Below are 55,485 nucleotides of genomic sequence, written 5' to 3'. Positions count from 1 at the left end.
GCCGCCGGCCGGCACCGGGTCGGGCATCTTCGGGCGCAGCTCGACCTGGGCCCGCTCGTCCACCTCGCGGCGCGCCTCGGCGGCCGCCGCCTGCCGCTCCAGGTGCCGCACCGCGGCCTGCGCGCGGACGTAGGAGGCGGGCGTGACCGGGTGCTTGGGGCGGGCGGCCTCCAGGGCCCGGCGGGTCGCCTCGGCCTCCTTCATGGCCTGCTCGGCGACCATCACGGCGCGCTCGCGCAGCAGCCGGGCGATCTCCGTCTCGGCCTTCGCCAGCCGGGACTTCTCCGCGGTCAGCCGCCGCCCGAACCGGGTGGCGCGCTCCTCGGCCACCTCGGCGGCGTACTCGGCCTCGGCGATCTGCTCCTCGTAGCGCTCCTCGGCGCGCAGCCGGCGCACCACCGCGAGTTCGGCGGCGGTCCGGGCGGCCCGGTCGCGCTGGCGCAGCACCAGGGCCAGGCCGACCACGGCGACCACGGCGGCGACCCCGACCGAGCGGGCCACGACCTGGTCCGGACTGGCCACCAGGGCGGCCACCGCAGCGACCACGAGCACGCCGGAGGCGGCCGGGGGCAGCAGCCGGCCGAGGAGGGAGGAATGACGGTGGCGTCCGCGAGACATGGCTAGAAACTAGCGTGCGAATCGCGGCGCTGTCAGCCTCGCCCCCTTTTCGGGCCTTGACAGTCCGTGTCGGCCACCGGAGGCGACGGCCGGGTGACGGGGGGTCAGCGCGAGGGGGCGGCCGTCCCGCGCGGGTGCTCGGGGTCGTCGTGGTCCTCGGGGAGCTTGCAGATGTGCTGGAGCCAGAGCGCCACCGCGATCACCGCCGCGCCCGCGATCACCGCGAACAGCGCGGTGGCCGCCTGCGTGCGGCGGGCCGCGACCTCCAGCGAGCCGAGCAGGAACACCCCGACGCCCGCGTAGATCCCGGTCACCACCGCGGACACCAGCGCGCTGGCCTGCCCCAGCACCAGCGCCCGGGCCGCGTGCAGCGGGTCGACGCCCTTGGCGCCGGGCTGCCGCTCGCGCACCGCCTTCAGCCGGGAGCGCAGCGAGATCGCCGCGGCCAGCAGCACCACGGCGATCGCCGCCAGCACGTACGGCGCGTAGGCGGGCACCCCGGGCAGGGTGCCCAGCGAGTCCCACAGCCGGGCGCCGCCCCAGGACAGCAGCCCCGTGATCGCGGTGATGCCGAGCAGCAGGCGGAGACGGAGCGGCTTCACGCGGACGGGCTTCCTTCCAGTGGCTTCGACGGCGGGGCGTCGCGACCAGGCCACCGTACCGGCCCGGCCGCGCCCCCAGGGAGCTACGCCCGCGTGCGCCCGGAAGTTCCCGCTCCCGGTCCGGGCCTACTCGGGCAGCCGCAGCTGCAGGTCGGCCCGGAGCCGCACGCCCTGCGCCGCGGCGCCGCCGAGGCCCGCCAGCAGGTCGGCGACCGGCCCGTGGCCCGGCACCTCGGCCGCCGGGTCGGCATCCTGCCAGGGGGCCAGCACGAACGCCCGCTCGTGGGCGCGCGGGTGGGGCAGCGTCAGCTGCGGGTCGTCGCTGGTGACGCCCTCGTAGGCGAGCACGTCGACGTCCAGGGTGCGCGGCCCCCAGCGGACCTCGCGGACCCGGCCGAACGCGTCCTCCACCGCGTTGGCCCGCTCCAGCAGGTCCTGCGGGGGCAGCGAGGTGCGCAGCACCGCGACGGCGTTGAAGTAGCTCGGCTGGTTCTCGGGGCCGCCGACGGCGTCGGTCTCGTAGACGGCGGACAGCGCGGTCACCCGCACCCCCGGGGTGTCCTCCAGCGCGTCCACGGCGCCCTGGAGGGTCTCCAGGCGGTTGCCCAGGTTGCTGCCGAGGGCGACGGCGGCGGTGCGGGGGCTGTGCAGGGTGGACTCCACGCGGTCCACCTTGCCCTGCAGGTCGAACGTGGTCGGCGTGGCGGTCGGGTCGGTCGTGGCCAATGGAGTTCCCTCTGTTCGGGCTCCACCGGGGGCGGTCAGGCGCGGCCCCGGCGGATCGTGATGGTGACGTCGTCGAACGGGACGGTGATCGGGGCGTCCGGCTTGTGCACGGTGACCTCGACCTCCTCGACCACCTCGTGTCGCAGGCACTGGTCGGCGATCCGCTGGGCCAGCGTCTCGATCAGGTCGACCGGGTCGCCGGCGATCACCGCGGTGACCTCCTCCGCGATCACGCCGTAGTGCGCGGTGCGGGTCAGGTCGTCCCCCGCGGCGGCCGGCCGGGTGTCGAGGAACAGCACCAGGTCGACCACGAAGGTCTGCCCCTCGATGCGCTCGCGCTCGAAGACGCCGTGGTGGCCGCGGGCGCGGAGCCCACGCAGGGTGACGCGGTCCAGCAAAAGAATCACTGCTCCCAGCTGACGGCCCCGCGGTGGGGCGGGGAACGGCGGGCACCGTCGCCCGCCGCCCCTCGAATCTACCTTCGAGCACCGACGGCCCATGACCGCCTCCCCGGCCGCCCACCCGATCGGACCGGCCGCCGCGGCCCTTGACGCCACCGGCCGGGCGGCGCTACTCGTCCTCTTCGTCGTCGTCCTCGTCGTCCCCGCTGGTGAGCACCGGCGAGCCGTGGTGCGACCACAGCTTCCAGCCGCCCGCGGTGCGCCGGAACAGGTTCGTCGAGACCACCTTGCCGCCGACCAGCGGCCCGAGCTCGCCCTCCTCCTCCGGCTCGCCGCCGGACAGGATGTTCTCGGTGCAGGTGACCAGGGCCACGTCGCCCTGCACGTCGACCTCGACGTCGGTCAGGAAGAACTGGATGTACTCGGTGTTCGCCATGATCAGCATGTAGGAGCGGGTCACCTGGGCCCGGCCGATCAGCGCGGGCCAGCCCGGGTGCACGCAGAACACCCCGCCCTTGTCGTCCGCCTCGCCCGGCCCGAGCCAGATCGCCTCGACGGCCTCCAGGTCGCCGTTCTCCAGCGCCTCGTACAGGGCCTGGTTGACCGCCAGGACGGCTTCCTCGTCCGGCTCCAGCGCCGCCGCCCGGTCGTTGCCGCCGCTCACTGCCTCCGCCACGTCTACCCCCTCTGCGCCGCCTGCTCCCAGGCCGCGACGACTCGTACGGCGTCAGCCGTGCCGGACACGTCATGCACCCGTACCGCCCAGGCACCCGCCTTCGCCGACAGCACCGAGACCGCCGCCGTGGCGTCGTCCCGCTGCCGCGCCGGGCGCAGCTCCCCGGTTTCCGGGTTGGCCAGCAGCGTACCCAGGAAGCGCTTGCGCGAAGCCGCCACCAGCACCGGGCGTCCCAGTGCCGTCAGCGCGTCCAGTCGGCCCAGCAGCGCCCAGTTGTGGGCGCCGGTCTTGGCGAACCCCAGGCCGGGGTCGAGGATCAGCTGCTCCTCCTTCACCCCGGCGGCCAGCAGTTCCTCCACCCGGGTGGTCAGTTCCCGCACCACGTCGGCGACCACGTCGTCGTAGACCGCCAGGGCGTCCATGTCCGCGGACTGGCCGCGCCAGTGCATCACCACGAACGGCGCGCCGGTCTCCGCGACCACCCGCGCCATGTCCGGGTCGGCGAGGCCGCCGGAGACGTCGTTGACCACCCGGGCGCCCGCCGCGACGGCCGCCGCGGCGACGGCCGCCCGCATGGTGTCCACCGAGACCACCACGCCGGCCCGGGCCAGCTCGGTGACCACCGGGACCACCCGGCGCAGCTCCTCCGCCTCGGTGACCCGCACCGCCCCCGGCCGGGTCGACTCCCCGCCGACGTCCACCAGGTCCGCCCCGCGCGCCACCAGGTCCAGCCCGTGCGCCACCGCCTTCGCCGGGTCCAGCCACATCCCGCCGTCCGAGAACGAGTCCGGCGTGACGTTGACCACCCCCATCACCGCGCAGCGCTCAAGGACGGGCAGGCCGGGGACGTTCTCGCTCATGCGTCCCATTATCGGCGCACCGGTCGGCGGGGGCCGCACGCCGCGGCCCCGCCGTCCCGCGCTACGCCGCCTTGTCCAGGCGCGCCGCCGGCTCCTGCATCAGCCCCTGCCGCTGCCGCTTGCGGCCGAACCGCGGCATGCCCAGGGTGATGAACGCCTCCGCCTGCATCGCGGCGAAGCCGATCCGCGGGAGGTCGCGGGTGTGCTGGTAGACCAGGAAGCGCGGCTCCCAGACGGGCTGGAACTTCGCGTTGAACTTGTACAGCGACTCGATCTGGAACCAGCGCGACAGGAACACCAGCAGCCCGCGCCAGGCCCGCAGCACCGGCCCCGCGCCGATCCGCTCGCCGCGGGCCAGCGCCGAGCGGAACATCGCGAAGTTCAGCGAGACCCGGCGCACGCCCATCGCCCCGACCTCCTGGAGGGCGGCGACGATCAGCAGCTCGTTCAGGCCGGGGTCGGCCTCCCGGTCGCGGCGCATGAGCTCCAGCGAGATGCCGTCCTCGCCCCAGGGGACGAAGTGCAGCACCGCCTTCAGGTCGTCGCCGCCCTCCCCGTCCTCGGGGGCCTTGTGGGCGGTGACCACGATGCACTCGTCGTCGCCGGCGTCGCCGAAGCGGCCCAGCGCCATCGAGAAGCCGCGCTCGGTGTCGGTGCCGCGCCAGCGGGCCGCGGCGTCGCCGATCCGGCGCTTCTCCTCCAGGTCGAGGTCGCCGACCCGGCGGACCTTGCAGGAGTAGCCGTTGCGCTCGATCCGCTTGACCATCTGGCGGACGTTGCGCATCGCGCGGCCGGAGAGCGAGAAGGTCGCGGTGTCGACGATGGCCTCGTCGCCGAGTTCGAGCGCGTCCAGCTCGGCCTCCCGGGTCCACACCTCGCCGCCGACCTCGGAGCAGCCCATCACGGCGGGCGCCCAGGCGTGCTCGCGGGCGGTGGCCATGAAGACCTTGATCGCGCCGGGCCAGGCCTCGACGTCGCCGACCGGGTCGCCGGAGGCGAGCATCACGCCGGAGACCACCCGGTAGGAGATCGCGGCCTTGCCGGTGGGCGAGAACAGCACGCTCTTGTCGCGGCGCAGCGCGAAGTAGCCGAGCGAGTCGCGCCGGCCGTGCCGGGCGAGCAGCTCGCGGACCTTCAGCTCGTCCTCGGGGGTCAGCTCGGGCTCGGGCTTCTCCGGGCGCAGCGCCAGGTACGCGGTGGCGAGGGCGGTGACCAGGCCGAGCCCGCCGAGCGAGTAGCCGACCAGGTCGCCGATCCGGTCGGAGGTGTAGTGGACCGGCCCCTCGAAGCCGAACAGGCCGTAGCCGACCTGCTCCAACCGCTGGAACAGCGACGGGTCGCCGACCTCGGCCTTCCAGCGGACCGAGACCACGACCAGGCCGAGCAGCACCGAGACCGCGCCGAGCAGCACGAAGGCGGCCACCGCGCGCCAGCGGGTGCGCGGGTCGGCCTTGGCGTAGAACTCGCGCCGGTGCACCAGCATCACGGCGAGCAGCGCCAGCGAGATCGCGGCCTGCCCGAACTGGTGCCAGCGCATCAGGTGCAGCGTCGCGCCGACCGGCAGCAGCACGCACACCGCCCGCCAGGCGCGCGCCTTGCGGCGGCGCAGCGCGTGCGCGAGCAGCACCAGCAGCATGCCGACCATCAGGGTGCCGGCGGCGGCCAACGAGGTGGTGCCGCCGGGCAGTTGACCGACCACGGTGTGCACCCGGGTGAGCCGCAGCCGGGGCGAGACCGCGCAGGCGATGTCGATCAGCCCGATGGCCAGGCAGGCGTACCCGACCGCTCCCGGGAGCCAGGGCCGCGGCACCGCGGCGGCCTGGCTGCGGAGCGCCTGCAGGCCCCGCGGCCGGGGCGCGTCGGAGGTGGTCTCAGCGGACACGGGAGCGCTCATGAGAACTCAGCCTAGAGGCACCGGGACGCTGGGCGCGCGCTCCGGGACCAGGGGGGTGATGGACCTTCATGACAGTTCCTTTTTCTGGCAATCCGCACGTCAAGTGCGGTCCACGGGACGGTGTGGACCGCCCGGCCCGGGCCCGGGTCGAACGGTTGCGCTCGTCGGTTCGGGGGACGCGGCGGTGTGTCGCCGCGCCCGCACCCGGCTCCGCCCGGCAGGCGGTTCGGCGCGTCTCCCCCCGATGGACGCCGCGTTCCACCGCGACGGTTCCCCCGGACGGGGCACGCCGTTCGTACGTGCTTCCGACGCCCGGTCAGACTACCTCCACTCGCTGCCGACGGATCGTCAGATGACGATGGCGTGGCGGAAGTCGAGGAAGGACCGGGAGCCATGGAGCTGACCAGCCGGACACTGGTGTACGCGCTGAGCTCGGTGGCCGCCGCCACCCTGCTCGCCACCCTGTGGCTGTGGCCGCGGCTGTCCCGGCAGCGGCTGCTGCCGGTGCTCGGCCGGCTCGGGCTGCTGGCCGTCACCCAGGTGTCGGTGCTGGCCGTGCTGCTGCTGTCGGTGAACAACGCGTACGGCTTCTACAGCTCCTGGAACGACCTGCTGCGCCCCGGCGGCACCCCGCTCGTGCTGACCGCCGCGAAGGGCCCCGCCGCCGCCCCGGAGGGGGACGAGCTGGTGCGGCCCACCGACGAGGGCGGGCTGGAGACCGTCAAGGACGTGCTGCCCGAGGGCACTGCGGAGGAGGTCGGCCGGGTCGACTCGGTGCGGGTCACCGGCACCGCCTCCGGCCTGTCCGACCAGGTCTTCGTCTACCTGCCGCCCGAGTACTTCAACCCGCGCTACGCCCGCGAGCGCTTTCCGGTGCTGCTCGCCCTGGCCGGCTACCCCGGGTCCTCGCTGCACCTGGTCGAGGGGCTGCGGCTGCCGCAGACCGCCGCCGGGCTGCAGCACGACGGGCGGATGGCGCCGACCGTGATCGTGATGGCCCGCCCGACCGTCGCCCCGCCGCGCAACACCGAGTGCGTGAACGTCCCCGGCGGGCCGCAGGCGGAGACCTGGTTCGCCGAGGACGTCCCGGCGGCGCTGCGCTCCGCGTACCGGGTCAGCCGTTCGGCGGGCTCCTGGGGCGTGTTCGGCTACTCCACCGGCGGCTCCTGCGCGCTGCGGCTGGCGATGCGGCACCCCGACACGTACCGGAACGCGGCCGGGATGCACGCCGACTACACGGTGCCGAACGACCACTGGACGGACGGCGACCTGTTCCGCGGCGACCAGGACGCCGCCCGGCAGTTCGACCTGGACTGGCGGCTGAAGAACCTGCCCGCGCCGCGGGCCGACCTGCTGCTGGTCTCCACCCGGGCCGAGGACGACTTCCCGGCCACCCAGAAGTTCCTGGCCGAGGCCCAGCAGGTAGCGGCCGCCCACCCCGGGTTCCAGGTGGACTCGATCTTCCTGCCCGACGGCGGCCACTCCTTCGAGACCTGGCGGCGCGAACTGCCCGCCACCCTGGAGTGGCTCAGCGACCACCTCGACCCCCCGCCGGACCGCGAGCCGAGGTCCTGAACGCGGACCGGGGCGCCACCCCCGGCGAGGAGTGGCGCCCCGGCGTCCGCCGACGGGTCGTCAGCGGACGGTGCGTCAGCCACCGGCGCCGGCGCGGGGAGGCGCCCCGGCCGGAGGCGGCTCAGCGGCCGATGATGAGGCTCATCGCCTCGTTCCGGGTCGCCGGGTCGCGCAGCTGGCCGCGGACGGCGGAGGTGAGGGTCTTGGCGCCGGGCTTGCGGATGCCGCGCATCGACATGCACATGTGCTCGCACTCGATCACCACGATGGCGCCGCGCGGCTCCAGGATCCGCATCAGCGCGTCCGCGACCTGGCTGGTCAGGCGCTCCTGCACCTGCGGGCGGCGGGCGTACACGTCGACCAGCCGGGCCAGCTTGGACAGGCCGGTGATCTTGCCGCTCGCGGACGGGATGTACCCGACGTGCGCGACGCCGCGGAACGGCACCAGGTGGTGCTCGCAGGTGGAGAACACCTCGATGTCCTTGACCAGCACCATCTCGTCGTGGCCGAGGTCGAAGGTGGTGGTCAGCACGTCCTCCGGCTGCTGCCACAGGCCCGCGAATATCTCCCGGTAGGCGCGGGCGACCCGGGCCGGGGTCTCCAGCAGGCCCTCGCGGTCCGGGTCCTCACCGACGGCGAGCAGCAGTTCGCGGACGGCGTTCTCGGCCCGCTTCTGGTCGAACTCGCGGACGGGGGACTCACCGTCGAGCGTCACCGGATCGATCATGCGTGCCTCGCTGCTCGTCAGTCGGGAAAATCTCGGCAAAGAAGGTCGGTGCAGCACGAATGCCGCGCCTCCAGGGTACAAACCCCGGAAACGCGGCATCCATTCCGAACGGGTATTCGATCGGGTCAGCTCTCGACCTGGCCGCCGTCGACCGGCGGGAGCTTCACGACGTCCACCGGGTCGACCGGGGCGGCCGCGGCGCCGTTGGTCAGCGCCAGCTCCTTCGGCGACTGCACCGGCGGCCGGGTGGACGGGGTGCGGCGGGCCGACCCGGTCCACGCCGGACGCGGGGGACGCTTGATCACCGGAGTGAAGATCTCGGCGATCTGCTCCTTGTTCAGCGTCTCCTTCTCCAGCAGTTCGAGGACCAGGTTGTCGAGCACGTCCCGGTTCTCGACCAGGATCTCCCAGGCGTCGTTGTGCGCGGTCTCGATCAGCTTCTTGACCTCCTCGTCCACCAGCCCGGCGACCTCTTCCGAGTAGTCGCGCTGGTGGCCCATCTCGCGGCCGAGGAACGGCTCGGAGTCGGAGGAGCCGAACTTGATCGCGCCCAGGCGCTCGCTCATGCCGTACTGGGTGACCATGGCCCGCGCGGTGGCGGTGGCCTTCTCGATGTCGTTCGAGGCGCCGGTGGTCGGGTCGTGGAAGACCAGCTCCTCCGCCGCCCGGCCGCCCAGCATGTACGACAGCTGGTCGAGCATCTCGTTGCGGGTGGTCGAGTACTTGTCCTCGTCCGGCAGCACCATCGTGTAGCCCAGGGCGCGGCCCCGGGACAGGATGGTGATCTTGTGCACCGGGTCGGAGTAGTTGCAGGCCGCCGCGACCAGGGCGTGGCCGCCCTCGTGGTACGCGGTGATCTTCTTCTCCTTGTCGGACATGATCCGCGAGCGCTTCTGCGGACCGGCCACGACGCGGTCGATCGCCTCGTCCAGCGTCTGGTTGTCGATCAGCTTCTTCTCGGAGCGCGCGGTGAGCAGCGCCGCCTCGTTCAGCACGTTCGACAGGTCGGCGCCGGTGAAGCCGGGGGTGCGCTTGGCGACGGCCGACAGGTCGACGTCCGGCGCGATCGGCTTGCCCTTCTGGTGCACCTTGAGGATGTCCAGCCGGCCCTGGAGGTCCGGGCGGTCGACGGCGATCTGCCGGTCGAAGCGGCCGGGGCGAAGCAGCGCCGGGTCCAGGATGTCGGGGCGGTTGGTGGCGGCGATCAGGATGACGCCGCCCTTGACGTCGAAGCCGTCCATCTCGACCAGCAGCTGGTTGAGGGTCTGCTCGCGCTCGTCGTGGCCGCCGCCGAGGCCCGCGCCGCGGTGCCGGCCGACGGCGTCGATCTCGTCGACGAAGATGATCGCCGGGGCGTTCGCCTTGGCCTGCTCGAACAGGTCGCGGACGCGGCTGGCGCCGACGCCCACGAACATCTCGACGAAGTCGGAGCCGGAGATCGAGTAGAACGGCACCCCCGCCTCGCCCGCGACGGCGCGGGCCAGCAGGGTCTTGCCGGTGCCGGGCGGGCCGTACAGCAGCACGCCCTTGGGGATCTTGGCGCCGACCGCCTGGAACTTGGCCGGTTCCTGCAGGAACTCCTTGATCTCGTGGAGCTCCTCGACCGCCTCGTCGGCGCCCGCGACGTCCGCGAAGGTCGTCTTGGGGGTGTCCTTGGTGAGCAGCTTGGCCTTGGACTTGCCGAACTGCATGACCCGGGAGCCGCCGCCCTGCATCTGGTTCATCAGGAACAGGAAGACCAGCACGATGATCACGATCGGCAGCATCGAGAAGAGCAGGCTGACGAAGGTCGACTGCTTCTCGGGGCTGACCGTGTAGCCGTCGGCGATCTGGCCGTCGGCGTACTTGTCCTGGAGCTTCTTGGCCAGGTCGGCGGCCTGCTGGTCGCCGGTGTAGGACGCCTGGAAGCGGGTGCCGGACGGCGACTTGTTGTTCGAGCCCGCCTTCAGCTTCTGGCCGTCCTGCAGCTGGATCTTGATGAGGTTCGAGTCACCGGTGGTGAGCTGCGCCGACTTCACCTGGTTGTTGTCGATGGCACTGACGACCTGCCCGGTGTCCGCAGTCTTGTAGCCGCTCGAATCCGAGACGAGCTCCATCAACGCGAACACGGCGAGGGCGGCCAGCACGACCCACATGATCGGCGCACGGAAGTATCGCTTGACGTCCATCCATGCGGGGCGTCACCGCCCCGTCCCTCCTGCCAGTTCAACGGGCGCTGCTCGGCTGTGGGGCCTCGGCGCATCCGATATGTGCTCGTAAGACGAGCGTTTGATTGGACCGTACCGCAGCGACCCCCGGTCCCGGCGGGATCGCACCACGGTGCGGCCTATTTTCCTACCCCCGCTCAACGGGCGGGAACGGTGCCCTGTTCCCGCCCGTCGCCCGAACGGTTCAGCCGCCGTACACGTGCGGCGCGAGCGTGCCGATGAACGGCAGGTTGCGCAGCTTCTCCGCGTAGTCCAGGCCGTAGCCGACCACGAACTCGTTCGGGATGTCGAAGCCGACGTACTCGACGTCGATCTCCACCTTGGCGGCGTCCGGCTTGCGCAGCAGGGTGCACACCTTCAGCGAGGCCGGGCCGCGCGAGCCCAGGTTGCCCAGCAGCCAGGACAGCGTCAGGCCGGAGTCGATGATGTCCTCGACGATCAGCACGTCCTTGCCCGCGATGTCGGTGTCCAGGTCCTTGAGGATCCGGACCACGCCGGAGGACTTGGTGCCCATCCCGTACGAGGAGACCGCCATCCAGTCCATGGTCACCTGGCTGTGCAGGGCCCGGGCCAGGTCCGCCATCACCATGACGGCGCCCTTGAGGACGCCGACCAGCAGGAGGTCCTTCCCCGCGTAGTCCTGGTCGATCCGCGCGGCCAGCTCCACCAGCTTGGCGTCGATCTCGTCCTTGCTGATGAGCACCTTCGCGAGGTCTGCGCCCATGTCGTTCTGGTCCACCGGGGATACGTCCTCAAACGTTCGGGGTCTGGGTTCGGCGGCGCCGGTCCGACTGGTTCGTGCTCAGTCGCCCTGTCGCCGAAACACCAGCGTGCCACACCGCCGCACGGCTTCGACGCCCCCGGGTAGGTGCAGCGGGCCCTGGCCGCGCCAGCCGGTGACCAGCAGGTCCACGGTCTCCAGGTGCCGGGCGAACAGGTCACCGGCCGGGCAGCCCGCGCGCAGCGCCGCCCGGCGCAGCACCCGGCGGCGCACCGCGGGGGGCAGTTCGGCGAGCTTGCCGACGTCCAGGGCGCCGTCGGGGGTGCGCAGGTCGCGCTCGGCCAGGGCGGCCCACTGGTCGAGGGCGTCGGCGTCGTCGCGGAACAGGCGGGCGGTGCGGGCCAGCGCCTCGACCACGCCGCCGCCCAGGTGCTTCTCCAGCACCGGCAGCACCTCGTGCCGGACCCGGGAGCGGGTGTAGGCCGGGTCGGTGTTGTGCGGGTCGTCCCAGACCGGGATGGACTGCGCGCTGCACGCCTGCCGGGTGGCGGCCCGGTCCAGCTCCAGCAGCGGACGGCGGTAGCGGCCCTTCTGGGCGGGCATCCCGGCCAGCGAGCGGGCCCCGGAGCCGCGGGCCAGGCCCAGCAGCACCGTCTCCGCCTGGTCGTCGCGGGTGTGCCCGAGCAGCACCGCCAGCGCGCCGTGCCGCTCGGCGGCCAGGTCGAGGGCGGCGTAGCGGGCGTCCCGGGCGGCGTTCTCCGGACCGCCCCCGCGGCCCACCCGGACGGCGACCGCCTCCACCGGGTCGAGGCCGAGCTCGCGCAGCCGGACGGCGACCTGCTCGGCCCGCTCGCCCGAACCGTCCTGCAGGCCGTGGTCGACGGTCACCGCGCCGACCCGCAGGCCGAGCTTGGGTGCCTCGAAGGCGGTGGCGGTGGCCAGCGCCATCGAGTCGGCGCCGCCGGAGACCGCCACCAGCACCAGCGGGGAGCCGGGCGCGGCGGGCGTGCGGGGCAGGCCGGAGGGGTGCCGGCGGGCGTTGCCGATCAGCGTGCCGGGCACCGTCGCGGTGCCGGCCAGCACGGGCACCGGCACCGGCGCGGGCGTGCGCGGGCGGACCTGGCCGCCGGGGACGACGCCCGCCTCGGCGGCGAGCTCGGCGAGGGTACGGCGGACGGCGAGGCGTATCGCCGCGACAGCGGGGTGTGGGCCCATGGTTGGCACTCCTTGGCGGAGGGGGGTACGTCGGCCGCCTGTCAGCTCTCGGTCACCAGGCGCTCACAGATGGTCGCAGAATCCGGCCACCGCCCACGCCACCCGCGCCAACGGCGGATCCACCGTCCCACGTACGGGTGAATGGAGAAACGTTACGGCTGCCGCCAGGTGTACGACTCGCCAGGTTGACGGACCGGTCGCGACCGGACCCGGAGCGGTCCGGGAACGGCCCGGGAAACGCGCTCAACCGATCACCCGGGACACCCAGGACGCCGGGTCGTGGACCTCCTCCTTGGTCGGCAGCGTGTTCGGCGAGGTCCACACCCGGTTGAAGCCCTCCATCCCGACCCGCTCCACCACGCCCCGGACGAACACCGCGCCGTCCTGGTACTGCCGCAGCTTGGCGTCCATCCCGAGCAGCCGGCGCAGCGCCAGGTCGAGCCGGCCGCTGCCCCGGTCGCGGCGGCGCTGGAACTTCTCCCGGATCTCCGCCACCGAGGGCACCACCGCGGGCCCCACCCCGTCCATCACCACGTCCGCGTGGCCCTCCAGCAGCGACATCACCGCCGTCAACCGGGCCAGGATCTCCCGCTGCGCGGGCGTCTGCACCAGGTCCGTCACGCTGGCCGCACCCTCCCGGCCCTCCCCGCCCGCCCGGCGGCCGCCCAGGCCCGGCAGCGGCAGGCCGCCCAGCGCCTCGCGCAGCCGCTCCAGGAAGGCCGCCGGGTCGACGTCGGTCTGCGCCAGGAAGTCCTGCACCTCGGACTGGATGTGGTCGCGCAGCCACGGCACCGCGGTGAACTGGGTCCGGTGGGTCTCCTCGTGCAGGCACACCCAGAGCCGGAAGTCGTGCGGGTCGACGTCGAGTTCGCGCTCCACCTGGACGATGTTCGGCGCCACCAGCAGCAGCCGCCCGGGCGGCACCGCCAGCCCGCGCCGGGGCTGGTCGAACAGGCCCTCCGGACTGTCCGGGGCGCTCGGCAGCTCCGCCGGGGCGAAGGTCTCGTACTGGCCCAGCACCTTCGCCGACAGGAAGGCCAGCACCACGCCGACCTCCACCCCGGTCGCCTTCGCCCCCGCCGAACCGGCCGCCGCCGCGCCCCGGCCGCCGCCCTGCCGGCGGGCCGCCAGCTTCTCCGTCAACGGGCGCACCACCGTCCGGAAGCCCGCCACGTTCGCCCGCACCCAGCCCGGCCGGTCCACCACCAGCACCGGCGTCCCCGCCACCGCGGTCGACCCCATCCCGGTGTACTCGCGCACGTGCCGCTCGGCCTGCGCCGCGTGCCGCCGCAGCTCGGCGACGGCGGCCCGGGCCTCCTCCCGGCCGATCCGCGGCCCCGGCCGGGCGAGCCGCGTCGCGGTCGCCACCGCGAGATCCCAGTCGACCATCTCCGCACCGCCGCTCGCGCTCGTCATGCCCTCACCGTACGTGCTCGCCCCCTCCCGGGGGAGGGACCCGCGAACGGCGGGAGCCGCCGGACGGGCGGAGCGCGGGCCTGCGGCCGGCACGCGAGCGGGACGAGCGGGAGAAGCCGGACGGACGGAGAACGGGCACCCGACCGGCCCCCGACGGACTTCAGCAGCCGCAGGACGTCCCCCGCCCGCCCCCGCGCCACCCGCAGGGGCATCCCCTCGGGCAGCACCGAGCCGCCCGCAGGGCACCCCCGTCCTTCCCCGAGCCGCCGCAGGACTTCAGCAGCCGCAGGCGGCGATCCTGGCGACGATGCGGTCGACGGCGGCGCGGGCGGTGGCCGGGTCGGCGTCGGTGCGGGTCATCAGGGCGAAGGCCAGGACCCGGCCGTCGGCGTCCACCACGGTGCCGGCCAGGGTGTTGACGCCCTGGAGGGTGCCGGTCTTGGCGCGGACGATGCCCGCGGCCTCGCCCGCCCCGGACTTGGCGCTGAAACGGTTCACCAGGGTGCCGGAGAAGCCCGCGACCGGAAGACCGGTGATCACCGGGCGCAGCTCGGGGTGGGCCGGGGCGGCGGCCGCGGCGAGGAGCTTCACCAGGGTGACCGGCGGGATCAGGTTGGCCTTGGCCAGGCCGCTGCCGTCGGTGAGCAGCACGCCGTCCAACGGCACGCCGAGCGCGGCCAGTTCACCGGTCACGGCCTTCGCCGCGCCCTCGAAGCTGGCGGGCTGCTTCGCGGCGATCGCGGCCTGCCGGGCGACCGCCTCGGCCAGCGTGTTGTCGGAGGTGGTCAGCATCCGCTCCACCAGCCGTCCGATCGTCGGCGACTCGACCCGGGCCAGTTCGGTGGCGCCGGCGGCCGCGGTGGCCTGGGCGGGCTTGCCCCGGACGGTGATCCCCTCGGCCGCCAGGAGGGCCGCGAAGGAGTCGGCGGCCTGCCCGGCGGGGTCGAACACCCGGGCCGGGGCCTCGTCGGGCGAGCGCGGGTCGATCCGGCCCTCGTCGACCATCAGCGGGGTGACCGCGGCGATGTTCATCGCGTCGTGGTCGTGGTGCAGCAGCGGGCCGCTGTACAGCGAGGTGTCGTAGGAGAGCTTCACCTCGGTGCCGCCGGCGGCCTTCAGCGCGGCGGCGGTGCGGCGGGCCAGTTCGGCCATCGAGGCGGGGGCGCTGTCCCGGTCGACGGGGGCGCCGCCGATCCGGACCTGGTCGGCGGGCAGCGCGGTCAGGGTGGGGTCGCCGCCGCCGACCAGGGTGATCTCGCCGGGGGCGGCGCCCCGGACGACGGTGGTGGCGATCCGGTGCTCGGCGGGCAGCAGGGCGAGGGCGGCGACGGCGGTGGCGAGCTTGGTGGTGGAGGCGGGCGTGGCCGGGACGTTCTCCTGGGAGCCGAACAGGAACTCGCCGGTGGCGGCGTCGGCGACGGCGAAGTTCAGCGCGCCCAGCGCCCGGTCCTGAACGGTGTCGCCGAGCGCGGTGCGCAGCCCGCCGCCGGTCGGCGCCTTGCTGTCGGCGGCGTCCCCGGCGGCCAGCACCGGGCCCCTGACCGGCACCGACCGGTGCCGGTCGTCCCGGCGCTGCTGCCCGCCGTCGCCGCGGCCGCCGGCCTTCCCGCCGTTCCCGCCGTCGTCGCCGCCACCGTCCCGGCGGTCCCGGTCCCGGTCCTGGTCCTGATCCTGGTCCTGATCCGGGCCCTGGTGTCGGCCGTCGTCGGCGTGCCGGCTGTGCGCCGGGTCCGGCGAGGGCTGGGCCGCGGCCGGGTCCGCGAGCGTCGTGCCGGTCGCCAGCACCACTCCCAGCGCGGCCGCCAGCGCCGCCCTGCGACCCCGTCCCGCCCCTGTCCCTGATCTCACCGACCGGCCCCTTTCCTGAGCACACCCCGCCGTAGGAGACACTTGGATTCTGTCAGTCCCAACCCTTGGAGGAACCGTTGGAGTTCGACGTCCTGATCGAGATCCCGAAGGGCTCGCGCAACAAGTACGAGGTCGACCATGAAACGGGCCGGCTCCGTCTGGACCGCATGCTCTTCACCTCGACCCGTTACCCGGCCGACTACGGCTACGTCGAGGGCACCCTCGCGGACGACGGCGACCCGCTGGACGCACTGGTCATCCTGGAGGAGCCGACCTTCCCCGGCTGCCTGATCAAGTGCCGCGCCATCGGCATGTTCCACATGACGGACGAGGCCGGCGGCGACGACAAGCTGCTCTGCGTCCCGGCGACCGACCCGCGCTGGTCGCACCTGCAGGACCTGCAGGACGTGTCGGAGTTCGACCGCCTGGAGATCCAGCACTTCTTCGAGGTCTACAAGGACCTGGAGCCGGGCAAGTCGGTCCAGGGTGCCGACTGGGTCGGCCGGGCCGAGGCCGAGGCCGAGATCGAGGCTTCGATCAAGCGCCTGCAGGAGCAGGGCGGCCACTGAGCCGTACCGCCCCCAGGGGCACCCCGCAGCACCCGTGCGAGGGGCGGGAGTCCGGTCCGGACTCCCGCCCCTCGCGCGTCGCCGGGCTGCCCCGGCCGGTCGTCAGGCGTCGGCGCCGTCGTTGTCGTCGAGCCGGAAGCCGACCTTGAGGCCGACCTGGTAGTGCTCGATCGCGCCGTCCTCGATGTGGCCGCGGACCTGCACCACCTCGAACCAGTCCAGGTTGCGCAGCGTCCGGTTCGCCCGGGCGATGCCGTTGCGGATCGCGGCGTCCACCCCTTCGTGCGAGGTTCCGACGATCTCGGTGACCCGGTAGGTGTGGTCGGTCATGGCGTCTCTCCCTGTGCGGCGGCGGGTGGCTCCCCCGCCGTCCACCGTGCACCGAAGTGCCGCCCCGGGCATCCCGGCGTCCGCCGACGGTGGTCCGGGCTCAGAAGGCGGCGCGGACCTCGCCGACCACGTTGCCGCCGCCGTGCAGCGGGGCGGCGGCGATCCGCTCCAGCACCGGGTCCTGGACGCCCAGCCGGCGCAGCGCGGCGGCCAGCACCGGGCCGCGGGCCCGCTCCGCGCCGTCCTCGACCTTGAAGGCGAGGGCCCGGCCGTCGGGCAGCGCCACCACCTGGACGGCCTCGGCGCCCATCTTGGACAGCGCGCCGGGCACCGCCCGCATCAGCCAGGTGTCGGCCCGGCGGGTGCCGGCCACGTACTCGGGGTGGGCGCGCATCGCGTCGGCGACCCGGCGCTGCTCGGTGCCCGGGTCGGCGAGCAGCAGGGCCCGGTAGCCGCGGGCCAGGCCGGTGAGCGAGACGGCCAGCAGCGGGGCGCCGCAGCCGTCGGTGCCCAGGTGGGCGGCGCGCTCGCCGGCGGCCTCCTCCAGGGCGGTGCGGGCCAGCCGCTGGATCGGGTGGGCCGGGTCGAGGTAGGTCTCCAGGTCCCAGCCGTTGGCGGCGGAGGCGGCCAGCCAGGCGGCGTGCTTGCCGGAGCAGTCCATCAGGATCGGGGCCCGCTCCCCGCCGGAGCGCAGCAGTTCCTCGGCCTCGACGGCGTCCAGCGGCAGGTCGGCGGGCAGCCGCAGGGCGGCCTCGGTGAGCCCGGCGTCGGCGAGGAGCTTGCGCACGGCGGCGCGGTGGAAGGGCTCGGCGGAGTGGCTGGAGGCGGCCAGTGCGAGCTGTTCGCCGCGCAGGTCGAGGCCGGCCCGCAGGGTGGCCACGGCCTGGAAGGGCTTGGCGGTGGAGCGCGGGTAGACCGGAAGTTCGGGGGTGCCGAGCGAGAACTCGACGGCGCCGTCGGCGTCGAGCAGGACCAGCGAACCGCGGTGGCGGCCCTCGGTGAAGCCGGAGCGTATGACCTCGGCGAGGGCGGGCAGGGCGGACTGCGACACGGGTGGGTCTCCAGGGGCGGTGCGGGCGAGGGTGGGGTGGGCCCGGCCGCGTCCGCCCCGCTCAGCGCTCGCTGAGCAGGTCGTCGACCCGGGCCTCCCCTTCACGGTACCTGCGGGTGATCTCCGCCCCGCAGTCGTCCGCGGTGCGCTGGAGCGCCTGGCGGCGGCCGGAGACCTCGCGCTGGTGCTCGTCCAGCCGCTCGACGGCGGCCAGCAGGTCGGCGGTGGGGTGCGCGGCCAGGTCGGCCAGCTGGACGTCGCCCATCAGGGCGTCGGCCTCCAGCCGGTAGCGCTCGCCGCGCGGCGGGCCGAGGGTGACGTGCCGGGCCGGGCGGCGGGTCGCGGACGGGGCGTCGGCCAGGATGGCCGGGAGCCGGTCCAGCAGGGCGCAGGGGGCCTCGCCGGCGGCCTGCTGCGGGATGATCTCCCGGCGCTGGAGCTCGGCCCGCAGGATGTCCATCCGGCCGTGCAGCAGGCGGCGCAGGTAGGACAGGTCGGCCTCCTGCTCCAGGGCGTCCCTGCGGAGCACCCGCAGTTCCTCCAGGGCCAGGCCGGCCAGCCCGTCGACCGCGCTCACGTCCATCAATCCGACCACCTGCCGTAGTACCAGTGCCCGCCGGTAGCACGGGCCGCCCGCCTCCCAGGGTTCCCCCCGGCGGGCGGTGCCACTCGTGCGGGTGACGCGGTTCGCCGGGACGGCGGACGCCCCCGCGGGGCCCGGGTGGCCCCGGGCCGTCGGACAGCGTGCCACCCCGGGCCCCGGCGCCGCACGCCCGAGTACCCGAACGGCCCCCTGGCGAACACCCCTGGCTAGTACGAAGAATCCGCGCCACGGGTTCACCTGCACGAATCGGGGCGCACCACGTGCGACCCCGGCGCGCAACCGGGTGCCGTGCGCCCCCGGTGGACCCGTCCCGGCACAATGGGCGGCATGCGAGCAGTGGTGCAGCGGGTCGCCGGGGCGGCCGTGACGGTGGACGGCGAGACGGTCGGCGCGATCGAGGGGCCGGGCCTGTGCGTCCTGGTCGGCGCCACCCACGAGGACACCCCGGCGCAGGCCGCCCAGCTGGCCCGCAAGCTCTGGACGCTGCGGCTGTTCCCGGGCAGCCCCGAGCTCTCCTGCTCGGAGCTCGGCGCCCCGCTGCTGGTGATCAGCCAGTTCACCCTCTACGGCGACGCCCGCAAGGGCCGCCGCCCCACCTGGAACGCCGCCGCGCCCGGCCCGGTCGCCGAGCCGCTGGTGGACGCGGTGGTGGCCGAACTGCGGGCGCTGGGCGCGAAGGTGGAGACCGGGCGGTTCGGCGCCGACATGCGGGTCTCGCTGGTGAACGACGGGCCGTTCACCGTGCTGCTGGAGGTGTAGGTCCTACGCCCCGAGTGAGGACGATCAGACGATCGGATCCTGGGTGCCGGGGACGCCGTCGGCCAGCAGCACCGCGTCCACCGGGGTGTTGCGCTTGACCAGGGCCAGCGCGATCGGGCCCAGCTCGTGGTGCCGGGCCGAGGAGGTGACGAAGCCGACCGGGCGCTCCTGGCCCTCGACCCGGACCTCGGTGCCGTGCGCGGGCAGCTTCTCCTCGGTGCCGTCCAGGTGCAGGAAGACCAGGCGGCGCGGCGGGCGGCCCAGGTTGTGCACCCGGGCGACCGTCTCCTGGCCGCGGTAGCAGCCCTTCTGCAGGTGCACGGCGCTGCCCAGCCAGTCCACCTCGTGCGGGATGGTGCGGTGGTCGGTCTCGAAGCCGAGCCGCGGCCGGTGCCCCTCGACCCGCAGCGCCTCGTACGCCCAGACGCCCGCCGCCGGGCCGAACTCCTCGGCGGCCGCGGCGAGTTCGGCGCGCGGCAGGAACAGGTCGCGGCCCCAGGGGAGTTCGCGCACCGCGGCGGCCCGGTCGACCGGGGCGGTGGAGCCGGCGGGCAGGAACACCACGGCGTACTGCTCGGTGGCGTCGGCGACCTCGACCCGGTTCCAGAACTTCATCGACTCCAGGTACTTCAGCAGCGCGGGGACGCCGCCCGGCTCGACGTGGATCCAGGTGGTCTCCCCGTCGTCGACCAGGTAGAGCGCGTGCTCCACGTGCCCGTTCGGGGACAGCACCAGCGCCTCGGTGGCCTGCTGCGGCGGCAGTTCGCTGACGTGCTGGGTGAGCAGCAGGTGCAGCCAGCTCAGCCGGTCCGGGCCGGTCACGGTGATCACGCCGCGGTGCGACAGGTCGACGAAGCCGCGGCCGGCGGCCAGCGCGCGCTGCTCGCGGAACAGGTCGCCGTAGTGGGCGGCGACCCCCTCGTCGGGACCTTCGGCCGGGACGGCGCCGGGCAGGGCAAGCAGCGGGCTCTTCATACCCGCCAGCTTACGACTGCCCGTTCTCCAGTTTGGCCGTGCAGTCGGCGCAGCGGCCGAAGATGGCGAAGTGCTTGAGGTCGGTGTCGAAGCCGTGCTCGGCGCGCAGGCTGTCGATCAGCGGGGCGGCGATCTCGGTGTCGGTCTCGGTGACCTTGTCGCAGTCCCGGCAGACCAGGTGCAGGTGGGTGTGCCGGCCCGCCAGGTGGTAGGTGGGGGCGCCGTGGCCGAGGTGCGCGTGCGAGACCAGGCCGAGCTCCTCCAGCAGCTCCAGCGTCCGGTAGACGGTGGAGATGTTGACGCCGCTGGCGGTCCTGCGGACCTGGACCAGGATCTCGTCCGGGGTCGCGTGGTCGAGGACGTCGACGGCCTCCAGCACCAGCTGGCGCTGCGGGGTGAGCCGGTAGCCGCGCTCGCGCAGGTCGGCCTTCCAGTCGGTGGTCTCGCTGTTCGCCACGTGTGTCCCTGCCCGGTGAGAGGTCGTGCGACAAGTGTAGGGACCGGCCGACCGGCCGGCCCCTACCCGTGCGCGTGCGATCGGGTCAGCGGAAGAACGCGATCCCGTCGTCCGGCAGGTCGTTGATGTCGTGGATCAGCTGCGCCGGGTTGAGCACCTTCTTCAGCTGCGCCGACATGTACGGCCGCAGCGGCACCTCGGGGGCGGCCTTCTCGCCGACCCACAGCAGCTCGTCCTTGACCAGGCCGTACAGCCGCTTGCCGCCGCTGTAAGGGGCCGCGCCCTCGATCCGGGCGACCGCGTCGGTGGCCAGGTCGATCTGCGGCTTGCCGTCGTGCAGCTTGCCGTACCAGATCTCCACGGTGCCGTCGTCGCGGACCGAGGAGACCTCGATCTCGCGCTCGCCGCTGGTGCCGTGCTGGTTGCTGGTGACCCGCCAGAAGGAGTGCTCGGTCTCCAGCGGGCGGACCTTCTCCCCCTGCTCGTCCAGCACCCAGGTGCGGGAGCGGAACTCCAGGAAGGGGCGGCCGTCGTGCCGGAAGACGAGCTCCTGGCCGAAGTTGCACTTCTCGGAACCCGGGAAGTCGTGGACGCCCGCGCCCTCCCAGGTGCCGAGGAGGAAGGCGAGCGGGACGACGTCGCGGTGGAGGTCGGAAGGAATCTCGATCATGGTCCTGGCTGGTGTCGTCGGACGGTTACCGGGTCAACCGTACGGCAGTCGTCAGCGCTGGCCCTGGTAGAGCTTCATGACGGAGAAGATGGCGAACCAGGTGATCAGCACGGCCATCAGAGCCAGCAGGCTGTCGAAGAAGATCTCAAGACCGGACACGGTGCGCTCCAGGGGCGGGTCGACGGGCTGTGGTACGGCGCGAGTCTATCCGGCGGCCCCCGCGCCCGTAGTCTCTGGGGCATGTCGAAGAAGCTGGTCATCAAGGTCACCGCCGGTGCGGACGCGCCGGAACGCTGCTCGCAGGCCTTCACGGTCGCCTCGGTCGCCGTCGCCAGCGGCGTGCCGGTCTCGCTCTGGCTGACCGGGGAGTCCGCCTGGTTCGCCCTGCCGGGGAAGGCCGCCGAGTTCGAGCTGCCGCACTCCGCGCCGCTGCCGGACCTGCTGGAGGCGGTCCTGGCGGGCGGGAGCGTCACGCTGTGCACCCAGTGCGCGGCCCGCCGGGACATCGCGCAGGCCGACGTGATCGAGGGCGTGCGGATCGCCGGGGCGCAGGTGTTCCTGTCCGAGGTGATGGCGGACGGCGCCAAGGCGCTCGTCTACTGACGCCGGGGGCCGTCGTCCGGCGGCTCGCGGTCCGGCGCGTCCCGGTCGTGGCCGCGCCGCTCCCAGTGCGGGTCGTCCCAGCGCGGGTCGTTCCACCAGTCGTCGTCCCGGTCGCGCTTGTTCGCCAGGACGGCGGCCACCGGCGGGATCACCATCGCGACCACGCACATGCCGATGGCGGCGCCGACCGACCAGAAGCGCACCACGCCCCAGGCCAGGACGAACAGCGCCAGGCAGACGCCCATCATCACGAAGTAGCGCACGTGCCGTCGGTGTGCCTGCACCCCTCCAGGGTAGGCCGAGGGGCCCGGCCGTCAGAAGACGGCCGGGCCCCTCGTCACGCTGTCACGCCGTCGCGCGGTCCTCAGACCGCGATCGCGACCTCGGTGAACTCGCCCTGGGTGGCGACCACCTGGCGGTCCACGGTGGCGCCGGGCACCAGGGCCCGCAGCGTCCACTTGCCCGGGCGGGCGAAGAACCGGAACTGCCCGGTCGCCGAGGTCGGGACCTCGGCCGTGAACTCGCCGTTCTCGTCGAGGAGCCGCACGTAGCCGTTGACCGGCTCGTCGTTGCGGGTCACCGAACCCTGGATGATCGTCTCGTTGGCCACGTCAACTCCTGCCAGGTCCGGACCGCCGGCCTTCGCACCGCACATGATCTGTCTCCCTCTTCCTTGCTGTCGCGCGAGCCGGAGCTCAGTTGCCGAGCTCGATCGGCACGCCGACCAGGCTGCCGTACTCGGTCCACGAACCGTCGTAGTTCTTGACGTTCTCCTGGCCGAGCAGCTCGTGCAGCACGAACCAGGTGAGCGCGGAGCGCTCGCCGATCCGGCAGTACGCGATGGTGTCGGTCGCCAGGTCGACGCCCTCGGCCTCGTAGAGGGCCTTGAGCTCGTCGTCGCTCTTGAAGGTGCCGTCGTCGTTGGCGTTCTTCGCCCACGGGACGTTCTTGGCGGACGGGACGTGGCCCGGACGCTGCGACTGCTCCTGCGGGAGGTGGGCCGGGGCGAGCAACTTGCCGGAGAACTCGTCGGGCGAGCGGACGTCGACCAGGTTCAGGGTGCCGATCGCGTTGACCACGTCGTCGCGGAAGGCGCGGATCGAGGAGTCGGCCGGCTGCGCGGTGTACTGGGTGGCGGCCCGCTCGGGCTGCTCGACGACCAGCTCGCGGGAGTCGAGCTCCCACTTCTTGCGGCCGCCGTCCAGCAGGCGGACGTCGCCGTGGCCGTACAGCTTGAAGTACCAGTAGGCGTAGGACGCGAACCAGTTGTTGTTGCCGCCGTAGAGCACCACGGTGTCGTCGTTGGCGATGCCCTTGGCGGACAGCAGCGCCTCGAAGCCGGCCTGGTCGATGAAGTCGCGGCGGACCGGGTCCTGGAGGTCCTTCTTCCAGTCGATCCGGACCGCGTTGCGGATGTGGTTCTTGTCGTAGGCGGCGGTGTCTTCGTCGACCTCGACGATGACGACCTTCGGGTCGTCCAGGTGGGCCTGGACCCAGTCGGCGTCGACCAGGACGTCACTGCGGCTCATGCGGGTTCTCCATCCGGGGGCGGTTGGCGGAAGGGCTGCTGGGAGTGCTCCGGACCGCACGCGTCCGCACACTTGTCCGCATGCTGGGACGGTGCTGGGCGCGGCTTCGGCCGGGGTGGTTCAAGGGGCGTGCTCGTCGCTCCGGACGCACCGGTGCCCGTGGCTACCGGTCAAGCGGCGTCGGAACGAGGGCGGACGTGCCGGGACTGCGGGGCGCGACCGCCGGTCAGCGCATTCGACACAGGCAGCTCGACACGCGGCAGTGGTCTACCGCCCGCCGCTTCGTGAGGTCCGCCTGTCGCTTCATGACCACGATGCTAGGGAACCGGTGGGGGCGCTGTCATCATCGTGTCGAATGCTGAGACCGGATCATCCGGATGGTGGGATTTACCGGTTTTCGCTTCCGCGCCGTCCGACCCGGTCCCCGTGCGGGGACCGGGCGAGCGGGCGTTTCCGGACGTTCCGGCGGCGCGGCTGGACAGCGCGTCTCGCCCAGCGGACGGTCGGGCCGCCCGGATCCGAACGGCCTAGTGGCCTAGTGGCCGAGCGTGGTGCCGGGGGCGAGGGTGAAGTGCAGCCGCACCCCGTCCGGCTCCGGGACGGCCTCGGAGAGCGAGAGGCCGGTCGGCAGGCCGGTCAGCGCGAACCGCCGGGGCTTCAGCAGGTCTCCGGCCACGCCGTTCAACTTGGCCGCCACGCCGTCGAGTTCGAAGCCGTCCACGACCACCTCGCTGCCCTCGCTGCGCAGGTTGCCCTCGACCGCGAAGCCGGCCACCGAGGTTTTCACCTTGCCCGGCCCGGCGTACTGCAGGGAGACCTGCCCGCCGGCCACGAACTTCGACAGGTCCTGGTACGAGATCACGCCCTGGCCGTCGCCGCGCCCCACCGTGACGCCCTTGTAGGAGTCGGTGAACTTCACGTCGGACATGTTCGCCTTGAAGGAGTGCACCGTCACGGTCTGCTTCCCGTCGGTCACCGTCATGCCGTCCGAGCTCATCCTGACCTTGTCCAGCTCCCCGGACAGCGCGCTGGTCAGGAACGGGAAGTCGTCGATCTCGATGTCCGGCCGGCTGGTCATCCACCCGGAGGAGACGGCCGCGTCCGCCGCCTGGTCCTCCGCGACCCCGACGGCGATCCGGTCGGCGCCGACCAGCAGGCCGCCCACCACTCCCAGACCGATCAACAGCTTGACCGAGCCGTGCATCGCACTCCCCCTGAGACGTTCGAACCGGAGCCCGTTCGGAGACGAACGGGCTCCGGGGTGCGGACATAGGGACGATCGCACGCGTGCCCCAGTTCCGGAACGGCAGTCGGGAAACCGTTGATCAGCCTCCGGCGAACGGCGGCAGCACCTCCACCGTCCAGCCCTCGGACAGCGGCACCCCGGCGGGCTCCCGGCCGCCCGTCTGCTCGCCGTCCAGCAGGAACGAACACACCGCCAGCAGCCGCAGCAGCTCCGGCCGCCCGGCGTGCGCGGCGCGCACCGCCTCCAGCACCCCGGCCAGCGTGGCGGCCTCGAACGGCTCCTCGGCCCGGCCCGCCGCGGACTTGGCGGCGGCCCAGTAGCGGACCGTCCCGCTCACCCGCGCGGGTGATCCGGCGGAACTGCGGACTTCGGTGGTCGCGGTCACGGCAAACCCTCTCGACGCTCCTCGCCCGGTACGGCGGCCGGCCCGGTGCCGGCCGGCCCACCCGTGGATCGGGGTACACGTACGGTGCGGCCGGTGCGGCCCCCATCATCGCCCGCACCCCCCGCCCCGGGGCAAGCACCCCGGGCCGCGCCGCCCCCGCCGCCCCGCCCGGCCCGCCGCCCGGAGCGCCCGTCCGCCCCGCGCGCCCCGCTCGCGCCTCTCCCCAGGCCGCAGGCGGTCGGCTATTCTCGTTCCAGTGAGGGATCCGGGCAGAGTCGCCCCCGGGTCCTTTTGTGCTTTCAGGACGCCATGCGGACGTTCTTGCGAAAAGGTGCCCCACCCGCACCCGGCCGCCGGAGCGCCCCCGCCGCCGGCCGCACGACGAGGTGCGCAACCGGCGGGACAGACCGGAGGGTACGCCGATGGACGAGGCACCAGCGGGACGCCGGGGGTTGCGGGACCCCGGGCGAGCCACCGTCGCCCCGGCCCCCGGCGCGCCCGTCGGCGCGTCGGCGCTCCCCCCACCCCTGTACCGCGGCCGCCCTCCCCGGGCGACCGCGACCGCGACGACCCGGAAAGGGGACTAACCGGGTATGAGTTCACTGCTCCTGCTGACCAACGCCCTGCAACCCTCCGCCGAGGTGCTGCCCGCCCTCGGGCTGCTCCTGCACAGCGTCCGGGTGGCCCCCGCCGAGGGGTCCGCCCTGGTCGACACCCCGAGCGCCGACGTGATCCTGGTCGACGGCCGGCGCGACCTGCCGCAGATCCGCAGCCTGTGCCAACTGCTGCGCTCCACCGGCATCGGCAGCCCGCTGATCCTGGTGGTCACCGAGGGCGGCCTGGCCGCCGTCACCGCCGACTGGGGCGTCGACGACGTGCTGCTCGACACCGCCGGACCGGCCGAGGTCGAGGCCCGGCTGCGGCTCGCCCTCGGCCGGCTGAACGCGGCCGCCGACGACAGCCCGATGGAGATCCGCAACGGCGACCTCTCGGTCGACGAGGCCACCTACTCCGCCAAGCTCAAGGGCCGCGTCCTCGACCTCACCTTCAAGGAGTTCGAGCTGCTCAAGTACCTGGCCCAGCACCCCGGCCGGGTCTTCACCCGGGCCCAGCTGCTCCAGGAGGTGTGGGGCTACGACTACTTCGGCGGCACCCGCACCGTGGACGTCCACGTCCGCCGGCTTCGCGCCAAACTCGGCGTCGAGAACGAGCAGTTGATCGGCACCGTGCGCAACGTCGGCTACCGCTTCGTGGTGCCCGAGCGCCCCGACAAGGCCCCCGAGCGGGCCGAGCAGAGCCGCACCGGCGCGGCCCGGGAGCACTGACGGAGGGCCGGGCGGGCCGCAACTGCGCGCGCACTCGCCCGGCCCCGCGGGGACACTCGCCCGGCTTTGCCCGGATCGGTCCCGAAACCGCCGTCCCACCAGGTGTCACCCCGGCCCGGAGCGCCGAACCACCCGCGTAGACTCCCCCCGTGGCCAAGGTGACGCGCGACGACGTAGCCCGACTGGCTGGCACCTCGACGGCGGTCGTCAGCTATGTGATCAACAACGGTCCCCGGCCGGTCGCCCCGGCCACCCGGGAGAAGGTGCTCGCCGCGATCGAGCAGCTCGGGTACCGACCCAACTCGGTCGCCCAGGCGATGGCCTCCCGGCGCACCAACCTGATCGGCATGGTCGTCCCCGACGCCCGGCAGCCGTTCTTCGCCGAGATGGCGCACGCCGTGGAACGCGCCGCCTCCGAGCGCGGCAAGCTCGTCCTGATCGGCAACTCCGACTACGTGGACGACCGCGAGGTGCACTACGTCCGCGCCTTCCTCGGCATGCGGGTCTCCGGCCTGATCCTGGTCAGCCAGGGCCCCTCGCAGCGCGCCGCCGAGGAGTTCGCCGCCATGGAGGGCGCCAAGGTGGTGCTGCTGCACCGCCGTCCCGAGGCGATCGACGACGTCGCCGTGGTCACCGACGACATCGGCGGCTCCGAACTGATCGTCCGTCACCTCCTCGAAGTGCACGGTCACCCGTACGTGGCCTGTTTCGGCGGGCCGGTCGAGTCCCCCGCCCCCGGCGACCCGGTGATCGACCACGTGGCCGGCTGGGAGCTCGCGATGGCCGCGCACGGCCTGCCCACCGAACCGCACCTGGTCGACGCGCCGTTCCACCGCTACGGCGCCTACCAGGTCGCCCTGGAGCTGCTCGGCTCCGACCGGCGGCCGCCCGCGCTCTTCTGCTCCACCGACGACCAGGCGATCGGCGTGCTCCGGGCCGCCCGGGAACTCGGCCTGCGCGTCCCCGAGGACCTCGCGGTGGTCGGCTTCGACGACATCCCCGAGGCCGCCTTCGCCTCCCCGCCGCTGACCACCGTCGCCTCCGACCGGGACGCGATGGCCCGGGCCGCCGTCGACCTGGTCCTCGACGACTCGCTGATGGTGCCCGGCAGCGACACCGAGCGGGTCCGCAAGTTCCCGTCCCGGCTGGTCGTCCGGCGCTCCTGCGGCTGCGGCTGACGGCCCTGACCTGCGGGTCCTCGCTCCGCCCCGATCACCTGCCTGACCAGGCTTTATGAGAAGCTGACGCGCTTCTCGGGGAACCTGTAGCACGCTCTCATCCGCTCTTCATGAAACGGGCGGAGCTTGGTCGTCATGAGCGACCAGCACCGCAGCACCCACGAGCCCCACCCCCAGGACGGCGGCGCGGGCTGGCTCCCGCCGCAGCCGCCCGCCGCCCCCGCGTACCCGCCGCACCCGAGCGCCCCGCACCCGGCCGACACCTACCGGGAGGCCGCCTACCCGGCGCTGCCGCCTGCCGCCGGACCCGACCCGGCGCCGCTGCCCGCGACCTTCGCGCTCGCCGCCGAGCCCGGGGCCGCCGCCGGGGCCGACCAGCAGCCGCCCGCCGGGCACCGCGCCCGCCGCGGCCTGCTGCGCGGCCGACTCGCCCTGGTCAGCGCCGTCGCCGCGATCGCCGCCCTGGTCGGCGGCGTCACCGGCGGTGCGCTCGCCGGCGACCGCACCGGCTCCACCAGCGCGAGCAGCACCCTGGTGCGGCCCGTCTCGGCCAACGCCGACGGCAGCGCGAACGTCTCGGCGATCGCCGCCGCGGTCTCCCCCGCCGTCGTGCAGATCACCGTCAAGACCACCAGCGGCACCGCCACCGGCACCGGCGTGGTGCTCACCGCCGACGGCCAGATCCTCACCAACTACCACGTGGTCTCCGGCGCGGTCGGCGGTGGCGGCCAGCTGACCGTCGCCTTCCAGGACGGCTCCACCGCCTCCGCGAGCGTCACCGGCACCGACAAGTCCCTGGACACCGCCGTCATCACCGCCTCCGGCGTCAGCGGCCTCACCACCGCCGTCCTCGGCGACTCCGACAGCACGGCCGTCGGCGACTCGGTGGTCGCCATCGGCAACCCCGAGGGCCTCACCGGCACCGTCACCTCCGGCATCGTCTCCGCCAAGGACCGGCAGGTCTCCGTCCAGGTCGACGAGAGCACCACCAGCAACAACGGCGGCTTCGGCTTCCCGAACCTGCCCGGCCAGCGCGGCTCCTCGGGCTCCGGCTCCTCGGGCTCGTCCTCGTCCGACACCGCCACCTACCGGGCGCTGCAGACCGACGCCGCGCTGAATCCCGGCAACTCCGGCGGCCCGCTGATCAACTCCGCCGGGCAGGTGATCGGCCTCAACTCCGCGATGTACTCCGCCTCCGGCTCCAGCTCCACCGGCAGCTCCGACGCCGGCAGCGTCGGCCTCGGCTTCGCCATCCCGATCAACAGCGTCAAGCAGGTCCTGTCCCAGATGCAGGCCGGCAAGACGCTCTGACAACCGCCCGTTCCGCCGCACCCGGCGGACAATGGCCAGGAACGCACCGGACTCAGAAAGGGCCCGCGCCGATGACTCCCCCCGCCGACGACCGCACTCCCACCGAGGCCGCGGGCGGTGCCCGCGTCCTCGTGGTCGACGACGAGCCCGCGCTGCGCGACGCGCTGGAATCAAGCCTCGCCTTCGAGGGCTACCAGGTCACCACCGCCACCGACGGCTACGAGGCCCTGGCCGCCGTCGAGCGCGACCACCCCGACCTGGTGCTGCTGGACATCATGATGCCCCGGATGGACGGCCTCACCGCCGTCCGCCGGATGCGCTCCCGCGGCGACACCGTGCCCGTGCTGATGCTCACCGCCCGCGACGCCGTCGGCGACCGCGTCACCGGCCTCGACGTCGGCGCCGACGACTACCTCGCCAAGCCCTTCGAGCTCGACGAACTCCTCGCCCGGGTCCGCGCCCTGCTCCGCCGCAACGCGCTGGCCACCGAGGCCGCCGCCCGCTCCGCAGCCGACGAGGACGGCGGCGAGGTGCTGGCCTTCGCCGACCTGCGGATGAACACCGCCACCCGCGAGGTCACCCGCGACGGCACGCCCATCGAACTCACCCGCACCGAGTTCATGCTGCTGGAGATGTTCCTCTCCCACCCGCGCCAGGTCCTCACCCGCGAGCAGATCCTCAAGGCCGTCTGGGGCTTCGACTTCGAGCCCTCCTCCAACTCCCTCGACGTCTACGTCATGTACCTGCGCCGCAAGACCGAGCAGCACGGCATGCCCCGCATCATCCAGACCGTCCGCGGCGTCGGCTACGCCCTGCGCGCCGCGACCGGCGCCGCGGCGTGAAGCGGATCGGCCGGCTCACGGGGTGGTTCCGCAGCAGGTCGCTGCGGAGCAGGCTGGCCATGCTCACGGCCGCCGCGGTGGCGGTCACCATCGCGCTCGCGGCGCTGGCGTGCTTCTTCGTGGTGAAGGGGAAGCTGTACGGGCAGGTGCGGTCCGACCTGTCCCGGGCTCCGATGAACCTCATGAGCATCGGCCGCAGCGGCCCCTTCCCGGCGGTGGCCTGCGCGAGCACCCCGGAGGCGGCCGTCGCCGAGGCCGCTCGCCTGTTGGCGACGCTGGACACCCAGAACGGCGGCAACGGACAGCAGGACTTCCGGGGCGGCCCCTTCGGCCAACAGCAGTGGAACACCCAACTGGTCACCTCGGACGGCACCGTGTGCGCGCCGCTCGCCTTCAACAGCAAGCCGTTCGACGTCGCGTCCTCCGACCTGACGGTGCCGCAGGACGTCCCCGCGCACAAGAGCGACTACCGCGAGGGCAGCTACAGCACCGACGGCACACCCGCGATGGTCCGGCAGACCACCTGGACCGGCACCGTGTCCGACCCGAGCAACGGGAAGGCCGTCACCGCGACCTTCACCATGCTGGTCGCCTCACCCACGGAGAACGTCGAGAAGTCGCTGCAGCAGCTGGCCCTCGTCCTGATCGGCGTCGCCCTGGTCGGTGTCGCCGTGGCCGGTGTCGCCGGGCGGATCGTCGCCCGGTCCGCGCTCAAGCCCGTGGACCAACTCACCGACATGGTCGAGCACATCGCGCGGACCGAGGAGGTCGGCACCACCATCCCGGTCAACGGGAAGGACGAGATCGCCCGGCTGTCCACCTCGTTCAACTCGATGTCGACCGCGCTCGCCAACTCGCGGGAGCGGCAGACCCGGCTGATCGCCGACGCCGGGCACGAGCTGCGCACCCCGCTCACCTCGCTGCGCACCAACGTCGACCTGCTGATCCGCTCGGACGCGCAGGGGCGGGCGCTGCCGCCGGAGACCCGGGCCCGGATGCTGGGGAACATGAAGGCGCAGATGCAGGAGCTGACGCTGCTGATCGGGGACCTGCTGCAGCTGTCCCGGCCGGACACTCCGGCCCCGGAGGCGGTGCGGGCGGTGGTGCCGTTCCACGAGACGGTGGGGCGGGCGCTGGAGCGGGGCCGGCTGCGCGGGCCGTCGCTGGTCTTCGACACCGACGTGCGGCCCTGGTACGTGCACGGGGATCCGGCGGCGCTGGAGCGGGCGGTGATCAACCTGCTGGACAACGCGGTGAAGTACTCGCCGCCCGCCGGGACGATCGACGTGCGGCTGCAGGGCGGCCGGCTGACGGTCCGGGACCACGGGCCCGGCATCCCGGCGGAGGAACTGCCGTACGTCTTCGACCGGTTCTGGCGCTCGCCGTCCTCGCGGCAGCTGCCCGGCTCGGGCCTGGGGCTGTCGATCGTGGCGCAGACCGTGCAGGACACCGGCGGGCAGGTCTCGCTGGGCCCGGCGCCGGACGGCGGGCCGGGGACGCAGGCGGTGATCGTGCTGCCGGGCCAGCCGGAGGAGCCGCGCTGAAACGGGGGAGGGCGGGACACCCGGGGTGTCCCGCCCTCCGTCGCGACGGTCCGTCAGCCGGTCTGGCCGACCGCGATGACCTTGATCCGGTCGGCGGCGGGCGGCGCGATCGGGGCGCTCGCCGAGCTGTTGCCGGTCAGGTAGGCGTTGAACAGGTCGAGGTCGGAGGCGCCGACCAGCTTGTCGGTGCCGGCCGCGAAGGCCGGGAAGCCGTCGCCGCCGCCGGCCAGGAACTCGTTCGCGGCGACCCGGTAGCCGGCGGCCGGGTCGATCGGCGCGCCGTTCAGCCGGATCGAGTCGACCAGCACGCGGGCCGCGCCGGCCCGGTTCAGGTCGAGGGTGTAGTGCAGGTTCGAGGAGATCTGCAGCACCTTCGGGGAGGCGTCGTTGGCGCCGGAGACCTGCTGCTGCAGGACCTGCACCAGCTGGGCGCCGGTCAGCGTCTTGACCTGCATCATGTTGGTGAACGGCTGGACGGCGAACGCCTCGCCGTAGGTCACCACGCCGTCGCCCTCGGCGCCGCTCGCCTGGTAGACCAGGTCGGCGCGGATGCCGCCGGGGTTCATGAAGGCCACCTGCGCGCCGCCCTTGTCGGCGGGCGACAGCCCGGCCAGCTGGGCGTCGGCGATCAGGTCGCCGAGCGGCTTCTCCAGCGCGGTGGAGCCGCGGCCGTTGACGTCGGCGCTGATGTAGCCGGTGGCCCGGTTGGCGATCGGCGCGGCCAGCTTGGTGTACCGCTCCAGCAGCGCGGTCAGGTCCGGCGCCTTGGGCAGGTCGCGGCGCACGACGTGGTTGGCGGCGCTGACCGTCGGGCGGACGATGCCGCCGGTGCGCTTGTCCAGCTTGAGGTCGATCTCGGTGTACAGGCGGCCGAAGGAGGCGGCACTGGTGACCGAGCGGGGCACGCCGTCCGGGTCCGGGATCATGCAGGCGTACGAGTTGTGGGTGTGACCGGTGACGATCGCCCCGACGGCCGGGTCGATCTTCCTGGCGATGTCGACGATCGGGCCGGAGACGCCCGCGCCGGCCGCGCCGCAGTCGTAGTTGTACACGCCGCTGGCGGGCAGGCCGCCCTCGTGGATCAGCGCCACGATCGAGTTGACGCCCTGCTTCTTCAGCTCGGCCGCGTACTTGTTGATGGTGGTGACCTCGTTGCCGAACCCGAGGCCCTGCACGCCGGCGGCGGTGACGATGTTCGGGGTGCCCTCCAGGGTCACGCCGATGAAGCCGACCTTGACGCCGCGCACGTTGGTCACCCAGTACGGCTTGAGCAGCGGCTTGCCGGTCTTCTCGTCGGTGACGTTCGCCGCCAGGTACGGGAAGTCCGCGCCCTTGAACTTCCGGCCCTTCTCGTAGCAGCCGTCGGTGGGGTGGCAGCCGCCGTTCTGCATCCGCAGCAGCTCGGCCGAGCCCTCGTCGAACTCGTGGTTGCCCACCGAGGTGACGTCGAGGCCGATCTCGTTCATCGCCTCGATGGTCGGCTCGTCGTGGAACAGGCCGGAGACCAGCGGGCTGGCGCCGATGATGTCGCCGGCCGCGACGGTCAGGCTGTTGGCGTGGCCCTTGCGGGCGTCGCGCAGCGCGGTGGCCAGGTACTCGACGCCGCCGGCCGGGGTGGCGACGGTCTTCCCGGTGGCCGGGTCGATCTCGGTGACCGTGCCCGAGGAGCCCGCCGGGGGCTCCAGGTTGCCGTGGAAGTCGTTGATGGCGAGGAGCTGCAGGTCCTCGTACTTGGGCTTGTCGTGGCCCCGGCCGTGGGCCTCGGCGGTGGCCGGCAGGACCATCGAGCCGAACAGGGCGGCGGCCGCGGCGACCGCGAGGGCGGTCGTGCGGCGGCCGGTGGAACCGGAAATGGGCATGGCTGTCCCCTGGACCGTCGGGGCCGCGGCAGCGCGGCCTGGCGTTGTCTGGTGCAGCCTAGGGTCAACGCGCGTAGCTGTCAGGAACCTACGAGTAACGAGCTGGTATCCACGGTCTGACGAAACGTCCGCCGACCCCCGGTCAGGACCCTCCCGCCGGGGTCAGATCCGCGGCTGCGCCGCCAGCTGCTGGTCCGCCCGGTCCCGCTCGGCCACCGCGTCCTCGGTCATCGCCCGGTCGGTGTACACCAGCGGCTTCTCGGCCTCGGTGATGATGTGCTTCACCACCTGCACGTTGCCGTTGACGTCCCACACCGCGATGCCCGGCGACAGCGTCGGAATGATCTCCACCGCCCAGCGCGGCAGGCCCAGCACCCGGCCGGTGGATCTCGCCTCGTCCGCCTTCTGCATGTAGATCGTCCGGGTCGAGGCCATCTTCAGGATCGCCGACGCCTCCTTGGCCGCCGCCCCGTCCACCACGTCCGACAGGTGGTGCACCACCGCGACGAAGGACAGGCCCAGCCGGCGGCCGAACTTCAGCAGCCGCTGGAACAGCTGCGCCACGAACGGGCTGTTGATGATGTGCCAGGCCTCTTCCACCAGGAAGATCCGCTTCACCCGGTCCGGGCGCAGCCAGGTGTGCTCCAGCCACACCCCGACGATCGCCATCAGGATCGGCATCGCGATCGAGTTCCGGTCGATGTGCGACAGGTCGAAGACGATCAGCGGCGCGTCCAGGTCGATGCCCGCCGAGGTCGGGCCGTCGAACATGCCGCGCAGGTCGCCGTCGACCAGCCGGTCCAGCACCAGCGCCACGTCCAGGCCCCAGGCCTGCACCTCGCCGACCTGCACGCCCAGCGACTCCACCGCCGACAGGTCGGGGCTGCGCAGCGTGTCGATGATGTCGTTCAGCACCGGCTGACGGCCCTTCACCGTCGCCAGCACGTGGGCGTGCGCGGCCTTCAGCGCGAAGCCGGCCCGCTCCTCCAGGCCGCGGCCCATCGCCACCTCGATGATGGTGCGCAGCAGCGACAGCTGGCCGGTGGTGGTGATCGCCGGGTCCAGCGGGTTCAGCTTCACCCCGCCGTCCAGGGCCGCCATCGGGTCCAGCCGGATGGACTTTATCCCCAGCGCGTTCGCGATCAGGTTCCACTCGCCGACGCCGTCCTCGCCCTGCGCGTCCAGCACCACCACCTGGCGGTCCCGGAACCTCAACTGCCGCAGCACGTACGTCTTCTCCAGCGCCGACTTGCCGTTGCCGGACTCCCCCAGCACCAGCCAGTGCGGGGCCGGCAGCTGCTGGCCGTACAGCTGGAACGGGTCGTAGACGTAGCCCTTGCCGCTATACACCTCGCGGCCGATGATCACCCCGGAGTCGCCCAGGCCGGGCGCCGCCGTCGGCAGGTACACCGCCTGCGCCTGGCCGCTGGAGGTGCGCACCGGCAGCCGGGTGGTCTCCACCCGGCCGAACAGGGTGCTGGTGAAGGAATCGGTGAGCTTTCCGAGCATCGACGGGCCTCCGGGGGTCAGCGGCGTCAGCGGCGGATGCCGGTGGCGAACGGCAGGGTGTTGGCGAACGCCCGGTGGTGCTCGCGGTCGCACCACTCCAGCTTCAGGTAGCTCTTGCCCGCCGACGCCCGGATGGTGCGCTTGTCCCGGGCCAGCGCCTCGGGGCTGCGCGAGGACACCGTCAGGTACCCGACCAGGTTCACCCCGGCCGCGCCGGACGCCAGGTCGTCGCCGCGCTGGTCCACCCGGCCGGTGTGCGCCAGGTCGCGCGGGTCCACCGTGCGGTTCATCTTCGCCGCCCGGCTGGCCTCCGCCTCGTCGTTGGTCTTCTCGGTCAGCATCCGCTCGATCGCGACGTCGGTCGGCTCCAGGTCCATGGTCACCGCGACCGTCCGGATCACGTCCGGCGTGTGCACCAGCAGCGGCGCCAGGAAGTTCACCCCGACCGGGGTCAGCGGCCACTCCTTGATCCACGCGGTGGCGTGGCACCACGGCTCCCGGGTCGCCGCCTCGCGGGTCTTCGCCTGCAGGAACTGCGGGTGCGTGGCGTCCAGTTCGGCCGGCCAGGCGTTGCGCCGGCTCATCGCCTGGATGTGGTCGATCGGGTGGTCCGGGTCGTACATCGAGTGGATCAGCGAGGCCAGCCGGGCCTGCCCCAGCGGCTGCCGCACCCGGATGTCCGCCTCCGCCAACCGCGCGCAGATGTCGGTCAGTTCGCGCGCCATCACGGTCGCCAGGCCGTCGTCGCTGCGGTCCCGCTTCTCGCCCCGCCCGTACGCGGTGCGGCCCATCGCGTGCGCCTCGGCCGCCAGGTCCCGGGTGTAGTGCATGCACGCCACCAGGTACGCCCGGTGCTGCTCCGAGGAGGTCGACACCATCGACTGCAGCTGGTCGTAGCTGTCCTGCAGCCAGCGCGGCGCCGCGTGGTCACCGCGCCGCTCCACGTCCTTCGCGTGCGCGTCCGGGTCGGCCGGCAGGGTGCGGGCCAGGATCTGCAGCCGGGTCACGAAGCCGTCGCCGTTGGCCACGTGCTTGAGCAGCGTGCCGAAACGGTCGACCAGCGTCTCCTGGTCCTCCGAGTCGCGCAGGCCCACGCCCGGGCCCTCGATCTCGATCGCCGCGGTCACCGTCCGGCGCTCCAGGTGCATCAGCACCGCGACCTCGTCCGGCCCGAACGGCGCGGCCAGCCAGCGCAGCCGCCCCACCCCCGGCGGCGGGCCGACCTCCACCTCGCGGCCGTCCAGCCGCGTGCCCGCCTCGTGCACGTCCGGCTTCCACACCGCCCGGCCGCTGCGCACCGTCCGCCGGAACGTCCGGTTGATCTCCACCCACTTGTAGAACGTCCGCCGCCGGTACGGCACGTACACCGCCATGATCGCCAGCAGCGGGAAGCCCACCAGGCCCGCGATGCGCAGCGGCAACAGGCTCGGGATCAGCCCCCACACCATGCCCAGGCCGGCGCCGGCGATGATCAGCACGATCTCGCCGTTCTCCCGGTTGCGCCCGATCGGCGCGTTCGGCCGCGCCTTGCCGATCAGGTAGCTGCGGCGCTGGTGGGCATACGGCTGGGCGTACTGGGTGCCGTACTGGCCGAGCTGTTCGCTGCTCATCTACCCGTCACCCTCCCTTCGGGTTGTTGACCGGAGACTGGACCTGGGCCTGCGCGGGCGGCGCCGCCGGACGGGCCGGGTTCGCGGGCCGGGAGGCGTGCGCCGCGATGCCCGCGCCCGCCCCGCCGCCCCCGGCCGGGGAGCCGCCGCCCCCGCCGCCCTCCGCGCCACCGCGCGAACCGTGCGTCGAGATGCCCTGCTTCACGAAGTTCGCCGGGCCGTTGATCATCGCGCTGCCGGCCTGCACCGCGCTCGCCCGGGCGTTGCGCATCGACATCAGCTCGTCGCCGAAGCCCGGCACGAACCGGTACACCGCCGCGCTCGCGAAGATCGACAGGAACAGGATCGCCAGCCCCGCCAGCACCCGGCCGAAGTCGTCGTCCGCCCCCGCGCCGGTCGCCACCGCGCTCGCGAGCCCCAGGATGATCACTACGATCGGCTTCGCCAGGTCCACCGCCAGCATCATCGCGGCCCACCGGCGGACGTGCTTCCACATCTGCTTGTCCACCAGCCCCGCGTACACCGCCGTCCCCAGCAGCGCGCCCACGTACAGCATCGCCGCCCGGATCACCAGCTCCACCCAGAGCACCGCCGCGGCCAGCACCGCCACCAGCGACACCAGGATCAGGATCAGCGGGCCGCCGCCCATGCTGCCCTTCTCCAGGGTGTCCGCGAACCCGCCCAGGTACGTGCCGGTGTCCGACTTCGTCCCCGACGCGATCGCGTCCGTCATCCCGTCGGTGACCGTCACCACCGTGTACAGGATCAGCGGCGTGAACGCCGAGGCGATCACCGTCAGCCACAGGTACCCGACCGCCTCGCCGAACGCCTGCCCCAGCGCCGCGCCGCGCACCGCGCGCTTGGTCACCGCCAGCAGCCACAGCACCAGCGTGATCACCGTCGAGACCGCGAACACCACCGCGTACTGCTGCAGGAACGCCGCGTTCGTGAAGTCGACCTTCGTCGTCCCGTCGATCGCCCCCGACAACTGCCGCACCACCCAGGCCGCCGCCTGCGCGCACCCCTTCGCCAACGACCCCAGCGGATCGGTGACCCCGGAGACGGCGTCCGTCCCGGGCACGACGAAAGCGCCGTCGGGGGCGCACTGGCTGCCCGCCCCGGGCAGCGGGACGTTCTGCGCCGCGCAGGTGGAGGAGGGGGCGGGCGTCGGATCCGCCGCCACCCGCTGCGCGACCAGCAGCGCGGTGAGTTGGAGCATGCTCATCGCGGCACCGAGCACCCCGGCCCGGCGCAGGAAGCGCAGTCCTGGTGACGCGTCAGCGGGCATAGCGGAACCCTCCGAACTGCTGGACGGCATCGGCGATCTCTTTCGCGGTGGCCGCCTGCTGGTCGCCCGGCAGGGGGGCGGGGCCCGCGGCGCGGGAGTAGTCGGTGAGCTTCCAGTCGCTGCCGGTCCAGCGCATGGTGACGGTCAGGGTGTACCAGTCCTGGGTGACCGGGACGACGGATCCCTCGCCGGCCAGGCCGTACAGGCCGGTGCACCAGACCTCGACCCGGGTGGCGGTGTCGGCCCCGTTGGTGGTGCGGGTGCCGACCGGGACGACCCGGTTGACGAAGGTCTGGCCCTTCGGCGCCCTGCCCTCCGCGTCGAGCCCGTAGCGCGCGTTCGTCTCCGGGGTGAACGCCTGGTCCAGGCGGGTCTGGAGGGGTTGGACGGCGGTGGGGTCGGCGATGGTGGCGAGGACGGTGTGGCGGTCGGCGGTGCGGAACATGTCGGCGGAGCCGAGGGCCACGGCGTAGTTGGCGGCGGCGGACTGCGCGCCCTGGTCGGTGTGCGGGTAGCCGGTGCCGATGCCGTTGGAGGTGGTGGTGACGGGCTGCTGGCCGCTGGCGGCGGTGCGGTCGGGGGAGGCCGCGGCGGCGCTCGCGCGGTCGCCGGAGGTGCTGGTGCCGCCGCGGCCGACCGCGGGCTTGTCGCGGTTGGCGATGGAGACGGCGACGACTAGCAGGGTGACGATGCCGAGGATGGTCAGGAGGGTGCGCAGCGGCCTGGCCTGGCGTCCGGTCACGTGGACGGTCTGTTCGGCGACCGGTAGCCGCGTACGGGTGTGCGGCTGGTCGTCGGACAACGGCACGGGGGCCCTCCTGGTGGGGCGCCGCCGCGCGGGGCGCGCGCGGCGGCGTGACGGGTGCTCGGCGTGGGTGCGGGGTGCGGGGTGCGGGGTGCGGTGCGGGCGTGCGGATCAACCGCACCGGGGCGCGAGTTGTCCGATCGTCAGATGGCCATGCCGTACACAATGGTGAACAGGGTGCCGAGCGAACCGATGATGAACACGCCGGTCAGGCCGGCGACGATCAGCCCCTTGCCCTGTTCGGCGCTGAAGGTGTCGCGCATCGCGGTGGCGCCGATCCGCTGCTTGGCGGCGCCCCAGATCGCGATGCCCAGGCAGACCAGGATGGCGACGGCCATCACGACCTGGACCATCACCCGGGCCGAGGAGCCGAGGGAGGCGAACGGGCCCCAGTCGGGGGCGATCCCACCGATGATGGTGTCGATGTTGGCCTTCTTCGGCGGGTCCTCCGCCAGGTACCGGATCACTGTGCTGTCCACGTTCAGGTCCATCCCATCTCACCGCCGATCAGGAAAATTCAAGGCCCCGGACCACGGTCGAGCGAAGGGGCAGGGCCTACTCTTGGCCAGATCTGATGTCGACTTGGCTGCTTCTCGCGGATTGCTCGTGGCTGGCCGAACGCCTCCGCCAGGATGTCCGGTGCTTCAAGGATACTTCCCGCCCGTGGTATCTGTGATGATTGCACCGGGCAATTGCGCAACAGGACATGGCCGCTGACGTTCCGTCGGGATGGTGCTTGATGGTGCTCCGGAAGGCTCGGACGGCGGGCGCCGCGGCCGTGGTGCTCGGGATCGGTTTCGTGGGCGTCGTGACGCTCGGGACGTACGCGGCCAGTGGGGCGCCGGAGGGCTCCTCGGCCGCCCCCGGGCTCTCCGGCGGGACGGTGCCGGCCGCGTACCGGTCGCACATCCAGCAGTGGGGCGGGCTCTGCCGGGAGATCTCCGCGCCGATGCTGGCCGCGCAGCTCTACCAGGAGAGCGGGTTCGACCCGCAGGCGAAGAGTCCGGCGCAGGCGTACGGGATGGCCCAGTTCCTGGAGGCGACCTGGGCCACCTACGGCACGGACGGCGACGGCGACGGCAAGCGGGACATCTGGAACGCCTACGACGCGATCGCCTCGGCCGCCACCTACGACTGCGCGCTGGCCCGGGACGTGGCCAAGGTCCCCGGCGACAAGCAGGCCAACATGCTGGCGGCGTACAACGCCGGTCCGTACGCGGTGATCGAGCACAACGGCGTCCCGCCGTACAAGGAGACCCAGGGGTACGTCCGCAGCATCCAGGCGCTGGCGAAGTCCTTCACCGCACCGGCCGTCCAGGGCGGGCAGTTGGCGCTGTCCAAGGCGGCGGCGGGGGCGATCTGGTTCGCGCAGGGCAAGTTGGGCACCGACTACCTGTGGGGCGGCACCGGGCAGAGCTGGGAGGACGGGCGGTTCGACTGCTCGGGCCTGACCAAGGCAGCGTACGAGAGCGTCGGCATCGTGCTGCCCCGGGTGGCCAACGACCAGTGGTACGCCGGGCCGCACCCGTCCCGGGACCAACTGCGGCCCGGGGACCTGGTGTTCTTCGCCAACGACCTGGAGGACCCGCGCACCATCCACCACGTCGGCATCTACGTCGGCGGCGGGTACATGATCGACGCGCCGCACACCGGGGCCAAGGTCCGCTACGACACCATCGAGCAGAAGGACTACATCGGGGCGACCCGGGTCACCCCGGACGGCGCCGCCGCGCTGCCCAACCGGAACCCGAACGACGGCACCATCACGAAGGGCGAGGCCCCGAGGACGAGCTGACCGCCCGGCCCGGCATGTGCGCGCCCGGTGGACGGTGAGTCAATTTTGCATAACGGTGTGTTTCGACGGAAACCGCGGCGGCCTTGATCGCGTTGACTCAGGAGGCTGCCGGTCGTCCGCACCCGGAAGCACCACGTTCTGGGACCACTGCGGAGAGCCGACAGGGAGGTGCGGCGTGCCGACGCTGCTCGCCGACGCCGGGACCGGTTCGGGCGACCCCGATCTCGGCCTGCTCAAGGCCGTCAACGGCCTGGCCGCCGACGCCCCCGGCTGGCTGGACTCGCTGGTCGCCTGGACCGCCGAGTACGGCATCCTGTTCGGCCTGGCCGCGCTCGGCCTGGTCGCCTGGCTGGTCGCCCGCCGCCGCCCGGACGCCCCGGTCGCGGTGGCCGGCGTGCTGTGGGCGCCGCTGGCGGTCGCCGTCGCCGAGCTCGCCAACCTGCCGATCTCCCAACTGGTGAACCGGCCGCGGCCGTTCGTCAGCCACCCCGAGCTGGACGTCCTGGTGCCCGGCAAGGAGGACACGCTCTCCTTCGTCAGCGACCACTCGGCGATGTCCATGGGCATCGCCGTCGCGCTGTTCCTGGTCAACCGCAAGCTCGGCCTGGCCGCCGGCGCGCTCGCCCTGCTGCAGGGCTTCTGCCGGCTGTTCGTCGGCGTGCACTACCCGACCGACGTGATCGGCGGCTACGCGCTGGCCACCGCCGTGGTGCTGCTGCTCGCCCCGATCGCGATGGCCGTCCTGGTGCCGCTGTGCCACGCGCTGTCGCGCACCGCGCTGCGCCCGCTGGTGGTGGCCCGCTCCGCCGCCGGTCCGGCCGCCGGCCGGTCGTCCGCGCCCGCCGCCCGCCGCTCCGGGCGCCGCCGGGGCCAGGACGGGCCGCACCGGGACCGGGACCGCGAGTCGGACCTGGCGGCCTGAGCCGGGTCCGCCGCACCGGGCGGGCTCAGGCGACCCCGGTGCCGCCGCCCGCTCCGGTCTCCGCGAGGTGCTCCGCGGCGTCCCGCCGGGACTTGTCCCGGGAGCGCCGCCCGGGGGCGGACCAGCCGCAGCCGCACTGCGCGAAGCTGAAGGAGCCGCGCTCCACCACCTCCGCCCGGTGCTCGTCCGGGTGGTCGGTCCGTAATGCCCCGCCGGGTGCCCCGGGGCGCTGATCTGCCACGTCCTTCACCGTATCCCGGCCCGGCGGGGCACCGGTCCCGTCCGGCCGGTGAACATCCGCGTAACCTTCCCGCCCCCGACTCGTTCACCTGGCGAGCGCTCCGCCCATCCGGGGCGGTCGCCTGCCGGGTCGTCCGGGGCCCGAGGGGGTTGTCGAAGAAGTGAAGATGCTCAACCGCGCCGCCGCCGCGGCCCTGCTCGTCGCCGCGCTGTCGGCCTGCACCGGCGGCAACAGCCCGTCGGTCTCCGCCGACCAGCTGTCCGCGGACCCGCTGACGGCGGTCCGCTCGGCCGCCGACATCACCGGCCGGACGGGTTCGGTGCGGGCGGTCACCGAGTTGATCACCGAGTCCGCCGACAAGAAGGCGGTCTTCAACGGCACCGGCGGCTACGACTACGTGAAGCGGATCGGCCGCCTGGAGATCGACGTCCCGCCCGGCGCCGCGACCACCGGGAAGATCACCGAGGTGGTGCTGCCCGGCACGGTCTACCTGCAGAACAGCGGCGCGAAGATCCCCGAGGGCAAGTGGGTCAAGCTGGACGTGCGCCAGCTCCCGGACGGCAACCTGGTGAGTTCCGGGGCCACCGACCCGGCCACCGCCGCGGGCGCGCTGCGCGGGGCGCAGAGCGCCGAGCTGGTCGGCACCGAGCCGGTGGGCGGCGTGGAGCTCAAGCACTACCGGGGCACCCTGGACCTGGCGAAGGCCGCCGACGCGACCGGCGGCCGCGGGGCGGACGGGCTGCGGATGGCCGCCCAGACCTTCACCGTCAAGGAGGTCCCGTACGAGGTCTGGCTGGACGGCCAGGGCCGGCTGCACAAGGTGGTGGAGAACTTCGCCTTCGCCGGGGTGGCCGGGTCCACCGCACCGAAGGACCAGGTCAAGGTGGTCTCCACGCTGTCGCTCGCCGACTTCGGCAAGCCGGTGGAGGCCGCCGAGCCCGCCGCCGCCGACATCTACTCGATGAAGGCCGACCCCTCGCCGAAGTGACCCGCGGCGCCGGGCCCACCCGTTTCGGGCGGCAGAGATGGCCCGTCCGTGCCATGTGGCCCGGCCCGCCGCTCCCTACGCTGGTACGGGGCGGGCAAGCGGGGCGGCGGACGGGGCGCGGAAGGGGTGGAGGCCATGGCATCCGGGGAGAGCGGCACCGGCGGCCACGACAGAACCGCGCTGGACGAGATCGACCTGACCGGCGAGCTGATGATCGCCGCCTCGGCCAGCCGCGCGGAGCGGCTGGCCGCCGAGCAGATCGACGAGGTGCTGCTGGCCCGCCGCGAACCGGACCCGCCGGAGGGCTGAGGCGCCGTCAGCGGGCCGGGCGGGGCGGGCCCGTCGGCTCAGGTGCGCAGCAGCCGGGCGATCGCGGCGCTGGCCTCGGCGACCTTGGCGTTCAGCTCCTCGCCGCCGTCCTCCGCGGCGGCCGCGGCGGCGACGCAGTGCCGCAGGTGCTCCTCCAGCAGGGAGAGCGCGAAGGACTGCAGGGCCTTGGTGGAGGCGGACACCTGGGTGAGGATGTCGATGCAGTAGACGTCCTCGTCGACCATGCGCTGGAGGCCGCGGATCTGACCCTCGATGCGGCGCAGCCGCTTGAGGTGCGCCTCCTTCTCGCCGCTGTAGCCGTGCGGCCCGGTGGCCGGGGCCGTGCCGTGGCAGGCCGCGGGGGCCGCCGGCGCGGTGTCGGTGCTCGGGGTGTCGATGGTGGTCATCCGGTCCGCCCTCTTGGTCTCGGTGCTCGGCCCGCCCCCGGACTCCGGCCCGGGAGGTACCCCCAGATTCCAACACGCGGCACCGGTCCGGTGTTCCGCCGTCCGGGCGTCAGGACAGAGATCCCCGTGCAGAGCGGGAGCAAACCGGCGTGTCGTGGGACACACTTAGGGCGCGCGTCGGCAACCCCGTGCTCACGAGCGGTGGGTGTGCGCCTAGCATCGTCAAGTACCGACCCCGCACATCGGAGATTTCCGTGCGTTTTAGCCTGACCCCGAAGGAGACGAGCTTCTACGACATGTTCGCCGCTGCGGCGGAGAACCTGGTCGTCGGATCGAAGCTCCTGCTGGAACTACTGGGCTCGGACGTGTCAGCCCGCGCGGAGATCGTCGAGCGCATGCGCGCCGCCGAGCACGCCGGGGACGACACCACCCATGCGATCTTCCACCAGCTGAACTCCTCGTTCATCACCCCGTTCGACCGGGAGGACATCTACAACCTGGCCTCCTCGCTGGACGACATCATGGACTTCATGGAGGAGGCCGTCGACCTGGTCGTGCTGTACGACATCGAGACCCTCCCGAAGGGCATCGAGCAGCAGATCGAGGTGCTGGCCCGGGCGGCCGAGCTGACCGCGGAGGCGATGCCCAACCTGCGGTCGATGTCGAACCTCACCGAGTACTGGATCGAGGTCAACCGGCTGGAGAACCAGGCGGACCAGATCCACCGCAAGCTGCTGGCCCACCTGTTCTCCGGCCAGTACGAGGCGATCGAGGTGCTGAAGCTCAAGCAGGTCGTGGACGTCCTCGAAGAGGCCGCCGACGCGTTCGAGCACGTGGCCAACACGGTGGAGACCATCGCCGTCAAGGAGTCCTGACCTCCGTGGACATGGCAGCACTGATCGTCGTCATCGGCGTCGCTTTCTTCTTCACGTACACCAACGGCTTCCACGACTCCGCCAACGCGATCGCCACCTCGGTCTCCACCCGGGCGCTGACCCCCCGGGCGGCGCTGGCGATGGCCGCGGTGATGAACCTGGCGGGCGCCTTCCTCGGCAGCGGGGTGGCGAAGACCGTCTCCGAGGGGATCATCGAGACCCCGACCGGCAGCAAGGGCATGGCGATCATGTTCGCCGCCCTGGTCGGTGCCATCACCTGGAACCTGGTGACCTGGTACTTCGGCCTGCCGTCCTCCTCCTCGCACGCGCTGTTCGGCGGCATGGTGGGCGCGGCGCTGGCGGGCGGCATCGGGGTGGTCTGGCACGGCGTGGTCGAGAAGATCATCATTCCGATGATCGTCTCGCCGGTGGTCGGCCTGGTCGGCGGCTTCCTGGTGATGCTGGCGATCCTGTGGATCTTCCGGCGGGCCAACCCGCACCGGGCCAAGCGCAACTTCCGGGTGGCGCAGACCGCTTCGGCGGCCGCGATGGCGCTGGCGCACGGCCTGCAGGACGCGCAGAAGACCATGGGCATCGTGGTGATGGCGCTGACCATCTCCGGTCACCAGACCGGCAACGGGATCCCGATCTGGGTGAAGATCTCCTGCGCCACGATGCTCTCGCTGGGCACCTACGCGGGCGGCTGGCGGATCATGCGCACCCTCGGCCGGAAGATCATCGAGCTGGACCCGCCGCAGGGCTTCGCCGCCGAGGCCACCGCCTCCGCGGTCATGTACGTCACCTCGTTCGTCTACGCGGCGCCGATCTCCACCACCCACGTGATCACCTCGGCGATCATGGGCGTGGGCGCCACCAAGCGGGTCCGCGCGGTCCGCTGGGGGGTGGCGAAGAACATCGTGATGGGCTGGTTCATCACCATGCCGGCGGCGGCGATCGTGGCCGCCGCGATGTACGGGATCGTGAACCTGCTGTTCCTCTAGCACCCGCGCGGCCGGAGCCGGATGCGCGACCGAAGGCGGAAGGGCCCGCCCCCACAGCACGGGGGCGGGCCCTTCCTCTCGTACTCCGCGGCGGCACCGCCATGCAGCGCCGCGGAGCAGCTCGTTGCGGCCCCGGGACGGGCGGGCCGGTCAGCCGAAGCGGCCGGAGATGTAGTCCTCGGTGGCCTGGACCGACGGGTTGGAGAAGATCCGCTGGGTGTCGTCCAGCTCGACCAGCTTGCCCGGCTGGCCGACGCCCGCCAGGTTGAAGAAGGCGGTGCGGTCGGAGACGCGGGCCGCCTGCTGCATGTTGTGGGTCACGATCACGATGGTGAACTGCGACTTCAGCTCGCCGATCAGGTCCTCGATGGCGAGGGTGGAGATCGGGTCGAGGGCCGAGCAGGGCTCGTCCATCAGCAGCACCTCGGGCTCGACCGCGATCGCCCGGGCGATGCACAGGCGCTGCTGCTGGCCGCCGGACAGGCCCGCGCCGGGCTTGCCCAGGCGGTCCTTGACCTCGTTCCACAGGTTGGCGCCCTGCAGGGACTTCTCCACCACGCCGTCAAGCACGGACTTCTTCTTCACCCCGGCCAGCTTGAGGCCGGCCACCACGTTGTCGTAGATCGACATGGTGGGGAACGGGTTGGGGCGCTGGAACACCATGCCGACCGAGCGGCGGACGGCGACCGGGTCGACGTTCGCGCCGTACAGGTTCTCGTCGTCCAGCAGCACCTTGCCCTCGACCCGGGCGCCGGGGATCACCTCGTGCATCCGGTTCAGGGTGCGCAGGAAGGTGGACTTGCCGCAGCCGGAGGGGCCGATGAAGGCGGTCACCGAGCGGGGCTCGATGGTCATCGAGATGTCCTCGATGGCGCGGGTGGAGCCGTAGTAGGCGGACAGTCCGCTGACGTCGATGCGCTTGGCCATGATCTTTCGTCTTCTCTCGTCTGTTCGTACGTCAGTCGGTGTCAGTGCCCGCCCTTGGGCGAGCGCCAGCGCGCGACGCCCCGGGCGATGAGGTTGAGACCCATCACGAAGGCGATCAGGACCAGGGCCGCGCCCCACGCGCGCTGGTAGCCGTAGTCGTTGTTGATCTGCGAGTACTGCTGCCAGATGTAGAGCGGCAGCGACTGCTGCGGCCCGTTGAACGGGTCGCTGTTGATGAAGTCGGCACCGAAGACCAGCATCATCACGGGGGCGGTCTCACCGGTGATGCGGGCGACCGCCAGCATCACGCCGGTGGTGATCCCGCCCACGGCGGTGGGGAGGACGATCCGCAGGATGGTCTTCCAGCGCGGCACACCGAGCGCGTACGAGGCTTCGCGCAGCTCGTTCGGGACGAGCTTGAGCATCTCCTCGGTGGAGCGGACCACGACCGGCATCATCAGGATCGCCAGCGCGAGGCTGCCCGAGAAGCCGGAGTACTCGAAGCCCAGCATGATGTTCCAGAGCGACAGGACGAACAGGCCGGCGACGACCGACGGGATGCCGGTCATGACGTCGACGAAGAAGGTGACCGCCTTGGCGAGCCGGCCGCGGCCGTACTCCACCAGGTAGACGGCGGTGAGCAGGCCGATCGGCGCGGCGATCAGGGTGGCCAGCAGGACCTGCTCGATGGTGCCGATGATGGCGTGGTAGATGCCGCCGTCCGGGCTGAGGGTGGCGACGACGCCCTTCATCGAGTGGGTGAGGAAGTCGCCGTTGATCGCGCCGATGCCCTGCTGGACGGTGTAGAAGGTCAGGGCGACCAGCGGCACCACGGCGCAGATGAAGGAGACCCAGATCAACGAGGTGGCGAACCGGTCCCTGGCCTGGCGGCGGCCCTCGACCGAGGCCGAGACGGCGTAGCTGACCACCAGGAACAGCAGGGCGGAGATCAGGCCCCACTGCAGGTGGCTCTCCAACCCGGCGACGGCGCCGAGGCCGCAGCCGACCGCGATCGAGACGGCCGCGATGCCGGCCGGCGCCCAGCGGGGCAGCCGGGCCGCGGTCAGCCGGTGGGCCAGCTGCGGCGGCGTGGCGTCAGTGATGGTTGCGGTGGTCACGCGGCGGCCCCCGAGTACTCCTTGCGACGGGCGATGATCATGCGGGCCGCGCCGTTCACCAGCAGGGTGATGACGAACAGCACCAGGCCGGAGGCCATCAGCGCGTCCCGGCCGAGCGGCTGGGCCTCGTTGAACTTCAGCGCGATGTTCTCCGCGAAGGTGCCGCCGCCCGGGTCGAGCAGGTGCAGCGTCAGCTCGCTGTTGGTGGACAGCACGGTGGCGACCGCGATGGTCTCGCCGAGCGCGCGGCCCAGGCCGAGCATGGAGGCGGAGATGATGCCGGGGCGGCCGAAGGGCAGCACCGCGGTGCGGATCATCTCCCAGCGGGTCGCGCCGAGCGCGAGCGCCGCCTCCTCGTGCATCCGCGGGACCTGCCGGAACACCTCGCGGGTGACCGCGGTGATGATCGGCAGCACCATGATGGCGAGCAGGATGCCGACGGTGAACAGGTTGCGCGGGGCGACGCCGGTGCTGGACTGGTCGAAGACGTACGTCCAGCCGAGGTACTGGTCCATCCAGCTGGTCAGGCCGTCCATGTGCGGGACGAGGAACAGCACGCCCCACAGGCCGTAGACGATGGACGGGACGGCGGCCAGCAGGTCCACCAGGTAGGCGAACGGCTGGGCGATCCGGCGCGGCGCGTAGTGCGAGATGAACAGCGCGATGCCGACCGCGACCGGCACCGCGATGACCATCGCGATCAGCGCGCTGACCAGGGTGCCGAAAGTGAGGACGGCGACGCCGAACACCGGCTTGGCGGCGTCCGGGGTCCACTCGAAGGTGGTGAAGAAGTTGCCCTCGTTCTTGCCCAGCGCGAGGGCGGAACGGTAGGCGAGGAACCCTGCGATGGCGGCCATGATGACCAGCAGCAGGACGCCCGAGCCCCGGGAGAGGTTGAAGAACACGCTGTCACCGCGGCGGCTGTCGCCCCGGCTCCGTCGAGTCCGTCCCCGCGTGTCGGCGGGGGGTGCAGAAGTCATGGTCGTTACTCCGGTCTGGCGGCGCTGCCCCGCGGAGGGCGGCACCTTGGCGGCGGTGCCCCGGACGTTCGTGGTGGTGGTGGTGCGTGGTGCGTGGTGCGCTCGGACGAGTGCCCGGCCGGGCGGCCCCTCCCCCTCCTTCGGGGGCCGCCCGGCCGGTCGTCGCTCAGCCTCAGGCCAGGGCGTCGATCTGGGTCTTGACCTTGGCCGCGAGCTCGGCCGGCAGCGGCACGTAGCCGACCGCGCCGATGGCCTGCTGGCCGGCTTCGCTGACGGTGTAGTTCAGGAAGGACTTGAGGACCGGCAGGGTCTCGGCCTTGTTGCCCTTGTCGCAGACGATCTCGTAGGTGACCAGGGTGATCGGGTAGTTGCCCTCGGCCTTGGTCGCGTAGTCGATGTCCAGCGCCAGGTCGGCGCCGGTGCCGACGACCTTGGCGGAGGCCAGGGTGGCGGCGGCGTTGGCGGCGGTGGCCTCGACCGGCTTGGAGGCGCCGGTGTTGATCGAGGCGCTGTTCAGCTTGTTGGTCTGGGCGTAGGAGAGCTCGACGTAGGAGATCGAGTTCTTGGTCTGCTTGACCAGGGCCGCGACACCGGCCGAGCCGTTCGCGGACTGGCCGCCCTGGCCCGCCCACGCCTTGGCGGCCGGGTACTTCCAGTTGCCGCCGCCGGCCTTGGCCAGGTAGCCGGTCAGGTTGGCGGTGGTGCCGGAGTCCTCCGAGCGGTGGATCGCCTGGATGTCGGCGGCCGGGAGGGTGACGCCCGGGTTCAGGGCGGCGATCGCCGGGTCGTTCCACTTGGTGATCTGCGAGTCGAAGATCTTCGCCAGGGTCGGGCCGTCCACGACGAGCTTGTCGACGCCCTCGACGTTGAAGACGATCGAGACCAGACCGCCGACCATCGGGAGGTCGATCGCCTGGCCGCCGGTGCAGACGCTCTTGGAGGCGTCGACCTCGGTGGACTTCAGGGCCGAGTCGGAACCCGCGAAGGCGATCTTGCCCTGGTTGAACTGGGTGACACCGGCACCGGAGCCGCCGCCGGAGTAGGTCAGGGTCGCGCTGGAGCAGGCGGCGCTGTAGGCGGCCTTCCAGACGTCGATCGCCGGAGTCTGCGCGGTCGAACCGGCGCCCAGCAGCTGGCCGCCCTTGTCGGCACAGGCGACCTTGGCGGCGGTGGACGCGCCGCCCGAGGCCGCGGTGCTCGAAGAGGACTTGTCGGTGTTGTCGTCCGTGCCGCAAGCCGACAGCGACAGCGTGGAGACGAGCGCGACGGCACCGATGGCGAGGGCCTTGGAGCGGCCGTTCCGCAGGTTCACTGGGTGTCCCTTTCTGAGGCAATGCCGGTCTCGGAACGACCGGTTTTGCTGTGGTCCGGGGCCCTTTCGGCCCTCCGGTAACCCAGAAGTTAGGCAGGACAGGTGACGCGTCAGCCGGTCGCAAATGAACGGGGAGTGAACCTCGAAGGGACGTCAGGAAACTGCGGCCGGTAGTAACGGTTGCGTCACGGTGGGGGCGCGGTGAGATCACCCGTGCGACCTGTGCGAACCACCCGGGCGGCCGATCAGTCGAACAGCAGCTCCAGCAGCGCGTCCACCAGCACCCGGTCCCGCGGGTGGGTCAGCCGCTCCCTGGCGCGCTTCGGCGGCAGCCACTCCAGGCGGTCCACCTCCCGGTTGGGCCGGAACGCGCCACCCGTCGGCACCGCCGACCAGTAGCGGACCTCCTTCGGCCGGCCGTGCGCCAGGTAGTGCTGCGCCGGCAGCTCCGGCCCCAGCACGCAGCGCATCCCGGTCTCCTCCAGCACCTCGCGCAGCGCCGCCGCCCGCCAGCCCTCGCCCGGGTCGAGCTTCCCCTTCGGCAGGCTCCAGTCGTCGTACTTGGGCCGGTGGACCAGCGCGATCCGCGGCTTCTTGCGGCCCTTGCCGCTCTTCTTCGGCGGCCCCGGCACCCACAGCACCGCCCCCGCCGCCAGCACCGTCGAACGGGAGCCCGCCGCCGGACGGCGGCTCTGACGGGCGCCGCCCGACCGGGCGGGGGCGCGGTCGGGCGGGGAGGAACGATCGGGCATCAGCGGTACGCGGTCCGTCCGGGCGGGGGCGACGAGGGACTCAGCCCGGCAGCACCGCCACCGGGCCCACCAGCCCCGGGACCACCCCCGGCCACTGGCGCCCGAAAGCGTACCGGGCCGACTCGACCTCCAAACGCTGGTCCGCGTGCACCACGCCCAGCACGTACGCCGTCGCCGGGGTGATCCGCGGCGTGCGGGCCGCCGTCGCCACCGTCACCGCCGCGTCCGACGCCTCCTGGTGGCGCGCCAGCACGCCGTCCAGCTCCGCCAGCCCCTCGCCGGTCCCGCCGCACACCTCCAGCGCGTACCTGGCCCGCTTCAGCAGGATCCGGGCCCGCAGCCACGGCGCGTCGTCCGCCGCCAGCGCCGCGTCGGCGTCCGCCGGGGTGCGCGACGCCGGCACCCCGCCGGGCTCCGCGTCCGCTGCGACCAGCCGGTGCAGGCCCGCCCCGCCGTACGCCTGGGCCGCCCGCTGCCACGGCAGCCGCTCGCCCGCGCCCAGCAGCGCGCCCAGCGCCACCGCGGTCTGCGGCAGCAGCGCCGCCACCGGTTCGGCGGCGGTCGGCGCCACCAGCGGCACGTCCCCGGCCAGCAGCGTCATCCGGTCCGCCAGCGCGTGCAGCCGGGCCGAGCGCAGCTCCTGCAGCAGCGCGGTGTGCGCCCTGGTCCTGGCCAGCGTCAGCTGCCGCTCCAGCAGCGCCCGGGCCTTGGGCGCGCCCGCGTGCCCGGCCAGCATGCCCGCCGCGTCCGGGGAGGTGTCGGCCAGCGAGTCCAGCGCGCCCAGCAGCCGCACCGCCCGCCGCTGGTAGCCGGGCTCCTGGCCGAGCAGGTTGAGCAGCCAGCGCAGCTCGGTGCGCGACTCCTGCGCCCACTGCGGGTCGAACGCCGCCGCGAAGGTGTGCAGCACCCCGCCGACCCGGCGCACCGCGCGCAGCAGGTCGTCCGCGGCCCGCGCCGACGCCGGGAGCGCCCCGGGTCTGGACCCCGCCTCGCCGACCGCCTGCGGCAGGGCGCGCAGGAACGCGCCCGCCTGGACGGTCAGGTAGCCGGCAAGGACCTCCCCGGTGGTCGCGGCGCGCGCCACCGGGGCCGTCGTCGGCGCATCGGTCATGGCTGTGGCTCTCCCCGATCTCCTCCCTGGGCCTGCCCCAGGGGTGCAGTCCGCCCGCGCCGGGCGACTTCCCGGCGCGGGCGGGGTGCCGCTCAGCGCGCGGCGGCGGAGCCGCGGTTGCGGCGGCGCGAGTCGATCAGCAGGTCCTGGACGTGGCGCAGCGGCCGGCCCTCGGCGTCCTGCGCGTGCCGGGTCCAGGTGCCGTCGGCGCCCAGGTGCCAGGAGTCGGTCTCGTCCGAGACGCCGAGCTCCAGCAGCCCGTTCAGCTCGGCCCGGTGCGCCGGGTCGGTGACCCGCACCAGCGCCTCGATCCGGCGGTCCAGGTTGCGGTGCATCATGTCGGCGCTGCCGATCCACACCTCGGGGTCGCCCCCGTTGCCGAACACGAACACCCGCGAGTGCTCCAGGAACCGTCCGAGTATCGACCGCACCCGGACGTTCTCGCTCAGTCCCGGCACGCCCGGCCGGATCGCGCAGATGCCGCGCACCCACACGTCCACCGGCACGCCGGCCTGCGAGGCCCGGTACAGCGCGTCGATCACCACCTCGTCGACGATCGAGTTGACCTTGATCTTGACGCAGGCGGGCCGCCCGGCCCGGTGGTGCGCGATCTCCCCGTTGATCCGGGCCACCAGCCCGTCGCGCAGCCCGCGCGGCGCGGTCAGCAGCCGCCGGTAGGACTCGCGGCGCGAGTACCCCGACAGCCGGTTGAACAGGTCCGACAGGTCCGCGCCGACCTGCGGGTCGGCGGTCAGCAGGCCCAGGTCCTCGTACAGCCGGGCCGTCTTCGGGTGGTAGTTGCCGGTGCCGACGTGCGAGTACCGGCGCAGCGTGTCGCCCTCCTGGCGGACCACCAGCGACAGCTTGCAGTGCGTCTTCAGCCCGACCAGGCCGTACACCACGTGGCAGCCGGACTCCTCCAGCTTGCGGGCCCACTTGATGTTCGCCTGCTCGTCGAACCTGGCCTTGATCTCCACCAGCACCAGCACCTGCTTGCCGGACTCCGCCGCGTCGATCAGCGCGTCCACGATCGGCGAGTCGCCGGAGGTGCGGTACAGCGTCTGCTTGATCGCCAGCACGTGCGGGTCGGCGGCGGCCTGCTCCAGGAACGCCTGCACCGAGGTGGAGAACGAGTCGTACGGGTGGTGCAGCAGCACGTCCCGCTCGCGCATCGCGGCGAAGATGTCCGGCAGCGTCGCCGACTCCACGTCGGTCAGCCCGCGCGCCGTGCCCGCCACGAACTTCGGGTAGCGCAGCTCCGGCCGGTCCAGGTCGGCGATCCCGAACAGCCCGGTCAGGTCCAGCGGCCCGGGCAGCGGGAAGACCTCCGCCTCGGTGATGTTCAGCTCCCGCACCAGCAGGTCCAGGATGTACGGGTCGATCGACTCCTCGACCTCCAGCCGCACCGGCGGGCCGAAGCGGCGCCGCATCAGCTCCTTCTCCAGCGCCTTCAGGATGTTCTCGGTGTCGTCCTCCTCCACCTCCAGGTCCTCGTTGCGGGTGACCCGGAACGCGTGGTGGGCGAGCACCTCCATCCCCGGGAACAGCTCCTCCAGGTGCGCCCCCATCACGTCCTCCAGCGGCACGTACCGCTGCGGCGACGCCTCCAGGAACCTCGACAGCGACTGCGGGACCTTCACCCGGGCGAAGTGCTTGTGCCCCGACACCGGGTTGCGCACCACCACCGCCAGGTTCAGCGACAGGCCCGATATGTACGGGAACGGGTGCGCCGGGTCGACCGCCAGCGGCGTCAGCACCGGGAAGATCTGCTGCCGGAACAGCGTGTGCAGCCGCGACTGCTCGGTCTCCGCCAGGTCCGGCCAGCGCACCAGCTCGATGCCCTCGGCCGCCAGGTCCGGCAGCACCTCCTGCTGGAAGGTCGCCGCGTGACGCGCCATCAGCTCGCGCGAACGCCGCCAGATCAGGTCCAGCACCTCGCGCGGCTGCAGGCCGGACGCCGAGCGCTGCGCCACGCCGGTGGCGATCCGACGCTTGAGACCGGCCACCCGCACCATGAAGAACTCGTCCAGGTTGGACGCGAAGATCGCCAGGAACTTGGCCCGCTCCAGCAGCGGGATGTCCGGATCCTCCGCGAGCTCCAGCACCCGCTCGTTGAACGCCAGCCAGCTGCGCTCGCGGTCCAGGAACCGGCCCTGCGGCAGCTCCGCCTCCTCCGCGCCCCCGGCATCCGGGCCGCCCGCCGGGAAGGCCCCCGAGACCGCCGCGGGCAGCGCCGTCGCCACCCGCACCGGCTCGACCGCCCTGCCCTCGGCCGCCCTGCCGTCGGCCGTCCTCGGTTCGGCGGACCCGGCGGCCTTCGGTGCGGCCGCCCTGCTCTTGCCGCGGGCCGGCGCCGGACGCGGCCGCGCCTCCTTGCCGGACTCCTTGCCGGACTCCTTGCCCGCGTCCTTGCCGGCGGCGACCCTGCCGCCGGCACCGGACCCGGACCTGACTCCCGACCGCACGGCCGGCTTCTGCTCACTGCTGCGCTCGGCCGGATCGGCCGAGTCGGAGACGGGGCGGGGGATGCTCATCGGTTCCAGCTCCTCCTGCAGGACGCGGCCCCGGTGGGGCGAAGGGCATGACTCCGCAAGCTGCTCGTCCTCGTCGGCCCAGGTCCACCCGCCCGGGAACGCCGGGATCCGCCCGGGCGGACGGTGGGTGGAGCGGTGACGCGGACGCGGCAATACGGACGACATTCTGTGATCTTCGCGGCGCCAATTGAATCCACGGTAAACACCGCATGGCCAGGAGGAAAGCTGAGTCCGTCACCCCTGTGGCTGCTAGCGGACGCTCCCTTCCGACCGGGTCCGACCGGCTCAGCGCGGACCGGACGGCTCCCAGCGGTACATCAGGTCGACCTCGTGGACGGTGAAACCCAGCCGCTCGTACACCCGGACGGCCGCCGCGTTGTCCGCGTCCACGTACAGCATCACCGTCGGCAGGCCGCGCTCCAGAACCAGGTGTCGCAGGCCCACCGCCGTCAACGCCTTACCCAGGCCATTACCCTGTTCCGCCGGATCCACCCCCACCACGTAGACCTCGCCGAGCCCGTCCGGCTGGGTCTTCGTCCAGTGGAAGCCCACCAGCCGCCCCTCCCGCTCCGCCAGGAAGAAGCCCTTCGGGTCGAACCACGGCTCGGCGATCCGCTCCGCCAGGTCCCGCTCCGTCCACGAGCCCTGCTCGGGGTGGTGCGCGAACGCCAGCGCGTTCAGCGCCAGCCAGGCCGCCTCGTCCCGGCCCGGCTCGAACGTCCGCAGCACCACGCCCGCGGGCAGCGGCACCGCCTCCGGCGCCGGCGCGGTGCGCCGCATCTGCCGCAGCTCGCGCACCAGCACCGCGCCGTGCCGCTCGGCCAGGTGCCGGGCCGCCGGGAGGCCGCCGTGCGCCCAGAAGTCCAGCCCGCCCGCGCCCTGCGCCAGCACCGCGCCCACCAGCTCGCCGCCCAGGCCGCGGCCGCGCTCGGCCGGGGCGACCGTCAGCTCCACCGTCCCCGGCCGCTCCCCCTCCAGCTGCGCGTAACCGACCACCGCGCCGTCCACCGACTGCACCAGGTGCCGCACGCCCTCGCGCGGGCTGTCCGGCCGGATCCGCAGCCGACCGGCCTCCGACACCGCCTCCCGGCCGTCCGCCCCGGCCGCCGCCGCGAGCAGCTCGCGCACCGCCCCGGCCTGCCCCGGCGTCAGCACCTCGACCCGCTCGACGTGACCCGCACCTGACGTGTTCTCAGAAGTCCGCATACCGGCGAGCCTACGTTCTCCGCCCCGCTTCCAGCAGGGCTCCCCAACGGGGCCGGGCCGCCGGCGGCCGCCTGGCCACTCAGTAGACCGGGGCCGCCCCCAGGACGCCCCACCCACGGGCCGCGGCCCACCGCACCACCCGCAGCGGACCGTCGAGCAACTCCTCGACCGGGTGGTCCGGCTCGTCCCCCAGCCCCGTCAACCAGGCCCGCACCCGGCCGAGGACCCGCTCCCGCTCCTCCCCCGACCACCCCAGGGCCGCCTCGAACTCCGGCAGCCGCTCCCGCAGCCGGCCCGCGCTCAGCACGAACTCCCCGAACCACCCCGGCAGCCCGAGCACCGCCCCCGGCCCCACCCCGTACGCCAGCGCCCCGAACGGGAACGCCTTCCGCATCGCCACGGCGAAGAACTGCTCCGGCCGCCGCTCGTCCACCCGCTCCAGCGCCGCTCCGCGGAACTCCTCCAGCGCGCCCGCCCCTTCGTACCACCCGCCGATCAACTCCCCGAGCCGAACAGCGTCCTCGTCCTCCCACAGCCCCTGGACGACCCGGCCCGCGCCGCCCCGCTCGTGCACCGCCTCCCACCAGGCCCGCTCGGCCCCGACCTCGGCCGGCGGCACGAACCACCCCTCGTCCGGTGCCAGCAGTTGCCCCAGCTCGTCGTCGGGCAGCGCCACGACCACCCACACCCCGGTGAACCCCACCGCTCTCCCCCTCCGTCCGTCTGGTTCCGGAAATGCAGAAAGGGCCCCAGCCTGACGGCTGGAGCCCTTTCATGAATGATTGTTCGGCGGCGTCCTACTCTCCCACAGGGTCCCCCCTGCAGTACCATCGGCGCTGTGAGGCTTAGCTTCCGGGTTCGGAATGTAACCGGGCGTTTCCCTCACGCTATGACCACCGAAACACTATGAAACTTATCACCACCCACCCGTATCGGCGGGGGTCGTTGTTTCAGAACAACACAGTGGACGCGAGCAACTGAGGACAAGCCCTCGGCCTATTAGTACCGGTCAACTCCACCCCTCACAGGGCTTCCATATCCGGCCTATCAACCCAGTCGTCTACTGGGAGCC

At 72.9% G+C, this 55,485-nt stretch carries 56 protein-coding genes and 2 rRNA genes (1 of these 58 only partly in view); 15 read left to right on the top strand and 43 right to left on the bottom strand.

From position 1 onward, the window contains the following. From ACWEO5_RS07895 to ACWEO5_RS07865, 7 genes are all read right to left on the bottom strand, one after another. Positions 1-618, bottom strand: the 5' portion of a protein-coding gene (locus ACWEO5_RS07895; RefSeq protein ID WP_452161153.1) for a hypothetical protein. It extends 393 nt beyond the left edge of the window; 618 of the gene's 1,011 nt are visible here — the first part of the coding sequence; it begins with the start codon at positions 616-618; the stop codon falls past the left edge of the window. A gap of 104 nt (positions 619-722) precedes the next feature. Next, complete coding sequence (locus ACWEO5_RS07890; RefSeq protein ID WP_452161151.1) at positions 723-1,220, bottom strand: DUF3180 domain-containing protein; 498 nt, start codon at positions 1,218-1,220, stop codon at positions 723-725. A 126-nt stretch (positions 1,221-1,346) separates the two neighbouring features. Further along, a complete protein-coding gene (gene folK, locus ACWEO5_RS07885; protein WP_452161149.1) occupies positions 1,347-1,946 on the bottom strand; it encodes a 2-amino-4-hydroxy-6-hydroxymethyldihydropteridine diphosphokinase in 600 nt (199 codons plus the stop codon). 35 nt (positions 1,947-1,981) lie between these two features. Further along, a complete protein-coding gene (gene folB, locus ACWEO5_RS07880; protein WP_033250583.1) occupies positions 1,982-2,341 on the bottom strand; it encodes a dihydroneopterin aldolase in 360 nt (119 codons plus the stop codon). A 175-nt stretch (positions 2,342-2,516) separates the two neighbouring features. Continuing rightward, entirely contained in the window at positions 2,517-3,023 is a 507-nt protein-coding gene (locus tag ACWEO5_RS07875; RefSeq protein WP_452161147.1) for a nuclear transport factor 2 family protein, read from the bottom strand. A gap of 2 nt (positions 3,024-3,025) precedes the next feature. Beyond that, on the bottom strand, positions 3,026-3,892 hold the full coding sequence (folP, locus tag ACWEO5_RS07870) for a dihydropteroate synthase (protein WP_452161145.1): 867 nt from the start codon (positions 3,890-3,892) through the stop codon (positions 3,026-3,028). 52 nt (positions 3,893-3,944) lie between these two features. Then, entirely contained in the window at positions 3,945-5,777 is a 1,833-nt protein-coding gene (locus ACWEO5_RS07865) for a phosphatidylglycerol lysyltransferase domain-containing protein (RefSeq protein WP_452161143.1), read from the bottom strand. Between the two features lie 393 nt (positions 5,778-6,170). Here ACWEO5_RS07865 and ACWEO5_RS07860 point away from each other — a divergent pair, with 393 nt between their 5' ends. Further along, entirely contained in the window at positions 6,171-7,352 is a 1,182-nt protein-coding gene (locus ACWEO5_RS07860) for an alpha/beta hydrolase (protein ID WP_452161141.1), read from the top strand. A 121-nt stretch (positions 7,353-7,473) separates the two neighbouring features. Here ACWEO5_RS07860 and folE read toward each other — a convergent pair whose 3' ends face one another. The 6 genes from folE to dacB all read right to left on the bottom strand — a co-directional run bounded on the left by folE (position 7,474) and on the right by dacB (position 15,486). Beyond that, entirely contained in the window at positions 7,474-8,079 is a 606-nt protein-coding gene (gene folE / locus ACWEO5_RS07855; RefSeq protein ID WP_452161139.1) for a GTP cyclohydrolase I FolE, read from the bottom strand. Positions 8,080-8,204: 125 nt separating this feature from the next. Further along, a complete protein-coding gene (gene ftsH / locus ACWEO5_RS07850; RefSeq protein ID WP_344554959.1) occupies positions 8,205-10,247 on the bottom strand; it encodes an ATP-dependent zinc metalloprotease FtsH in 2,043 nt (680 codons plus the stop codon). A 223-nt stretch (positions 10,248-10,470) separates the two neighbouring features. Continuing rightward, a complete protein-coding gene (gene hpt / locus ACWEO5_RS07845) occupies positions 10,471-11,010 on the bottom strand; it encodes a hypoxanthine phosphoribosyltransferase (protein WP_033217699.1) in 540 nt (179 codons plus the stop codon). Positions 11,011-11,088: 78 nt separating this feature from the next. Further along, positions 11,089-12,222 (bottom strand): tRNA lysidine(34) synthetase TilS, encoded by a 1,134-nt coding sequence (gene tilS, locus ACWEO5_RS07840; RefSeq protein WP_452161137.1) that lies wholly within the window; start codon positions 12,220-12,222, stop codon positions 11,089-11,091. A 243-nt stretch (positions 12,223-12,465) separates the two neighbouring features. Continuing rightward, a complete protein-coding gene (locus ACWEO5_RS07835; RefSeq protein WP_452161134.1) occupies positions 12,466-13,638 on the bottom strand; it encodes a zinc-dependent metalloprotease in 1,173 nt (390 codons plus the stop codon). Positions 13,639-13,914: 276 nt separating this feature from the next. Then, positions 13,915-15,486, bottom strand: coding sequence for a D-alanyl-D-alanine carboxypeptidase/D-alanyl-D-alanine endopeptidase (dacB, locus tag ACWEO5_RS07830; RefSeq protein ID WP_452161132.1), 1,572 nt, complete (start codon positions 15,484-15,486; stop codon positions 13,915-13,917). Positions 15,487-15,563: 77 nt separating this feature from the next. Here dacB and ACWEO5_RS07825 point away from each other — a divergent pair, with 77 nt between their 5' ends. Next, positions 15,564-16,055 carry an inorganic diphosphatase gene (locus ACWEO5_RS07825; RefSeq protein WP_033217614.1) on the top strand — a complete coding sequence of 164 codons (492 nt, stop codon included), beginning with the start codon at positions 15,564-15,566 and terminating at the stop codon, positions 16,053-16,055. A gap of 102 nt (positions 16,056-16,157) precedes the next feature. On the opposite strand, the gene ACWEO5_RS07820 is transcribed toward ACWEO5_RS07825, so the two are convergent. The 3 genes from ACWEO5_RS07820 to ACWEO5_RS07810 form a co-directional block, all read right to left on the bottom strand. After that, positions 16,158-16,385, bottom strand: a complete 228-nt coding sequence (locus tag ACWEO5_RS07820) for a dodecin (RefSeq protein WP_344554949.1) — start codon at positions 16,383-16,385, stop codon at positions 16,158-16,160. Positions 16,386-16,485: 100 nt separating this feature from the next. Continuing rightward, on the bottom strand, positions 16,486-17,436 hold the full coding sequence (locus ACWEO5_RS07815) for an asparaginase (RefSeq protein WP_452161130.1): 951 nt from the start codon (positions 17,434-17,436) through the stop codon (positions 16,486-16,488). A 61-nt stretch (positions 17,437-17,497) separates the two neighbouring features. Next, complete coding sequence (locus tag ACWEO5_RS07810; protein ID WP_344554945.1) at positions 17,498-18,019, bottom strand: RsiG family protein; 522 nt, start codon at positions 18,017-18,019, stop codon at positions 17,498-17,500. 348 nt (positions 18,020-18,367) lie between these two features. On the opposite strand from ACWEO5_RS07810, the gene dtd reads away from it, so the two are divergent. Continuing rightward, positions 18,368-18,799, top strand: coding sequence for a D-aminoacyl-tRNA deacylase (gene dtd, locus ACWEO5_RS07805; RefSeq protein WP_344554944.1), 432 nt, complete (start codon positions 18,368-18,370; stop codon positions 18,797-18,799). Between the two features lie 24 nt (positions 18,800-18,823). On the opposite strand, the gene ygfZ is transcribed toward dtd, so the two are convergent. The 3 genes from ygfZ to ACWEO5_RS07790 all read right to left on the bottom strand — a co-directional run bounded on the left by ygfZ (position 18,824) and on the right by ACWEO5_RS07790 (position 20,901). Next, complete coding sequence (gene ygfZ, locus ACWEO5_RS07800) at positions 18,824-19,774, bottom strand: CAF17-like 4Fe-4S cluster assembly/insertion protein YgfZ (RefSeq protein ID WP_452161127.1); 951 nt, start codon at positions 19,772-19,774, stop codon at positions 18,824-18,826. 10 nt (positions 19,775-19,784) lie between these two features. After that, positions 19,785-20,231, bottom strand: coding sequence for a Fur family transcriptional regulator (locus ACWEO5_RS07795; RefSeq protein ID WP_452161125.1), 447 nt, complete (start codon positions 20,229-20,231; stop codon positions 19,785-19,787). Positions 20,232-20,316: 85 nt separating this feature from the next. Beyond that, entirely contained in the window at positions 20,317-20,901 is a 585-nt protein-coding gene (locus tag ACWEO5_RS07790) for an FABP family protein (RefSeq protein WP_452161123.1), read from the bottom strand. A 240-nt stretch (positions 20,902-21,141) separates the two neighbouring features. Between ACWEO5_RS07790 and ACWEO5_RS07785 the strand changes: the two genes are divergently transcribed. After that, positions 21,142-21,504, top strand: coding sequence for a DsrE family protein (locus tag ACWEO5_RS07785; RefSeq protein ID WP_452161121.1), 363 nt, complete (start codon positions 21,142-21,144; stop codon positions 21,502-21,504). On the opposite strand, the gene ACWEO5_RS07780 is transcribed toward ACWEO5_RS07785, so the two are convergent. The 5 genes from ACWEO5_RS07780 to ACWEO5_RS07760 form a co-directional block, all read right to left on the bottom strand. Next, positions 21,498-21,788 (bottom strand): DUF3099 domain-containing protein, encoded by a 291-nt coding sequence (locus tag ACWEO5_RS07780; protein WP_344554935.1) that lies wholly within the window; start codon positions 21,786-21,788, stop codon positions 21,498-21,500. The genes ACWEO5_RS07785 and ACWEO5_RS07780 overlap by 7 nt on opposite strands. A gap of 80 nt (positions 21,789-21,868) precedes the next feature. Further along, positions 21,869-22,159: a DUF1416 domain-containing protein gene (locus ACWEO5_RS07775; RefSeq protein WP_014137449.1), complete on the bottom strand. Its 291-nt coding sequence runs from the start codon at positions 22,157-22,159 to the stop codon at positions 21,869-21,871. Between the two features lie 40 nt (positions 22,160-22,199). Then, positions 22,200-23,033, bottom strand: a complete 834-nt coding sequence (locus tag ACWEO5_RS07770; RefSeq protein WP_344554933.1) for a sulfurtransferase — start codon at positions 23,031-23,033, stop codon at positions 22,200-22,202. A gap of 535 nt (positions 23,034-23,568) precedes the next feature. Beyond that, entirely contained in the window at positions 23,569-24,237 is a 669-nt protein-coding gene (locus ACWEO5_RS07765) for an LmeA family phospholipid-binding protein (RefSeq protein ID WP_344558477.1), read from the bottom strand. 121 nt (positions 24,238-24,358) lie between these two features. After that, positions 24,359-24,616, bottom strand: a complete 258-nt coding sequence (locus tag ACWEO5_RS07760) for a MoaD/ThiS family protein (protein WP_452161118.1) — start codon at positions 24,614-24,616, stop codon at positions 24,359-24,361. A 641-nt stretch (positions 24,617-25,257) separates the two neighbouring features. On the opposite strand from ACWEO5_RS07760, the gene ACWEO5_RS07755 reads away from it, so the two are divergent. The 5 genes from ACWEO5_RS07755 to ACWEO5_RS07735 all read left to right on the top strand — a co-directional run bounded on the left by ACWEO5_RS07755 (position 25,258) and on the right by ACWEO5_RS07735 (position 30,864). Continuing rightward, on the top strand, positions 25,258-25,989 hold the full coding sequence (locus ACWEO5_RS07755) for a response regulator transcription factor (RefSeq protein ID WP_452161116.1): 732 nt from the start codon (positions 25,258-25,260) through the stop codon (positions 25,987-25,989). A 149-nt stretch (positions 25,990-26,138) separates the two neighbouring features. After that, complete coding sequence (locus ACWEO5_RS07750; protein WP_344558472.1) at positions 26,139-27,167, top strand: LacI family DNA-binding transcriptional regulator; 1,029 nt, start codon at positions 26,139-26,141, stop codon at positions 27,165-27,167. Between the two features lie 135 nt (positions 27,168-27,302). Continuing rightward, the gene (locus tag ACWEO5_RS07745) at positions 27,303-28,478 is read left to right on the top strand and encodes a S1C family serine protease (RefSeq protein WP_452161113.1); all 1,176 of its coding nucleotides are present in this window, start codon (positions 27,303-27,305) and stop codon (positions 28,476-28,478) included. 71 nt (positions 28,479-28,549) lie between these two features. Continuing rightward, positions 28,550-29,320 (top strand): response regulator transcription factor, encoded by a 771-nt coding sequence (locus ACWEO5_RS07740; RefSeq protein WP_452161111.1) that lies wholly within the window; start codon positions 28,550-28,552, stop codon positions 29,318-29,320. A 59-nt stretch (positions 29,321-29,379) separates the two neighbouring features. After that, positions 29,380-30,864 (top strand): sensor histidine kinase, encoded by a 1,485-nt coding sequence (locus ACWEO5_RS07735; protein ID WP_452161109.1) that lies wholly within the window; start codon positions 29,380-29,382, stop codon positions 30,862-30,864. Positions 30,865-30,917: 53 nt separating this feature from the next. Here ACWEO5_RS07735 and ACWEO5_RS07730 read toward each other — a convergent pair whose 3' ends face one another. The 6 genes from ACWEO5_RS07730 to ACWEO5_RS07705 form a co-directional block, all read right to left on the bottom strand. Then, positions 30,918-32,723 (bottom strand): bifunctional metallophosphatase/5'-nucleotidase, encoded by a 1,806-nt coding sequence (locus ACWEO5_RS07730; RefSeq protein ID WP_452161107.1) that lies wholly within the window; start codon positions 32,721-32,723, stop codon positions 30,918-30,920. A 162-nt stretch (positions 32,724-32,885) separates the two neighbouring features. Next, positions 32,886-34,232 (bottom strand): ATP-binding protein, encoded by a 1,347-nt coding sequence (locus ACWEO5_RS07725; RefSeq protein WP_452161105.1) that lies wholly within the window; start codon positions 34,230-34,232, stop codon positions 32,886-32,888. A 26-nt stretch (positions 34,233-34,258) separates the two neighbouring features. Next, positions 34,259-35,842, bottom strand: a complete 1,584-nt coding sequence (locus ACWEO5_RS07720; RefSeq protein WP_452161103.1) for an SCO6880 family protein — start codon at positions 35,840-35,842, stop codon at positions 34,259-34,261. Between the two features lie 7 nt (positions 35,843-35,849). Beyond that, a complete protein-coding gene (locus tag ACWEO5_RS07715) occupies positions 35,850-37,130 on the bottom strand; it encodes a hypothetical protein (RefSeq protein ID WP_452161101.1) in 1,281 nt (426 codons plus the stop codon). Then, complete coding sequence (locus tag ACWEO5_RS07710) at positions 37,120-37,938, bottom strand: hypothetical protein (protein WP_452161099.1); 819 nt, start codon at positions 37,936-37,938, stop codon at positions 37,120-37,122. The genes ACWEO5_RS07715 and ACWEO5_RS07710 overlap by 11 nt, the downstream gene beginning before the upstream one ends. Before the next feature lie 140 nt (positions 37,939-38,078). Further along, a complete protein-coding gene (locus ACWEO5_RS07705) occupies positions 38,079-38,426 on the bottom strand; it encodes a hypothetical protein (RefSeq protein ID WP_452161097.1) in 348 nt (115 codons plus the stop codon). A gap of 248 nt (positions 38,427-38,674) precedes the next feature. Here ACWEO5_RS07705 and ACWEO5_RS07700 point away from each other — a divergent pair, with 248 nt between their 5' ends. Together ACWEO5_RS07700 and ACWEO5_RS07695 are read left to right on the top strand one after the other, a co-directional pair. Beyond that, entirely contained in the window at positions 38,675-39,730 is a 1,056-nt protein-coding gene (locus ACWEO5_RS07700; RefSeq protein ID WP_452161095.1) for an NlpC/P60 family protein, read from the top strand. Positions 39,731-39,905: 175 nt separating this feature from the next. Continuing rightward, positions 39,906-40,652, top strand: a complete 747-nt coding sequence (locus tag ACWEO5_RS07695; RefSeq protein WP_344558459.1) for a phosphatase PAP2 family protein — start codon at positions 39,906-39,908, stop codon at positions 40,650-40,652. A 25-nt stretch (positions 40,653-40,677) separates the two neighbouring features. Here ACWEO5_RS07695 and ACWEO5_RS07690 read toward each other — a convergent pair whose 3' ends face one another. Then, positions 40,678-40,821: a hypothetical protein gene (locus ACWEO5_RS07690; protein ID WP_452161093.1), complete on the bottom strand. Its 144-nt coding sequence runs from the start codon at positions 40,819-40,821 to the stop codon at positions 40,678-40,680. A gap of 238 nt (positions 40,822-41,059) precedes the next feature. Between ACWEO5_RS07690 and ACWEO5_RS07685 the strand changes: the two genes are divergently transcribed. Next, positions 41,060-41,881 carry a hypothetical protein gene (locus ACWEO5_RS07685; protein WP_452161091.1) on the top strand — a complete coding sequence of 274 codons (822 nt, stop codon included), beginning with the start codon at positions 41,060-41,062 and terminating at the stop codon, positions 41,879-41,881. 135 nt (positions 41,882-42,016) lie between these two features. Then, entirely contained in the window at positions 42,017-42,190 is a 174-nt protein-coding gene (locus tag ACWEO5_RS07680; protein ID WP_344558456.1) for a hypothetical protein, read from the top strand. 38 nt (positions 42,191-42,228) lie between these two features. On the opposite strand, the gene ACWEO5_RS07675 is transcribed toward ACWEO5_RS07680, so the two are convergent. Then, entirely contained in the window at positions 42,229-42,597 is a 369-nt protein-coding gene (locus tag ACWEO5_RS07675; protein ID WP_452161089.1) for a metal-sensitive transcriptional regulator, read from the bottom strand. A 254-nt stretch (positions 42,598-42,851) separates the two neighbouring features. Here ACWEO5_RS07675 and ACWEO5_RS07670 point away from each other — a divergent pair, with 254 nt between their 5' ends. Together ACWEO5_RS07670 and ACWEO5_RS07665 are read left to right on the top strand one after the other, a co-directional pair. Next, the gene (locus tag ACWEO5_RS07670) at positions 42,852-43,472 is read left to right on the top strand and encodes a DUF47 domain-containing protein (RefSeq protein WP_014137429.1); all 621 of its coding nucleotides are present in this window, start codon (positions 42,852-42,854) and stop codon (positions 43,470-43,472) included. A gap of 5 nt (positions 43,473-43,477) precedes the next feature. Further along, positions 43,478-44,473 carry an anion permease gene (locus ACWEO5_RS07665; protein ID WP_452161086.1) on the top strand — a complete coding sequence of 332 codons (996 nt, stop codon included), beginning with the start codon at positions 43,478-43,480 and terminating at the stop codon, positions 44,471-44,473. Positions 44,474-44,623: 150 nt separating this feature from the next. On the opposite strand, the gene pstB is transcribed toward ACWEO5_RS07665, so the two are convergent. The 11 genes from pstB to ACWEO5_RS07610 all read right to left on the bottom strand — a co-directional run. Further along, the gene (gene pstB, locus ACWEO5_RS07660; RefSeq protein WP_344558451.1) at positions 44,624-45,400 is read right to left on the bottom strand and encodes a phosphate ABC transporter ATP-binding protein PstB; all 777 of its coding nucleotides are present in this window, start codon (positions 45,398-45,400) and stop codon (positions 44,624-44,626) included. A 41-nt stretch (positions 45,401-45,441) separates the two neighbouring features. Continuing rightward, a complete protein-coding gene (gene pstA, locus ACWEO5_RS07655; RefSeq protein ID WP_380274279.1) occupies positions 45,442-46,518 on the bottom strand; it encodes a phosphate ABC transporter permease PstA in 1,077 nt (358 codons plus the stop codon). After that, positions 46,515-47,498, bottom strand: coding sequence for a phosphate ABC transporter permease subunit PstC (pstC, locus tag ACWEO5_RS07650; protein ID WP_452161084.1), 984 nt, complete (start codon positions 47,496-47,498; stop codon positions 46,515-46,517). The genes pstA and pstC overlap by 4 nt, the downstream gene beginning before the upstream one ends. 172 nt (positions 47,499-47,670) lie before the next feature. Continuing rightward, complete coding sequence (gene pstS / locus ACWEO5_RS07645; protein ID WP_452161082.1) at positions 47,671-48,810, bottom strand: phosphate ABC transporter substrate-binding protein PstS; 1,140 nt, start codon at positions 48,808-48,810, stop codon at positions 47,671-47,673. A gap of 245 nt (positions 48,811-49,055) precedes the next feature. After that, complete coding sequence (locus ACWEO5_RS07640) at positions 49,056-49,562, bottom strand: NUDIX hydrolase (protein WP_452161080.1); 507 nt, start codon at positions 49,560-49,562, stop codon at positions 49,056-49,058. Positions 49,563-49,602: 40 nt separating this feature from the next. Then, positions 49,603-50,673, bottom strand: a complete 1,071-nt coding sequence (locus ACWEO5_RS07635; RefSeq protein ID WP_452161078.1) for a CHAD domain-containing protein — start codon at positions 50,671-50,673, stop codon at positions 49,603-49,605. Positions 50,674-50,765: 92 nt separating this feature from the next. After that, positions 50,766-53,207 (bottom strand): RNA degradosome polyphosphate kinase, encoded by a 2,442-nt coding sequence (locus tag ACWEO5_RS07630; protein ID WP_452161076.1) that lies wholly within the window; start codon positions 53,205-53,207, stop codon positions 50,766-50,768. A 285-nt stretch (positions 53,208-53,492) separates the two neighbouring features. Next, positions 53,493-54,413 carry a mycothiol synthase gene (gene mshD, locus ACWEO5_RS07625; RefSeq protein WP_452161074.1) on the bottom strand — a complete coding sequence of 307 codons (921 nt, stop codon included), beginning with the start codon at positions 54,411-54,413 and terminating at the stop codon, positions 53,493-53,495. Between the two features lie 79 nt (positions 54,414-54,492). After that, positions 54,493-55,116: a hypothetical protein gene (locus ACWEO5_RS07620; RefSeq protein WP_452161072.1), complete on the bottom strand. Its 624-nt coding sequence runs from the start codon at positions 55,114-55,116 to the stop codon at positions 54,493-54,495. An 81-nt stretch (positions 55,117-55,197) separates the two neighbouring features. Next, positions 55,198-55,314, bottom strand: a 5S ribosomal RNA gene (gene rrf, locus ACWEO5_RS07615). A gap of 78 nt (positions 55,315-55,392) precedes the next feature. Beyond that, positions 55,393-55,485: ribosomal RNA gene (locus ACWEO5_RS07610) — 23S ribosomal RNA — on the bottom strand; the annotation flags it as partial.

The organism is Kitasatospora sp. NPDC004272 (assembly GCF_053603035.1).
Note: the sequence above shows the minus strand (reverse complement) of the source record. Positions and strands in the feature narration are given on the sequence as shown.

Coding starts and splice junctions, on each gene's coding strand:
- folP (WP_452161145.1), bottom strand. CDS start 3,892: ATGGGACGCATGAGCGAGAACGTCCCCGGCCTGCCCGTCCTTGAGCGC.
- ACWEO5_RS07865 (WP_452161143.1), bottom strand. CDS start 5,777: ATGAGCGCTCCCGTGTCCGCTGAGACCACCTCCGACGCGCCCCGGCCG.
- ACWEO5_RS07860 (WP_452161141.1), top strand. CDS start 6,171: ATGGAGCTGACCAGCCGGACACTGGTGTACGCGCTGAGCTCGGTGGCC.
- folE (WP_452161139.1), bottom strand. CDS start 8,079: ATGATCGATCCGGTGACGCTCGACGGTGAGTCCCCCGTCCGCGAGTTC.
- ftsH (WP_344554959.1), bottom strand. CDS start 10,247: ATGGACGTCAAGCGATACTTCCGTGCGCCGATCATGTGGGTCGTGCTG.
- hpt (WP_033217699.1), bottom strand. CDS start 11,010: ATGGGCGCAGACCTCGCGAAGGTGCTCATCAGCAAGGACGAGATCGAC.
- tilS (WP_452161137.1), bottom strand. CDS start 12,222: ATGGGCCCACACCCCGCTGTCGCGGCGATACGCCTCGCCGTCCGCCGT.
- ACWEO5_RS07835 (WP_452161134.1), bottom strand. CDS start 13,638: ATGACGAGCGCGAGCGGCGGTGCGGAGATGGTCGACTGGGATCTCGCG.
- ACWEO5_RS07820 (WP_344554949.1), bottom strand. CDS start 16,385: ATGACCGACCACACCTACCGGGTCACCGAGATCGTCGGAACCTCGCAC.
- ACWEO5_RS07810 (WP_344554945.1), bottom strand. CDS start 18,019: ATGGACGTGAGCGCGGTCGACGGGCTGGCCGGCCTGGCCCTGGAGGAA.
- dtd (WP_344554944.1), top strand. CDS start 18,368: ATGCGAGCAGTGGTGCAGCGGGTCGCCGGGGCGGCCGTGACGGTGGAC.
- ygfZ (WP_452161127.1), bottom strand. CDS start 19,774: ATGAAGAGCCCGCTGCTTGCCCTGCCCGGCGCCGTCCCGGCCGAAGGT.
- ACWEO5_RS07790 (WP_452161123.1), bottom strand. CDS start 20,901: ATGATCGAGATTCCTTCCGACCTCCACCGCGACGTCGTCCCGCTCGCC.
- ACWEO5_RS07785 (WP_452161121.1), top strand. CDS start 21,142: ATGTCGAAGAAGCTGGTCATCAAGGTCACCGCCGGTGCGGACGCGCCG.
- ACWEO5_RS07775 (WP_014137449.1), bottom strand. CDS start 22,159: ATGTGCGGTGCGAAGGCCGGCGGTCCGGACCTGGCAGGAGTTGACGTG.
- ACWEO5_RS07770 (WP_344554933.1), bottom strand. CDS start 23,033: ATGAGCCGCAGTGACGTCCTGGTCGACGCCGACTGGGTCCAGGCCCAC.
- ACWEO5_RS07765 (WP_344558477.1), bottom strand. CDS start 24,237: ATGCACGGCTCGGTCAAGCTGTTGATCGGTCTGGGAGTGGTGGGCGGC.
- ACWEO5_RS07755 (WP_452161116.1), top strand. CDS start 25,258: ATGAGTTCACTGCTCCTGCTGACCAACGCCCTGCAACCCTCCGCCGAG.
- ACWEO5_RS07745 (WP_452161113.1), top strand. CDS start 27,303: ATGAGCGACCAGCACCGCAGCACCCACGAGCCCCACCCCCAGGACGGC.
- ACWEO5_RS07740 (WP_452161111.1), top strand. CDS start 28,550: ATGACTCCCCCCGCCGACGACCGCACTCCCACCGAGGCCGCGGGCGGT.
- ACWEO5_RS07735 (WP_452161109.1), top strand. CDS start 29,380: ATGCTCACGGCCGCCGCGGTGGCGGTCACCATCGCGCTCGCGGCGCTG.
- ACWEO5_RS07730 (WP_452161107.1), bottom strand. CDS start 32,723: ATGCCCATTTCCGGTTCCACCGGCCGCCGCACGACCGCCCTCGCGGTC.
- ACWEO5_RS07725 (WP_452161105.1), bottom strand. CDS start 34,232: ATGCTCGGAAAGCTCACCGATTCCTTCACCAGCACCCTGTTCGGCCGG.
- ACWEO5_RS07720 (WP_452161103.1), bottom strand. CDS start 35,842: ATGAGCAGCGAACAGCTCGGCCAGTACGGCACCCAGTACGCCCAGCCG.
- ACWEO5_RS07715 (WP_452161101.1), bottom strand. CDS start 37,130: ATGCCCGCTGACGCGTCACCAGGACTGCGCTTCCTGCGCCGGGCCGGG.
- ACWEO5_RS07705 (WP_452161097.1), bottom strand. CDS start 38,426: ATGGACCTGAACGTGGACAGCACAGTGATCCGGTACCTGGCGGAGGAC.
- ACWEO5_RS07700 (WP_452161095.1), top strand. CDS start 38,675: ATGGTGCTCCGGAAGGCTCGGACGGCGGGCGCCGCGGCCGTGGTGCTC.
- ACWEO5_RS07685 (WP_452161091.1), top strand. CDS start 41,060: ATGCTCAACCGCGCCGCCGCCGCGGCCCTGCTCGTCGCCGCGCTGTCG.
- ACWEO5_RS07680 (WP_344558456.1), top strand. CDS start 42,017: ATGGCATCCGGGGAGAGCGGCACCGGCGGCCACGACAGAACCGCGCTG.
- ACWEO5_RS07675 (WP_452161089.1), bottom strand. CDS start 42,597: ATGACCACCATCGACACCCCGAGCACCGACACCGCGCCGGCGGCCCCC.
- pstB (WP_344558451.1), bottom strand. CDS start 45,400: ATGGCCAAGCGCATCGACGTCAGCGGACTGTCCGCCTACTACGGCTCC.
- pstC (WP_452161084.1), bottom strand. CDS start 47,498: ATGACTTCTGCACCCCCCGCCGACACGCGGGGACGGACTCGACGGAGC.
- ACWEO5_RS07640 (WP_452161080.1), bottom strand. CDS start 49,562: ATGCCCGATCGTTCCTCCCCGCCCGACCGCGCCCCCGCCCGGTCGGGC.
- ACWEO5_RS07635 (WP_452161078.1), bottom strand. CDS start 50,673: ATGACCGATGCGCCGACGACGGCCCCGGTGGCGCGCGCCGCGACCACC.
- ACWEO5_RS07630 (WP_452161076.1), bottom strand. CDS start 53,207: ATGAGCATCCCCCGCCCCGTCTCCGACTCGGCCGATCCGGCCGAGCGC.
- mshD (WP_452161074.1), bottom strand. CDS start 54,413: ATGCGGACTTCTGAGAACACGTCAGGTGCGGGTCACGTCGAGCGGGTC.